Source organism: Microvirga sp. 2MCAF35, assembly GCF_052115545.1.
Classification (GTDB): Bacteria; Pseudomonadota; Alphaproteobacteria; order Rhizobiales; family Beijerinckiaceae; genus Microvirga.
This window is the reverse complement of sequence record NZ_JBFRGW010000007.1, coordinates 56,910-114,580: the sequence shown is the minus strand read 5'-3', so window position 1 is coordinate 114,580 and position 57,671 is coordinate 56,910. Positions and strand designations below refer to the sequence as shown.

Here is a 57,671-nt window from a genome sequence, read left to right as displayed (position 1 = left end):
CGGAGGTGTGCCGCTCGGCGCAGCTCGTTCTCGGCATGACGCAGCTGAAGCCCGGCAGCATGTGGAATACCATGCCGGCTCACCTGCATGACCGCCGCTCCGAGGTCTACGTCTATTTCGACATGCAGCCCGACACGCGCGTGTTCCACTTCATGGGAGAGCCCGACGAGACGAAGCATCTCGTGGTCGCCAACGAGCAGGCGATCCTGTCCCCCGGCTGGTCGATCCACTCCGGTGTCGGCACCAGCAACTACACCTTCGTCTGGGCCATGGGCGGCGACAACCAGGATTTTACCGACATGGACATGGTGCCCATGGATGCGCTGCGGTGAGGATCGGGCGATGACTTATTCCATCGATCTCGCCGGCAAGACGGCGGTCGTGACCGGGGCCAATACCGGGCTCGGTCAGGCTATCGCCAAGGCGCTGGCGCAGGCGGGCGCTTCCATCGTGGCCGTCGGCCGCTCGGCGATGGACGAGACCGAGCGCCTGTGCCGCGAGGCGGGTGCGGGCTTCCATTCCGTGCAGGCGGATCTGTCGAGCCTCGAGCCCATCGAGCGCATCGTCACCGAGACGACGTCGATCAACGGCCGGATCGACATCCTCGTCAACAATGCCGGCATCATCCGCCGCGCGGATGCCATCGACTTCACGGAACGGGATTGGGACGACGTGATGAACGTCAATCTCAAGTCCACCTTCTTCCTGTCCCAGGCGGCGGCCCGCACCATGCTGGCGGACGGGCGCGGCGGCAAGATCATCAACATCGCCTCGCTCCTCTCGTTCCAGGGTGGCATCCGCATTCCATCCTACACCGCGAGCAAGAGCGGGCTGGCCGGTCTTACACGGCTGCTCGCCTGTGAGTGGGCGGGGAAAGGCATCAACGTGAATGCCATCGCGCCGGGCTATTTCGTGACCAACAATACGGAGGCGCTCCGCAACGATCCGAAGCGCAGCGCCGAAATTCTCGGGCGCATCCCGGCCGGGCGCTGGGGCGACCCGACGGATCTCGGCGGCGCCGCCGTCTTCCTGGCATCACCAGCCGCAAACTACATTCACGGCGTCGTTCTGCCGGTGGATGGTGGATGGCTCGCCCGTTGAGACCTTTCTGGAGGAACCATGAACCGCATCAATGAACCTTTTGCCTTCGACAGCAAGATCGACTGGGAGCCGGCAGGCGAGGGCATCCGCCGCAAGATCCTCACCTTTAATTCCGAGGTGATGATGGTGCGTGTGGATTTCCAGGCCGGGGCCGTCGGCACGCCGCATTCGCACCCGCATATCCAGTGCAGTCTCGTCGAGGCCGGTGTCTTCGACGTGACGATTGCCGGACGGACCGAGCGGCTCAAGCAGGGCGACAGCTTCCTCGTGCCTCCTAATGCGGTCCATGGGGCCGTCGCGGTGGAAGCCGGCGTGCTTCTCGACGTCTTCACCCCGATGCGCGAGGATTTCGTCTGACCTGACGCCTGCAACCTACAATCAATTTATGCCTCAAGCCGCACCATGATTGGTTGCGGCTTGATTGCTATTGGACTGATCGGCCTTTGCTGCGCTGGCGTGTCCGATCAACAGGCTCTGCGGCCAGGAAACCCGCTTTCACACGTCTGCGGTCGCATGCGCTGTGGCCTGCCCGCGACAGGACATTTCGCGTTAACCGATCCATGGCGAAATTTGCTCCGGCCCGGAACTCTGCCCCTTGAAAAACGTTAAGGTGGGTCGAATTCCATCTGAAGACGAACAAAGTAGCTTTTGGAATGTCGGCACAAGGGGGCCAGGCGTGGGTTGCGCCTGGAACAGCGTAACGGGGGCCTTTATGTCACAAGTCGAAACCGCCACTTCGCAGCTTGATCCCAGGCTGCTCCTCAAAACATTGCGAGCCCTCAGAAAAGGCGATTTCTCCGCCCGTCTGCCGTCGGACCTGACCGGCATCGACGGCGAAATCGCCGAGGCGTTCAACGACATAGCAGACCTGAACCACGGTCTCGCGCAGGAACTGGAACGCGTCGCGAAGGTGGTCGGCAAGGAGGGGCGGATCGAGGAGCGTGGGCGCCTTGCAGGGGCGACCGGCTGCTGGAGCGAGTGCGTCGACTCCGTGAATGCCATGATCGGCGACATCGTTCAGCCGACCATCGAGGTGGCGAGGGTCATCGGCGCCGTGGCGAAGGGCGACCTGAGCCAGACGATCGACCTCGCGACCGACGGGCGCCCCCTGCGCGGCGAGTTCCTGCGGATCGGCAAAGTGGTCAACACCATGGTGGGCCAGCTCGGCAGTTTCGCCTCGGAGGTGACCCGCGTGGCCCGTGAGGTGGGATCGGAAGGCAAGCTCGGCGGTCAGGCGAAGGTCAAGGGCGTCGCCGGCACCTGGAAGGATCTGACCGAGAACGTGAACCTGATGGCGGCCAATCTGACCGGTCAGGTGCGTAACATCGCCGAGGTCACGACGGCGGTCGCGAACGGCGACCTGTCCAAGAAAATCACCGTCGACGTGAAGGGCGAGATCCTGGAGCTGAAGGACACCATCAACACCATGGTGGACCAGCTGAACTCCTTTGCCTCGGAAGTGACCCGCGTGGCGAAGGAAGTCGGATCGGAAGGCAAGCTTGGCGGGCAGGCGCAGGTGCGCGGCGTCGGCGGCGTCTGGAAGGACCTGACCGACAACGTGAATATGATGGCCGCGAACCTCACCGGTCAGGTGCGTAACATCGCGGAAGTCACCACGGCGGTTGCCCGCGGCGATCTGTCGAAGAAGATTACCGTCGACGTGAAAGGCGAAATTCTGGCCCTCAAATCCACCATCAACACGATGGTGGACCAGCTCAACTCCTTCGCCTCGGAAGTGACGCGCGTCGCCAAGGAAGTGGGCTCGGAAGGAAAGCTTGGCGGTCAGGCTCAGGTGGAGGGAGTCGGCGGCGTCTGGCGCGACCTCACCGAGAACGTGAACATGATGGGCTCGAACCTCACGGCGCAGGTTCGCAATATCGCCGAGGTGACGACCGCTGTCGCGAACGGCGATCTGTCCAAGAAAATCACCGTGGAGGTGAAGGGCGAAATCCTGGAGCTGAAGAACACCATCAACACCATGGTGGACCAGCTCAATTCCTTCGCGTCCGAAGTGACCCGCGTGGCGAAGGAGGTCGGATCGGAAGGCAAGCTCGGCGGGCAGGCGCAGGTGCGTGGCGTAGCGGGAACCTGGAAGGACCTCACCGACAACGTGAATCTGATGGCGGCGAACCTCACCGGTCAGGTGCGTAACATCGCCGAGGTGACGACCGCCGTCGCGAACGGCGACTTGTCCAAGAAGATCACCGTGGAAGTCCGGGGCGAAATCCTGGAACTGAAGTCCACCATCAACACCATGGTGGATCAGCTGAACTCCTTCGCCGGCGAGGTGACGCGCGTGGCGAAGGAGGTGGGTTCCGAAGGCAAGCTCGGCGGCCAAGCGCGCGTGGAGGGCGTTGCCGGCACCTGGAAGGATTTGACCGACAACGTGAACCTGATGGCGGCCAATCTGACCGGTCAGGTGCGTAACATCGCCGAAGTCACGACCGCCGTCGCCAACGGCGACCTGTCGAAGAAGATCACCGTGGATGTGCGCGGCGAAATCCTCGAGCTGAAATCGACCATCAACACCATGGTGGACCAGCTCAACTCCTTCGCGGGCGAGGTGACGCGCGTGGCGCGCGAAGTGGGCACGGAAGGAAAACTCGGCGGTCAGGCACAGGTGCGCGGTGTGGCCGGTGTCTGGAAGGATTTGACCGACAACGTCAACATGATGGCCGCGAACCTCACCGGTCAGGTGCGTAACATCGCGGAGGTCACCACGGCGGTCGCGAATGGCGACCTTTCGAAAAAGATCACCGTCGCGGTCGAAGGCGAGATTCTGGAGTTGAAATCGACGATCAACACGATGGTCGATCAGCTCAACTCCTTCGCCGGCGAGGTGACCCGCGTGGCGCGCGAGGTGGGCACCGAGGGTAAACTGGGTGGTCAGGCACAGGTGCGTGGCGTCGGCGGCGTCTGGAAGGATTTGACCGACAACGTCAACATGATGGCCGCGAACCTCACGGGTCAGGTGCGTAATATCGCCGAAGTCACGACCGCCGTCGCAAACGGCGACCTGTCGAAGAAGATCACCGTGGATGTGCGCGGCGAAATCCTCGAGCTGAAATCGACCATCAACACCATGGTGGACCAGCTCAACTCCTTCGCGTCCGAAGTGACGCGCGTGGCGCGTGAAGTGGGCATCGAAGGAAAGCTCGGCGGTCAGGCGCAGGTGCGCGGTGTGGCCGGCACCTGGAAGGACCTGACCGACAACGTGAACATGATGGCGAACAACCTCACCGGTCAGGTGCGCGGCATCGCCAGCGTGGTGACGGCGGTCGCCGAGGGTGACCTCAAGCGCAAGCTCGTCGTGGATGCCAAGGGCGAAATCGCCGCACTCGCCGAGACCATCAACGAGATGATCGACACGCTCGCCACCTTCGCCGACCAGGTGACGAACGTCGCCCGCGAAGTGGGCGTGGAGGGCAAGCTCGGCGGACAGGCGAGGGTGCCCGGCGCCGCGGGCCTGTGGCGCGATCTCACCGACAACGTGAACCAGCTTGCGGCCAACCTGACCACGCAGGTGCGTGCCATCGCGGACGTGGCCACCGCCGTGACCAAGGGCGACCTCACCCGGTCGATTTCGGTCGAGGCCTCGGGCGAGCTGGCCTCGCTCAAGGACAACGTGAACGAGATGATCCGCAACTTGCGCGACACGACGCTCAAGAACGCGGAGCAGGATTGGCTGAAGACCAATCTCGCCAAATTCACCCGCATGCTTCAGGGCGAGCGCGACCTCACCACCGTGTCCAACTTGATCCTGTCGGAGATCGCCCCGCTGGTGAATGCTCAGCAGGGCGTGTTCTACACGATGGAAAACGACGGAAACGAGCCGATCCTCGACATGGTGGCGTCCTACGCCTTCACGGAGAGGAAGCATCTCAACAACCGCTTCCGCCTGCGTGAGGGACTCGTTGGGCAGGTCGCCTACGAGAAGAAGCGGATCCTCCTTACCAACGTGCCGGGCGACTACATCACCATCAGCTCGGCTCTCGGCGAGGCGCCGCCCCTCAACATCATCGTGCTGCCCGTCCTGTTCGAGCAGGAGGTGAAGGCGGTGATCGAGCTTGCCTCCTTCAGCCGCTTCTCGGAAACGCACCAGTCGTTCCTCGAGCAGCTCACGGAATCGATCGGTATCGTTCTCAACACCATCGCGGCGAACATGCGGACGGAAGGCCTGCTGAAGCAGTCCCAGCTCCTGACGACCGAGCTGCAGAGCCAGCAGGAAGAGCTGAGAAACACCAACGACCGGCTGGAGCAGCAGGCCGCCAGCCTGCGTCAGTCCGAGGAACTTCTCCGTCAGCAGCAGGAAGCGCTGCAAAAGACGAACGAGGAGCTCGAGGACAAAGCACGGCTGCTCGAACTCCAGAAGAGGGAGGTCGAGACCAAGAACCAGGAGGTCTCCGTCGCGAAGACCGCCTTGGAGGAGAAGGCCGAACAGCTCTCGCTCACGTCCCGCTACAAGTCGCAGTTCCTGGCCAATATGAGCCACGAATTGAGGACACCGCTGAACTCGCTCCTCATCCTCTCGAAGCTCCTGACCGAGAACTCGGACGGCAACCTGACCGACAAGCAGAGGGAGTTCGCCAAGACCATCCACGCGGCCGGCTCCGATCTGCTCTCGCTCATCAACGACATTCTGGACCTGTCGAAGATCGAGTCCGGCACCGTCAGCCTGGAGGTGTCGAGCGTCGCCTTCAAGGACCTCGTCGACAACATGGAACGGACCTTCCGCCAGGTGGCGGAGGAAAGAAGGCTCGAATTCCATGTGGAGGTCGACCAGAAGCTGCCGCCGGCGATCAGGACGGATTCGAAGCGGTTGCAGCAGGTGCTGCGCAACCTGTTGTCGAACGCCTTCAAGTTCACCGAGCGCGGTGGCGTGACGCTGCAGATCGGCTCGGCCGAGGGAACGCCGCTGCGGGCCGGCAGCCAGTGGGTCGCCATCTCGGTGACTGATACCGGCATCGGCATCCCGGAGGAGAAGCAGCGCATCATCTTCGAGGCGTTCCAGCAGGCGGACGGCACCACGAGTCGGAAATACGGCGGAACCGGTCTCGGCCTGTCGATCAGCCGTGAGATCGCCCGTCTGCTCGGCGGCGAGATCGTGGTGTCGAGCACGCCGGGAAGCGGCTCGACCTTCACGCTCTTCGTTCCGGTCGAGCCGCCGGCCAGCCATGGAACGGCCGGTGCGGCATCGTCCGTGCGGCCGAACGGTGATGGAGCCGGTCAATCGACCGCGACGACGGACGAGGCTGCGGGAACGATGATCCGGCAGCCGTCGGCCGCGATGGCTCTGTCCGCTTCGCTCGACGACCGTCATGCGATCACGAGCGGAGACCGTGTCGTCCTTATCGTCGAGGATGACGCCATGTTCGCTTCGGTGTTGCTGGAGCTTGCCCGCGAGGAGGGGTTTAGGGGATTGATCGCCATGGACGGCGCCTCGGCGCTCGCCCTTGCGCATCGCTACAAGCCCCATGCGATCACGCTCGATATCGGCCTTCCCGACATGGACGGCTGGGCGCTTCTCGACCTCCTGAAGCACGATCCGCGCACCCGTCATGTGCCGATCCACGTGATTTCCGTCGACGACCAGAAGAAGCGCGGGCTCAAGGCGGGCGCCTTCGGCTTCCTGGAGAAGCCCGTCGACCGGGAAGCGCTCATGGGAGCGCTCAACCGCACGAAGGAGTTCATCGACCGGCCCGTGAAGAAGCTGCTCCTCGTCGAGGACGACGACATTCAGCGCATGAGCCTGTCCGAACTGATGAAGAGCGAGCAGGTCGACGTGACCGCCGTGGGAACGGCCGAGACGGCCCTGGAGGCCATACAGGTACGGCAGTTCGACTGCGCGGTCGTCGATCTGGGCCTGCCGGACCTCCCGGGCGGGGAGCTCATCGAGCGCATCCGCAAGACGAAGGGCGGAGAGGAACTGCCGATCGTGATCTATACCGGCCAGGACCTGACCAAGGTCGAGGAGCGTCATCTGCAGAGCATGGCGGCGACGCTCATCGTGAAGGGCGAGGGCTCGTCGGAACGCCTTCTCAACGACACGGCCCTGTTTCTGCACCGGGCGATCAGCGCCATACCCGAAGAGAAGCAGATCGTCGTCCAACACCGCACCGACGAATCGCTCGACGGCCGGAAGGTTCTGATCATCGACGACGACATGCGCAACATCTTCTCGCTGACGAGTGCGCTCGAGCAGCATGGGATCTCGGTCGTCTTCGCCGAGAACGGCCTGGAGGGCATCGAGAAGCTTCATGCCAACCCGGATGTCGACGTGGCCCTGGTCGATATCATGATGCCCGAGATGGACGGCTACGAGACCATGCGGGAAATCCGGAACATCCCGCGTTATCGCGACCTTCCCCTCGTCGCCGTGACGGCGAAGGCCATGAAAGGTGACCGGGAGAAGTGCCTCGAGGCGGGCGCGACGGACTACGTGTCGAAGCCTGTGGATGTGGATCAACTTCTGGCCGTCTTGCGCGTTCAACTCAGTCGGAGCACATATGTCCCGGACGGGGCGGTGGCTCCCAATGGTGCGGCAGAGACCGGGTTGAACTCATGACGGACGACGTACGGCGCGGGGAGCTGAGCCAGGGCCTGGATGAGTTTCATCTGGTCTCGGCCCGCCCTCCGTCAGATCCGATTCCGGCCAAGATCCTGGTGGTCGACGACGATCCGCGAAACCTGATCGCCGTCGAAGAGGTGCTGCGGTCTCCGGGCGTTGAGGTCGTGACCGCCGATTCCGGCGAGGGGGCCCTGCGCCACGTCCTGAAGGATGATTTCGCGGTCATCCTGCTCGACGTGCAGATGCCCCGCCTCGACGGCTATGAGGTTGCAAGCCTGATCAGGAACCGGCCGCGCTCCTCGCGCGTGCCGATCCTGTTCCTGACGGCGTTCAACAAGGACGACATGCACGTCTTCAAGGGGTATTCGGCCGGCGCCGTCGACTACGTCTTCAAGCCCATCGAGCCCCTGATCCTCAAATCCAAGGTCGACATCTTCGTCGACCTTTATCGCAAGACGGAAGAGATCCGTCGGCAGGCCGAGCAGGAGCGCCGCCTGCTGATGGACAACCTTCACGTCCGCAGCGAAAAGCTGAAGGCGGAACAGGCCCTGCGTCGCCGCGAGGAGCATCAATCGATCGTCCTAAAATCGCTGCCCATCGCGCTCTATACGGCCTCCGTCGAGGAGGATCATCGCCGCCTTCATTTCACCAATGAGAGTATCGAGCGCATCACGGGGTTCCGTCCGGAGGCTTTCCTGGAGCGTCCGGACTTCTGGGCCTCCCGCATCAATCCGGAAGACCGGGAGCGTGTTCTGGCCCAGCTGAGGAGATTGGAGGAAGAGGGCTCCGTCAATCTCGAGTATCGCTGGCGCTGCGCCGACGACGTCGAGAGGCATTTCCTCGACCAGACGGTTCTCATGCGCGACGAGAACGGTCACCCGCGCGAATTCTTCGGCATGTGGTTCGACATCACGGAGAGCAAGCAGATGGAGCAGAACCTGCTCCACGCCAGCAAGCTCGAGGCGGTCGGTCGTCTCACCGGCGGAATCGCGCACGACTTCAACAACATGCTGAGCGTCGTCATCGGCAATCTCGATCTCCTGAAGAAATCCATTCAGGGCAACGAGAAGGCCGAGCGCCGGGTGAGGATGGCGCTGGAAAGCGCCCAGCATTGCGCCGATCTCACCTACAGGCTCCTGACCTTCTCCCGGCGTCAGGCCCTGCAGGTTTCAACCATCGACGTCACGAGCCTGATGCCGAGCCTCCTGGAACTGATGCGCAGGACTCTGGGAGAGCAGGTCAACGCGAGCCTGCACCTGGAAGACGGCATCTGGCCGATCCAGGTCGACCGTGCGCAATTGGAGGCAGCGCTCCTGAACCTCGCCGTCAATGCCCGTGATGCCATGCCCAATGGCGGCGATCTCACGATCTGCGTCAAGAACCAGCTGGTGGAGGAGGGGAAATCCGCTCGCGGCGGCGAGTTCGTCGTGATCTCCGTGAGCGACACGGGAATCGGGATGCCGCCCGAGGTGCTGGAGAAGGTCTTCGAGCCGTTCTTCACCACGAAGGAAAGCGGAAAAGGCACCGGCCTTGGGCTCAGCATGGTCTATGGTTTCGTCCAGCAATGCCAAGGCCATGTGGAGGTCGAGAGCGAGCCGAATGCGGGCACGACGATCCGCATCTTTCTTCCCCGCTCGCATGATGCGGCGGAACGGCCGGAGGACAACCAATCGGCCATTGCCCACCCTTTCGGGAATGGCCGCATGGTGCTCGTCGTTGAGGACAACCCGGCCGTCCGTCAGGTGGCGCTGTCGACCCTGCATTCCCTCGGCTTCAAGGTCATGGAGGCCGAGACCGGTGATGAAGCGGCTCGGCTTCTGAAATCGAAGAAGGGCATCAAGCTCGTCCTCTCCGACGTCAGGATGCCGGGAGCCCTCAGCGGCATAGACCTGGCCCGGCTCATTCAGAAGGAACAGCCGGAAGTCCAGGTTCTCCTGACGACGGGATATTTCGACGGGGAAGACAAACTCGAAGATCTCAATCTTCTCTACAAGCCCTACCGGGCGAGCGACCTGGCGGAAAAGATACAATCGCTGATGAGTACGCCACAGGGCGTCGAGTTGGAGAATGCCGCCATGAGTCAGGCCGCCGCCGTCGCATAGCTCTGCTCCATCGTGGCAGGCGTTCAGAGTTCGGCCGAGAGACTGTCCCGGTCGCCGCGCCAGGCGGTATAGAAATCGCCTGTCCGGTCGAGAACGAAAACCGTCGGATTGTTCGACACGGCTGACCAGCAGGCGGCCTCGACGGCGAATTTCAATGCCTTTGCGCGAAAATAAAACGAGCCGAGATCGCGGCCGAACTGAGAGACCGTCCAACGATCGTGCTTAAATGCAACGCAGTACGCTCCGTGGGGCATGAAGCACCTCCCAAGTCGCTTTTCCAGCGCATCGTACGGCCCTGAGGCCGCCTCGAACGATGCGCTCTTCCAATGAAGTGGGCACCGTCCCCAAAAGTAGCCCGCTTTCGGTGGTCGGTGCTTTGCGAAACACAGGTGCCGTTGCTAACCATCCTGGCCGGATATGGCAACCGCGAATAGCGATTTACGATCTCAAACCTTAAGGATGGGTTGAACGATGTCTCAAAGCGAGGCCGTCACGCCCCCATCGACATAGATGATCTGGCCGTTGACGAAGCCGGAGGCGTCCGACGCGAGGAAGATGGCGGCGCCGATCAGGTCCTCCAATTCACCCCAGCGGCGGGAGGGCGTACGAGCGATGAGCCAGTCGGAAAAGGCCTTGTCGTCGACCAGGGCCTGATTGAGTTCCGTCTTGAAATAGCCGGGTCCGATGCCGTTCACCTGGAGACCGTGCTTGCCCCAATCGATGGCCATGCCCTTCGTGAGCATCTTCACGGCTCCCTTGGTGGCCGTATAGGGCGCAATCGACGGGCGGCCGAGTTCGCTCTGAACCGAGCAGATATTGATGATCTTGCCCCGGCCGCGCGGGATCATTTTCCTGGCGACGGCCTGGCTCACATAGAAGACGCTGTCGACATTCGTCGTCATCAGCTCGTGCCAGGCTTCCTCCGGATAATCCTCGAGAGGACCCCGGCGCTGCATGCCGGCATTGTTGATCAGGATGTCGATGGGGCCGATGTCGTTCTCGATCTGGTCGATGGCGGTCTTGACCGCTTTGCTGTCCGTCACGTCGAAAGGCATCTCGAACACGGATGAACCGTCGTCCCGCAAGATCCGCGCCGCTCCCGCGACCCTGTCCGGCTGGCGTCCGTTGAGGATGACGCGGGCTCCGGCGCGTCCCAGCCCTCGCGCGAGCGCAAGGCCGACCCCCGCGCTCGATCCCGTCACGAGGGCGATGCGGCCCGTCAGATCGAAGAGGTTCGCAATGTTCATCTTCATCGTGGATCCGATGCTCTAGAGAATGCGGCCGGGATTGAGGATGCCGGCGGGATCGAGCGTCTGCTTCACCTGCCTCATGAGGGCAAGCTCGGGCTCCGTGCGGCTCAAGGGAAGATAGGGGCGCTTGATGCGGCCGATGCCGTGTTCCGCAGAGATCGAGCCGCCGAGACGGGACACGAGATCGTAGACGAGATTCTGAACGCCCTTCTTGACCGCATCGTCCATGTCGCGAATGGCGACATTGATATGGATGTTGCTGTCAGCCACGTGCCCGAACACGACGTAAACGGCATCCGGCCATTGCTTCGGCATCTCCTGACGCAGGTGTGCGACGGCTTCCGTCATCCGATTGAGCGGCACGCTCACGTCGAAGCGGATTTCCTCAGGCAGGAAGCGCCCATATTCGTAAGGCGTTTCCCGATAGGCCCAGAAGCGGTTCCGGTCGGCGCGGGACTGAGCCACCACGGCGTCCTTGATGAGGCCCTGCTCGTAGAACTCTTCGAGGAGAAGGGAAAAGGCTTCCGTCCCCGCCGGGTCCGCTCCCATATCGGCCTCGATCAGGAGCGTCACGTCGTGCTCCGCCTCGAAGGCCTGCGCGAGGCCGCAGATCTCGGTTGCGACCGTCATGAATTCCCGCCACATGGCCTCGAAGACCAGCAGGCGTCCCGGATGCGCCTGCTGGAATCGGCGCAGGACAACGAGGGCATCCTCGAAGCTGCCGACCGCGCAGAGGGCCGTCTGCAGGCCCTGAGGCTTGGGATGCAGCCCGATCACGGCCCGGGTCACGATGCCGAGAGTTCCCTCGCTGCCGATGAAGAGCTGCGTCCAGTCGTATCCGGCATTGTTCTTCAGCATCTTGTTGAGGGACCGAACCACGGTGCCGTCCGCCTGGACTACTTCCAGGCCGAGAACGTTGCGTCTCGTCATGCCATAGCGCAGAACCTGATTGCCGCCGGCATTGGTCGCGATGTTGCCGCCGATGGTGCAGGTTCCCCGCGCGCCGAGATCGATCCCGCATAGGAATCCTGCCTCGTCCGCCGCCTGCTGAATGACCGCGAGGGGCGTGCCGGCAAGGGCTGTCAGCGTCGCGCTCGCGGCGTCGATCTCCTCGATGCCGTTCATCCGCTCCAGGGACAGGGCAATCTCTCCCGCTTGCGGGTGAGCGCCGCCCGCAAGGCCGGTCAATCCGCCTTGCGTGACGATGGGCTGGCGGTGCTCATGGCAGATCCTCAGGGCGGTCGAAACATCCTCCGTGGTCTGCGGCAGGATCAATGCCTGGGGAGCGACGGGCTTGAGGCCGCTGGCATCGGCATGATTGCGGGCAGGGATGTCGGATCCGATGCGGACCTGAGATCCCAGGGCTGCAACGAGGGCGTCAATCACATGGCTCATCGTATCTGACTCAATCTTCGAAGCGGTCTCGGCCTGGAGGGCAATTCATATCCGGTTCCTGAAGGATCAGGGTTCCTCGGTCAGCCGTATGATCGCATCCGGCCGCTTCCAGAGTTCCGGCAGCAGTTCGAGCCCGAGCCCCGGCTTCATGTTCACCGTGACCTCGCCTTGTGCGACGGTCGGCAGTTCCGTCACGAGTTCCGTGTACCAGCCCGTATAGAAGGCCCGGACGCTCTCCTGGATCAACGCATTGCGCGCATGGAGCGAGAAGTGGCACGACGCGGCGTAGACCACCGGGCCCGTGCAGTCATGCGGCGCGACCGGCACATGCCAGGCTTCCGCCAACGCGGCGATCTTGCGAGCCTCCGTCAGGCCTCCGCACCAGGACAGGTCGAGCATGGCGACGCCCGCGACGCCGGTTTCGAGATATTCCCGGAACGCGTGCGTGTAGGACAGGGTCTCCGACGCGCAAACCCAGGCCTTCGAATGCTGCGCGTATTCCTTGAGGTCGCCGATATTGTCGAGGCGGAAGGGATCCTCGTGCCAATAGGTGTCGAACTCGGCGAGCGCCCCGGCGAGTTTCTTGGCCATCGGCAGGCTCCACAGGGAATGGAACTCGACCATGATGTCCATCTTGTCGCCCACGGCCTTGCGGATCTTGGCGAAGGGTTCGAGCGCCGTGCGGAGCTCGTCCGGCGAGATGTCGTAGCCGTGGCTGCGTTCGGCCGCGACATCGAAGGGCCAGATCTTCATGCCCGTGATGCCCTGCTCCAGCAGCGAGTGAGCGAGTTCGTCCGCGCGATGCAGGAACGCGTCCAGGTCCTCGTAGGCACCTTCCGTCTCGCCGACGCCCCAGTTGGCGACTTTCTGCGCACGGCTGTCGCGGATGTAACGGTAGCCCGCGCAGGTGTTATAGACACGGATCCTGTCGCGGGAGCGTCCGCCGAGCATGTCGCAGACCGGCTTGCCATGCGCCTTGCCGAAGAGGTCCCACAAGGCGATGTCGACGGCCGAGTTGCCGCGTGTCTCGACGCCGGCGGAGCGCCAGCCCAGATAGTTCTGGAGATCCCGGTTGATCCCTTCGATCTGGAGAGGATCGCGCCCGATCAGCTTGGCCGCGACGGTCTCGTGAATGTATGCCTCGACGGCTGCCGCGCCCATGAAGGTTTCACCGAGGCCGACGAGGCCTCCATCCGTGTGCAGGCGGATCCAGACGATGTTCGCGAATTCCTGGAGACGGATTGTTTCGACGCCTGTGATCTTCATGGAATCCTCGTTGGGGCTGCGCTCTTGCGGCGATCGGCAGAGGCGGAAGGTTTGAAGCCGCCCGTGGGCAGGATGGAAGCTGCCGGTCCCATGATATCCACCGAAATGCTCTGCGCGAGCAGGTATTCATAAGTCTAATCTGATACAAAGATACGTTCTCAGAATGATCTCGTTTTCCCCGAGAGACGGAGTTGAGGTTTCTTCCAAGGCTCGCATAGATGCCGCCGCATGTGAAAACGCGAACGAACCGGATCGGAAAGAGCAAAACCCGTTATCCTGCATCGCAGGTTCCTCGCGAAACCGCACCATCGGCTGAATTGACACCCCCTGGGGCTGCGCCTTAGATCGACTGACATGTTTGACGTTCCCGAGGGTTGAACAGTGCCTTGGGGAGTACAGAATCATGAGCGCCGAAATGGGCGCCTACGGCAGGGAGATCGTGTGAGTAGGATTACCTCCATCTTTTTCAAAGGCCTGGAAGGACTGCTGGTTCTCCTGCTGGCCGCCATGGTCGCCATGGTCTTCGGCAACGTCGTGCTGCGCTATCTCTTTGATACGGGCATCGACGTTTCGGAAGAGCTGTCCCGCTTCTTCTTCGTCTGGCTCACGTTCATCGGCGCCGTCGTGGTGGGGCGCGAGAATGCCCATCTGGGCGTCGAGACCCTAGTGGCGCGTCTTGGCGACAATGGCCGCAAGGTCTGCATGGTCCTGTCCGACCTGTTCATCATAGGTTGCTGCGCCGTCTTCTTCTGGGGGACATGGCAGCAGGCCGAAATCAACGCCACGAATTACGCGCCCATCACCGAGATCTCGATGCTCTGGGTCTACGGCATCGGGTATTTCACAAGCATCGGATTGGGTTTGATGGCGCTCCTTCGGATTCTGCGGGTCCTCACCGGGCGTATCAGCGAGCATGAGCTCAAGACCTTTGCCGGCGACTACAGCGGCGATGAAGCCCATGCCTTGAGGGAGCGGCTCGAGTGACCATTATCGTCTTTCTCGTCTCGCTTCTCGGAGCCATGGCACTCGGCATGCCGATTGCCTTCTCCCTGATCGTCTGCGCTCTCGCGCTCATGTTCTGGCTCGGTAATTTCGACAGCCAGATCGTGGCCCAGAACATGATCATCGGGGCCGACAACTTTCAGCTTCTGGCCGTTCCGTTCTTCCTGCTGGCCGGCGAACTGATGAATGTCGGCGGCCTGTCGAAGCGCATCGTCAATTTCGCTCTGGCATGTCTCGGTCACATCCATGGTGGCCTCGGTTACGTTGCCATCGTGGCGGCGCTCATCCTCGCGGCCCTGTCCGGCTCCGCAGCCGCCGATACGGCCGCTCTTGCGGCCATTCTGATCCCGATGATGCGCAATGCCGGCTACGACATTCCGCGAGCCGCGGGCCTCATCGCGGCCGGTGGCATCATCGCCCCCGTGATCCCCCCTTCCATCGGCTTTATCGTCTTCGGTGTCGCGGCCAATGTGTCGATCTCCCAGCTCTTTCTCGCCGGTGTCGTTCCTGGTGTGATGATGGGCGTGGCGCTCGTCGTCGCCTGGGCCATCGTCAGCCGAAGAGACAAGATGAAGGCGTCGCCGCGGGCATCCATGCGCGAGAGGGGCAAGGCCTTCGTCGACGGCTTCTACGCGCTTCTCATGCCCGTGATGATCCTGGGCGGCATCAAGTGGGGCATTGTGACTCCGACCGAGGCGGCGGTGCTCGCTGCGGTCTATGCGCTCGTCATCGGCATGTTCGTCTATCGCGAGCTGAAGCCGTCGATGCTCTACGGGGTCTTCCTCACCGCTGCGAAAACGACCGCCGTGGTGATGTTCCTCGTCGCGGCGGCGCTCGTGTCGGCATGGCTCATCACCCAGGCGAACATTCCGGGTGAGATCAGCGGGCTCATCCAGCCACTGATGGGCAACAAGACCCTGCTCATGTTCGCCCTCATGTTCCTGGTCGTCATTGTCGGAACCGCTCTGGATTTCTCCCCGACGGTTCTGATCCTGACGCCGGTTCTGATGCCGATCGTGAAGCAGGCCGGCATCGATCCGGTCTATTTCGGCGTGCTGTTCATCATCAACAACGCCATCGGGTTGATCACGCCCCCGGTGGGAATCGTGCTGAACGTGGTGAGCGGCGTCGCCCGCGTGCCGATGGGCGCGGTCATTCGCGGCGTGAACCCGTTCCTGATCGCCCAGCTCATCGTGCTCTTCCTGCTCATCATCTTCCCGGATCTGGTCATGGTTCCCCTTGGCTGGTTGCGGGGGCGATGAGGAGACGGGACGTTTGAAGACTTGACAACAAGAGAGAGGAAACAACCATGAAAGCACTCAAATTCGCACTTGCCGCTGGCGTCGCCGCGACCATCATGGCGGCCGCTCCGGCCTCGGCCCAGTTCACGGAACGCAACATCCGCCTGTCCAACGGCGTGAACGAGGATCACCCGAACGGCAAAGGGGTCGAGAAGTTCCAGGCCTGCCTGACCGACAAGTCCGGCGGCAAGATCAAGGTGCAGGGCTTCTGGGGCAATGCCCTCGGGGGCGACCTCCAGGCCACGCAGGCACTTCGCTCCGGCACGCAGGAGATGGTCGTCACGTCGAGCTCGCCCCTCATCGGCATCCTGCCGGATCTCGGCGTGTTCGACCTGCCGTTCCTGTTCGCCAACAACAAGGAGGCGGATGCCGTCCTCGACGGCGAGTTCGGCAAGTACATCGACGGCAAGCTCGAGGCGGTCGGCCTCGTCAACCTGGCCTATTGGGAGAACGGCTTCCGCAACCTCACCAACTCGCGTCGTCCGGTGGAGAAGTGGGAGGACTTCAAAGGCCTGAAGGTTCGCGTCATGCAGAACAACGTGTTCCTCGACACGTTCAAGAACATGGGCGCCAACGCGGTGCCGATGGCGTTCGGCGAAGTCTTCACGGCTCTGGAGACGAAGGCCATCGACGGTCAGGAGAACCCGTTCGTGACCATCGATACGTCGAAGTTCTACGAGGTGCAGAAGTACCTCTCCGTGACGCGTCACGCCTACACGCCGTTCCTCATGCTCTATTCCAAGAAGTTGTGGGACGGCTTGTCGAAGGATGAGCAGGCCGCTCTGCGGGAATGCGCCGCCGTCTCGCGCGATGAGCAGCGCAAGGTGTCCCGCGAGCTGTCGGAAGCCTCGTTGAGCAAGATCAAGGGCGCCGGTATCATCGTCAATGAGCTGAACGAACAGGAGGCCAACCGCATGCGCGAGCAGGCGAAGGCCGTCTGGGAGAAGCACGCCGCGACGATCGGGCCCGAGACGGTGAAGATGATGCAGACGGAACTGGACAAGGTCCGGAAGAAGTAAGCCCGCTGCAAAGATGAGAGTGACGCCGCTCGGAGCTATTGCGCTCCAAGCGGCGTCGTCCCCACTTCCTCCAGCCCGAACGGCCGTTGCGGTCTTCAGGCACGATTTGAAAGGATTGCCGATCGATGCAGATCCTTATTCTCGGCGCGGCCGGAATGGTCGGCCGCAAGCTCACGGAACGTCTGGTCAGGGAAGGCCGGTTGGGAGGAGAGGCAATCACGCGCCTCGTTCTGCACGATGTGGTCGAACCCGAGCGCCCTCAGGCGTCCTTTGCCGTCGATACGCTGACGTCCGATTTCTCGATGCCCGGCGAGGCGGAGAAGCTGGTCGCGAGCCGTCCCGACGTGATCTTCCACCTTGCCGCCATCGTGTCCGGCGAGGCGGAGGCCGATTTCGACAAGGGATACAGGATCAATCTCGACGGGACGCGGTTCCTGTTCGATGCCGTTCGCACCATCGGGGACGGATACAAGCCGCGCGTCGTGTTCACGTCGTCCATCGCGGTGTTCGGCGCTCCGTTCCCGGACGCGATCGGGGATGAGTTCTTCCTGACGCCGCTCACGAGCTACGGGGCGCAGAAGGCGATGGGCGAGCTGCTGCTGGCCGACTACACCCGGCGCGGGTTCTTCGACGGCGTAGGGATCCGACTTCCCACGATCTGCGTCCGCCCGGGCAAACCCAACAAGGCGGCATCGGGCTTTTTCTCCAGCATCATCCGCGAGCCGCTGAACCGCCAGGAAACCGTCCTGCCGGTTTCGCTCGATGTCCGCCACGCCCATGCCTCGCCGCGCTCCGCCGTCAATTTCCTCATCCATGCGGCGAGCATGGACACGTCGACCATCGGTCCGCGGCGCAATCTGACGATGCCGAGCGTGTCGGTGACCGTCGGCGAGCAGATCGAGGCGCTTCGGCGCGTCGCCGGCGAGGCGGCCGTCGCCCGGATCCGCCACGAGCTCGATCCGACCATCATCCGGTTCGTCGAAGGGTGGCCCCGCCGCTTTGATGCACGCCGCGCCGAGAGCCTGGGCTTCCGTGCGGAGGCCAGCTTCGACGAGATCATCTCCATCTATGTCGAGGACGAACTCGGCGGCGTCATCCCCACCTGATCGGTGGCCCTCGGCGCTTAGAGCATCGGACGTGAAATCGAACTCACGCCCGATGCTCTAAGTTGTTGTCGTCCCGCATCTTCTCACGCAAAACCGGTTCCCACTTTTGGGATCAATCCGATGCTTTTTCTCTTGGCTGGCGCATCGGATGGAGCGGACCCGCAGGGCCGCGTCAGCGAATACCGGGTCCACTTTTCCGTCCGATGCGCTAGCGTCGGGGACGCTCGGGAAAGAATCTTTGCCTGAGGGAAGCCCATTTCTGAATGGCCCAAAGGGTGAACCGGCCGATGGGCTTCTGCAGGATGGGGATATCACGGGCGATCAGCAGAAGGCCCAAGGGCAGCATCCATAATCCGAGAACCGGCAGAAACGAGAAGATCCCGCCCAGGATGAGAAGGAGGCCGGCGGGAATCCTGATCCAGCGCGAGTTCGGATGACGGAGGCTGCGAAGCACGCGGGCGACCTTGCCTGGTACCTCATGCTCCAGGCTTTTGAACGCCTGCCTCAGGACGGCTCGTCCGCTTTGATGTCCCATGCTCTTCGAAGTGTCCGCCACCGAGAGGAGTTCCCGCGTGATGCGCTCTTGTGAACCCGTGACGGTGAACGCGGGCTGAAGGTTGCGCGCCGCTGGCCGTTGCCCTTCGGAACGAGACCGGACTCGATCCTTCTCCGATAGGTCAGCAGGTGAAGCCTGCAAGAGCCTCGGCCACGGCCCGTGTGCCCTGTTCCCGAACCCGCATGATCCTGAGAGCACGCTCTTTCTGCTCGAGACGGTAAAGATAGGGGTCGAATTCCAGGGGGAGCGCGGGATCGCCGAGATAGCGCGGCTTATCGGCCAGCTCGTAATAATCCGCCCTCAACATCCGCCCCAGATGCTCCTGGACCGAATGCGGGAGCGGCGGCACGTTGTGGCGAGCGGGCAGCGCCCTGGAAACCGGCTGGGTCAAATTGGAACTTTCCGCAATGTTATCAAGCATCGTATAGCCCCGGAAACTGCCCAGGTTAACGCGTAGCCTGCCGTCTGGTTCCGCCTCCTGGGCTTTCAATCTGCCCCAGACTTGGCCGGACGAAGCAAGCTTCGGCCCAGCCTGCCGCCTTAGATCACTTCCGACGACGTGGTTTGGGGAAGAATTTTGCAAAACGACCTGTTTCTTGCCGAGCGGCTCGCATTCCTGGGGATCGACGACGAGGTGTGCCGGGAACTTCGCGGGATCTGGCAGGACATCTCCCCCGAGCTGTCGAAGATCCTCGAACGCTTCTACGAGCATATGCATCGGCAGCCGCAGCTCTCTCGGCTGATCGGTACCCAGCAATCCCGCCTCGTCTCGGCTCAGATGCAGCATTGGGGCAGGCTCTTCAGCGGTAGCTTCGATGCCGCCTATGTGGACGGCATCCGCCGCATCGGGCTCATCCATAACAAGATCGGCCTCGAGCCGCGCTGGTACATTGGTGGCTATGCCTTCATCCTCAATGAACTGATCCAGGTGCTGGCCAGAAAGCATCGCTTCAGCGGAGGAGCTCTCGCCCGCAAGCTGGCGGCGGTGAACCTGGCGGTCATGCTGGACATGGATTTCGCCATCTCCGTCTATCAGGATGCCTTCGTTCAGGATCGCCAGAAGAAGGGTGAGGACCTGTCGCGGGCCGTCGCATCCTTCTCCGATGCCGTGCAGGAGAGCCTCGAGATCTCCGGGCAGGCGAGCAGCGCACTTTCCGAGAGCGCGACGGTTCTCGACGAGGCGACCGGAAGCGCCCGAAGCCTCGCCGTCCAGGTCACGACGGCGGCTGAGCAGACCGCGTCCAACATGCAATCCGGTGCGGCCGCGACGGAACAGCTCGCATCGTCCGTTCGCGAGATCGGTCAGCAGGCCAGCCGTTCGGCGGATGTCGCCCGGCATGCCCTGGAAAGTTCCCAGCGGACGAAGGAAACCGTCAACGGTTTGGCCGAGCAGGCGAAGGAAATCGGAGACGTCGTCGATCTGATCGAACGTATCGCGGCTCAGACCAACCTGCTCGCCTTGAACGCCACCATCGAGGCGGCCCGTGCCGGAGAGATGGGCAAGGGCTTCGCCGTCGTTGCGCAGGAGGTGAAGACACTTGCCAACCAGACCGCCAGGGCGACGACGGAGATCGGCTCGCGCATCGGGGCGATCCAGGAGGCGACGCAGCGCAGCGTATCCGATATCGACAATATCGGCCGCATCATGGAAGAGCTGAGCGGTATCGCCACGGCCATCGCGGCTGCTGTCGAGGAGCAGGCTGCGGTCACGTCGGAAATTTCTGTCAACGTCAACCAGACGAGCGACCATACCCATGCGGTCGTGCGGAGCATCGAGGCGCTGACCGGGTCGACGGCCTCCGCGGCCGCCGCGGCGCAGGAGGTTTCGAGCGCCAAGCACACCCTGGACCAGCAGCTCCAGCGCCTGAGACAGGACATCGACCGGTTCCTCGCAACGGCCAGGGCTGCCTGACGCCTCCATGATCGGCAGCGGCGATTTGTGGCTGAATCGTGTCTTTTCGGGTACAGACACGAGTCCGCAAATCAGACACCTTGCCGACAGTTGGCGCCGGATTTGTTCTCGGCGCAGCTGGCGGAGCCGTGAGGGCTCCTGTGTGGGGGCACAGGTGGATCAGACGGACCAGGAAATCGAGCAGATCGCTCGCGCATTTTTCGTCGCCCGGCATGAAGACGGAGTGTGGGAGACCGCATCGCGGCTCCTCCAGCATGAATTTCGTCTCTACGCCCGGCAGGCTCTGAGCATGCTGGAAAAGAAACAGGGGCAGATCTGGAGCGAAGCTGCTCGCATCGCCCCGGCGGACGTTCTCGAAGCGGCATAGCGCCAGCTCCTTCGGCGGTGCCTCGGAAGGCGCATGTCGGATGCCCGATGCGATCTCGCATCGGGGCTTTTTGTGCGTCAAATGGGGGAGGCCCGTTGAAGGCGCCGCATGCCCTGCCATTTTTACAGGGTGCAGACTCTTCGCCGAGAGTCTGAGGAGCTTTGCATGCAATCACCCGACGAATGGGAAATCCCTCCAGAATATCAACCCGATCCGAGAACGCTCGGCTACGATCTCAAGGATGCTCTGGCCGCCGTTGTCTTGCTGAGGGCGCGGGTTCCCGACGATGCCTTCACGGCCGAAACGCTCGGGACGGAACGGGCCGGGCAGGGCGTCGTCATCCGGGATGACGGCCTTGTCGTCACCATCGGCTACTTGATTGCAGAGGCCGAAGAGGTCTGGCTGACCACCAACAAGGGACGCGCCGTTCAGGCCCATGTGCTCGCGTACGATTACGAGAGCGGTTTCGGGCTGGTGCAGGCGCTCGAACCCCTGGGCGTACCGGTGCTGGCTTTAGGCGATTCCCGCCATCTTAAGCCTGGCGATCAGGTCGTCATCGGCGGGAGCGGAGGGGTGAGCCATTCCCTCGCCGCGCAGGTGGTCGCCTGCCAGGAATTCGCAGGGTACTGGGAGTATCTCATCGATCCCGCCATCTTTACCGCGCCGGCCCATCCAAATTGGGGCGGCACGGCCCTGATCGGGCCCCGGGGCGATCTCGTCGGCATCGGTTCGCTCCAGCTTCAGCATCAAGCCTCCGGCGGGTCCGTGGTGCCTCTCAACATGAGCGTGCCGATCGATCTTCTGAAACCAATTCTGGACGATCTCCTGACCCTCGGTCGGACCAAGAGCAAGCCGCGGCCGTGGCTCGGCTTCTATGTCGCAGAGGCCGAAGACGATCAGATCACGGTCATCGGCTTGGCCGGCGACGCGCCGGCGCAGCGGGCGGGCTTGAGGGCCGGCGATCAGATCCACGCGGTGGCCGGCCAGTCGGTCACCTCGCTGGCGGAGTTCTATCGCGCCGTCTGGGACCTAGGCGCGGCGGGCGTCGATGTTCCGCTCACGCTCGAGCGGGAGGGGGACACGTTCGACGTGACGGTCCGGTCCGCCGATCGGGGCCGCTTCATGAAGGGACCGCGCCTGCAGTGATCGTCAGAGCGCCATGACACGCGTGGCGCTGAGCCGCTCTCATAACCCATCGTGCAATGCCCGAGAGGAATAGCCCCTCGGCCGGAGTTGAGACATGAGCCTGAAAGTAACGCTACCAGGCGGCGAGGCCGTTCCGGCTCTCGGGCAGGGAACCTGGCAGATGGCCGAGAGGGCGAACCGCCGCGCTCAGGAGATCAACGCGCTCCGCCTCGGCGTCGAACTCGGCATGACGCTGATCGACACGGCCGAGATGTACGGCGAGGGCGCGGCGGAGCAGCTCGTTGCGGAGGCGCTCGCCGAGCAACGCGACCGACTCTTCCTCGTGAGCAAGGTCTATCCCCACAATGCAAGCCGTCAGGGCGTGGTGCAGGCCTGCGAGCGCAGCCTCAGGCGGTTGGGGACGGACCGGTTGGATCTGTATCTCCTGCATTGGCGCGGCAGCGTGCCGTTGGAGGAAACCGTTGCCGGTTTCGAGGAGCTTCGCCGTGCAGGCAAGATCCGTCACTGGGGTGTCAGCAACTTCGACACCGACGACATGGAAGAGCTGTTCGCATTACCGGACGGGGCGAACTGCGCCACCAATCAGGTGCTCTACAATGTGAGCCGGAGAGGGCCGGAATTCGATCTCGTCCCTTGGATGCAGGAGCATCGCATGCCGCTCATGGCCTACAGTCCGATCGAACAGGGCAGGCTTCCGCGCAGCAGCGTCCTGGACAGCATCGGGGAGAAGCATGGAGCGAGCCCGTTCCAGATCGCCCTCGCTTGGCTCCTTCACCAGCCCGACGTCGTCGCGATCCCCAAGGCTTCCAGCGAGGATCATGTGCGGGACAATCATCGCGCGCTTGAGGTCCGGCTTGATAGCGATGATCTTGAGGTCATCGATTCAGAGTTTCCACCGCCCCGGCGCAAACGCCCGCTCGAAATGATCTGAAAGCAGGATACGACAAGCCCATGACCTTCACCCGAGCCGATGCACTCGCCGTTGCGGAGATTCTCAGGACGACGGCACAGGCCGAGATCCTGCCGCGCTTCCGCAACCTGTCGGCCGATGCGATCCGGACCAAGTCCTCGCAGCTCGACCTCGTGACGGATGCGGACGAGGCGGCCGAGCGCGTCATCGAGGCCGAGCTCCTGCGCCGTTTTCCGAGCGCGCTCGTCGTCGGCGAGGAGGGTGTCAGCCGGGATGCGAGCCTGCTCGATGGTCTCGGGAAAGCCGAGCTCGCCTTCATCCTCGATCCCGTCGACGGCACGTTGAACTTCGCTTCGGGCCTTCCGCTATTCGGCGTGATGGCGGCGGTTCTGGTCAAGGGCGAGATCGTCTGCGGTGTGATCCTGGATCCGATTTCCGACGACTGGTCCATGGCCGTTCGCGGCGAAGGCGCGTGGGTTCAGCGTCCGGATGGCAGCACCAGCCCGCTCCAGGTTGCTGCGAAGGTGCCGCTGTCGCAGATGGCGGGCAACGTCTCATGGCGCTACCTGCCGGAAGACCTTCGCCCCGTGGTGACGGGCAACCTGCCCAAGGTCGCCATGGCGGCGGATCTGCGCTGTGCGGCGCATACTTATCGCCAGATAGCCGCCGGGTACCTGCACTTCTCGTTCTCGTCGAGCGTGATGCCATGGGACCATGCGGCCGGCTGGCTGATCCATCGCGAGGCCGGCGGTTACACGGCGCACTTCGACGGTTCGCCATACCGTCCCGTCAATCGCAGCGGCGGTCTCATCAGTGCCCCGGACCGGGAGAGCTGGCAGGCGTTACGCGATGCGCTTCTCCCTCAGATCTGATCCTTCTTAAGATAGTTGTAGACCGTGGCGCGTCCCAATCCCAACACGCGCGAGATATAGGCTGCCGCATTGCGCCCGCCGAAGGCGCCGTCGCCGGCAAGATCCGTGACGAGCTGCTGTTTCTGCGCGCGGCTCATCTCGGCGATGGTCAGGCCTCGTTCGCGGGTCCATGACTGGATATATTCGTTGATGCGCTCATGCCAGTCTTCCTTGAACAGCGAAGCTGGCTTCTCGGGTGATTGCGGCACGGCGACGAGCGCGGTCAGCGTCTGCATGACGGCATGGAAATGCGACACGTCCACGTTGATGCAGAGAATGCCGATAGCTTTATCGGGTGTGCGCAGGACGGCGCTGACCGATTTGATGCGCCGCCCGTCCCAGTTCACCTTTTCATAGGGCCCGATGATGATGTCGGACGGCTTGAAGTCGATCTCGTGCAGAAGGGACGGTTCGCCGAGTTCGCGCTTGGAGAACGGATTGGAGAGATGCACCACGGTCTCGGTCGAAAGATCGTGGAGCACCACTTCCGCATAGGGCTGGAAGAGCAGCGCGATGGCGTCGCAGACGGGCGCGTAGCTCGCCAGTTCCGGCGGCAGCGCCGCCGTCGCGCCGGCTTTTCGCGTGCGGCTCATGCGGCCTGCGCGCGCACGAAGGCGGCGAGCCGTTCCAGTCCCGCTTCCAGATGGTGCGCGGGGGCGCCGATGCCGATTCTGATGTAGCCATCCATGCCGTAGACATCGCCCGGCAGAAGCATGATGCCGCGCTCCTCGCGCAGGCGATGCACCAGCTCGGTCGAGTTCATGGGCATGGCGTAGCGGATGAAGGCCATGCCGCCGGCCTTAGGCGGCACGAAGGAGAAGAGGTCGCTGTTGGCATCGACCCAGCGCTGCAGCAGAGCGAGATTCTCGCGCAGGATGCGCTTGCTGCGGGAGAGGATCTCCTGCCGCTTGGCGGGCTGCACTGCGATCTCCGCCACGAACTCGCTGACGGCGCCCGTCGTGATCGAGGTGTAGTCCTTGCGCTGCCAGGACGTGTAGATCTCCTCGACGGGGCCGACGAGCCAGCCGATGCGCAAGCCGGGCAGCGCCATCGCCTTCGACAGGCCGTTCGTGACGATGCCCTTCTCGTAGAGATCCGCGAAGCTCGGTGGCTCGTCCTGGTCGAGCTCCGCGCCCTTATAGACCTCGTCCGCATGGAGATAGATGTCGTGCTCGCGCGCGATGGCCACAAGGCCGTCCATCGTCTCGCGCGACAGGACGGCCCCGGTCGGGTTGTTGGGATTGCAGATCGTCATCATCTTCGTGCGACTTGTGACGGCCTTGCGCACGTCGTCCAGATCCGGCGTCCATCCGAGTTCCTCGCGCAGCAGGACTTCCTTGACGGTCACGCCGATGGCCCGGGCTAGGCCCCAGATCTGCAGATAGTTCGGAACGAAGACCACGAGCTCGTCGCCAGGCTCGAGAAGCGACATCACGAGAAGAAAATTCGCCTCGGCCGAACCGTTGGTGACCATCACGTGGTCAGGATTGCGGTTGGGGTGAAGATTGGCGATAGCCTGCCGCAATTCCACGCGGCCGTTGGTCCAGCCGTAGCCGAGTTCGACGTCGAGCACCTGGCTCTGCTGTTCCGGCGTCAGAAGCTCACGCAGGGAATAGGGATGCACCCCGCTGTCGGACAGGTTGTACTCGACCGTGTTTTCATAGAGCGACTGAATGCGCTCGAGCGTGAACTCTTCGAACTTCATGGCAATCCCCGCAAAGCAAATGATTCATGCGGGTCTTAGCACTGCAAAAATAGACTTCATAGTCCAAATTGGACTTGACGGTTCAATCATCAGCCTGCCATGGTCCGCCCCTGCCGCTTGCTGCGCGAGGTGTTTCTCCGCGGTTGCCTAGACCCCATTCCGGATTGGAGCATTTGGGTGCAGTTCGATACTTTCCTGATGGAGCGGAACCAGACGCTGTTCGAGAACGGCGTTGAGATCAACCTGACCGAGAGCGGGGTCCATCCCTGCACCATCGAGGAAATCCTGCCGGCGGACGAGGCTCAGGCGCTTCTGCGACAGCCGCTCGGCTATGGCTGGACGGACGGGCGTCCTGACCTCAGGAACGCCATCGCCGCCTGGTGCCCGGGCGCGTCCGCTTCCAACGTTCTGGTGACGAACGGTTCTTCCGAGGCGACGATGATCACCCTGATGGCGATGATCGATCCCGGCGACAAGGTGCTCTTCGCGGTTCCCAACTTCATGCAGGTGGACGGTCTCGGGCGCGCGCTCGGCATGAACGTCGAGCGCCTCCCCCTCCTGGCCGATCAAGGTTGGCAGATCGACCCGGCGGCGTTGGCGAAGGCGATGGACGGCGTGAAGCTGATCTCGGTCACCAATCCCGGCAACCCGACCGGCGCCGTTCTGTCGCGCAAGAGCCGCGAGGCGCTGCTCGATGCCGCGCAGAAGGCCGGTGCTTGGCTTCTGGTCGATGAGATCTATCGCGGCGGCGAGATCGATGGAGCGGAGACGGAGACTTTCTATGGAGAATATCCGCGCGTCATCGTCACGAGCAGCCTGTCCAAGTCCTTCGCATGCCCAGGGCTGCGTCTCGGCTGGATCGTCGGACCCGAAGAGGTGATCAAGGAAGCCGCCGAGCGGCAGGATTACACGACGATCGGCAGCGGGATCCTGAGCCAGATCCTTGGGGCGGCCGTCATGGAGCCGAAGAACCGCGAGCGAATCCTCGCGCGCGGGCGCGCCCTTCTGCGCGAGAATGCCGACATCGTCGAGCACTGGGTCGAGAAGCGGAACCGCTGGTCCTGGCAGCGTCCCGCCGCCGGTGGCATGGCGTTCCTTCGCTATGACTTCGATATGACGTCCGAGGAGCTGTCGAACCGGCTGCGGGAAGAGGAGAGCGTGTTCGTCGTTGCCGGCAGCTGGTTCGGGATCGAGAACCACATCCGCATCGGCATCGGCGTGAAGACGGAACATCTGGTCGAAGGACTGGCCCGTCTCGATACGTTCCTGTCCCGTCACGGCCTGGTCTAGGTGGCCAACCGATGCTGCCGAAAGAGAGCCTGCTGCGGGCGCAAGAGGATCTGAGGCGCCTCGTCGACATTCCATCCGTGAGTGCGCGGGAAGAATGTCTCTCCGAGTGCGCTCGGGCCGTGCGCGACCTGCTCGCCGCATCGGGTTTCGAGACGGAGATCTGCGCCGGGGAGATCGGTCCGTTCGTCGTGGGCGAGATCGGAGACGGCCCCCTGACCGTCATCGTGTACAATCATTACGACGTGCAGCCGGAGGAGCCGGTCTCCTTGTGGATCAGCCCGCCGTTCGAACTGAGCGAGCGCGACGGGCGTTGGTATGGACGCGGCGTCGCCGACGACAAGGGCGAGTTCGTGAGCCGCCTCGAAGGCTGGCGCCTGTTCCGGGAGCAGAATCCCGGCCCCTTGCCCTTCAGGCTCATCTGGCTTGTCGACGGCGAGGAGGAAATCGGCAGTCCGTCTCTCGAAGTGTTTCTGAAGACGCGGTTCTCAGGCGTGAACGCCGATATCTGCTGGTGGGAATATGGCGAGATCGACTCGAGCGGCCGTCCCATCATTCTCTGCGGCTTCAAAGGCGTGATGGCTGTCGAGCTGCGCTGCAGGACGGCGAGAGCCGACCTGCATTCGAGCCTGGGCGCGGTCTTCGACAACCCCCTGTGGCGGCTCGCGGCTGCAACAGCTTCCTTACGTGACCGAACAGGCCGCGTGCTGATCGACGGATTCTACGACACAATCCGGCAGCCTACGGAACAGGAGCGGGATCTCGCCGGTGAACCGCCGTTCTCGTTCGACAGCCTGGTTCAGGCGACGGGTGGACAGCGGGTTCTGAATGGCACCGACAAGGCCAATTTTTACGCGGCGATGAACTTCGCCCCGTGCATGAACGTCAATGGCTTCTCCGGCGGCTACATGGGCGAGGGCGCCAAGACCGTGCTGCCGGCCGAAGGCTCCGTCAAAATCGATTTCCGCCTCGTGCCCGATCAGGATCCGCAGCGCGCCGTCGATCTTCTCCGCGCCCATCTCGACCGGCACGGCTTCGAGGATATCGAGCTCATCGCCCACGATGCCAATGTGAAGCCCGTCCGGTCAGCAACGGATCACTGGTTCATCCAGGATGCGAAAGTGCTTCTTGAGAAGCATTTCGGCCAGCCCGCCATCGTGCAGCCGAGTTCGCCCGCCTCCGGCACGTCGCATCCCTTTGTCGAGCAGCTCGGCGCGACCATCGTCGGCATCGGCCTCACGCACCACGGAGCCATGCTCCACTCGCCGAACGAGAACATCATCGTCAAGCAGTTCGAGGCGATGATCACCTGTTCCTCGGCGATCTTTCAGAAGCTTGCGGAGCGTGCGAACGGCATCATGCCGACTGAGACTTCTCCGAGAGATGGAGTGACGCCATGAACAGCATCGTTTTCGAGGCCGCGGCGCGATCCGTTCAGGCGCGCCGGCGCATTCGCCCGCATATCTTCGAGACGCCCCTGCTGCCGTCCCGCAGGATCGGCCATGAGACGGGATCGTCCGTTTTCTTCAAGGCCGAGAATTTTCAGCTCACCGGCTCATTCAAGATCCGGGGTGCCGCGAGCAAGATGACGGCGCTCGGGATCGACCGTGCGGTCATCACCGCATCCTCCGGCAATCACGGCATCGCATCGGCGCAGGCCGCCAGCTCCATCGGACAGGCTTTGACTGTCGTGCTGCCTGAAACCGTCGCTAAGGCGAAGCTCGAACGGATCCGTTCGTTCAATGTCGATGTGGTCCTGCACGGTGCCGAGAGCGGGCTCGCGGAACTTCACGCCCAGCAGGAAGCCGCTTCGCGCGGTCTCGTCTATGTCTCTCCCTACAACGATCCCGAGATCGTGGCCGGGCAGGGCACCATTGGCCTCGAACTGCTGGAGCAGGCCGAGAGCATCGACAATGTCTTCATCGCCATGGGCGGCGGTGGGCTGATCGGCGGCATCGGGTCCGTGCTCAAGAGCTTCAGCCCGCGAACGCGGATCATCGGCGTGGCGGCTCGGAATTCGGCTGCACTTGCTTCATCCATCGTGGCGGGCCGCGTGGTCGAGACCGAACATCTCGATACGCTGGCCGACGGCGTCGCCGGCGGAATGGACGAGGACAGCATGACCCTGCCGTTGGCCATGGCCGTCGTCGACGAGGTCGTGACCTGCACGGAGGCCGAAATCGCCGGTGCTCTCAGGGACCTCGCCTTCAAGGAAAACCAGATCGTCGAGGGCGCGGCGGCTCTCGCCCTCGCTGGCTTCCTCAAGATTGCGGAAAGCTGCAAGGGGCAGACGAACGTCGTCGTTCTGTGCGGCGCCAATTTCGACCGCGACAAGATCTTCTCTCTCTTGAACAGTTAGGTCTCGGCCGCCAATGGTGACTGCATCCTCCATCACCTTCCTCGACCTTCCGCAGATCGAAGAACGTCTGAAAGGTCTCGACCCGGTCGGCCTGATGGAAGAGGCATTCGCCGCCTTCTCCCGCGGCGAGGCCGTTGTGCCGGCGCCGGGTGAACTTCTTCTCACGGACCCGCCGGGAGAGGTGCATATCAAGTACGGGTACCTGACCGGCGGCGAGACCTATGTGATCAAGATCGCCTCGGGGTTCTGGAACAATCCCGCACGCGGCCTCAGCAGCAGCGACGGATTGCTGCTCGTTTTCAGGAAGGACACGGGCGAGCTGGCGGCGGTGCTGAATGATCGCGGACGGCTGACGGATCTTCGCACGGCCGCCGCCGGCGCGGTCGCCGCGAAGCATCTCGCGCCCGAGAGAGTCGCTTCTATCGGGGTTCTCGGCTGCGGCATCCAGGCGGAGTTGCAGGTGCAACTGCTGCAATCCGTCCGTCCCTGCCGCAATATCGTGGTCTGGGGGCGCAATCCTGAGCGGGCATCGGCCTATGCGCGGCGGATGCAGGAGCAGGATTTCTCTGTCGAGGTCGCGTCGTCGCCGGCGGAGGTCGCGTCCCGCTGCCGCTTGATCGTCACGGCGACCGCAAGCCCGTCGCCGCTGCTGCACTGGCATGATCTTCAGCCTGGCACGCATGTCACCGCCATCGGGGCCGACAGCGCCGACAAGCAGGAGTTGGATGCCGCCATCATCCGCAACGCCGATATCGTCGTGACGGACAGCAGGGTCCAGGCCAGCGCGCGCGGCGAGTTCGGCCATGCCTTCGACTTCGATGTGTCCGCCATGAAGAAGGTCGTCGAGATCGGCGAGATCGTCATGGGCTCGGCGAAGGGACGTGAGACGGCGGATCAGATCACCGTTTCGGCATTCTCAGGGCTGGCCGTCCAGGATATCGCGATGGCATCAGCCGTTCTGCGGCAGCCTTGACGCGGACTGCCCCGATCAGCACGCCCGCTCGATGCGGCCGATCAAGGCGTCGATGTCAGAGATCTTCTTGAGACGGCGCTTGCATGCCCTGTCGAGATACCAGGCTCTGCCGATGCTGAAGCCGAGAAAGGGCAAGGCCCAGAGAAGGCTGACGGCATTCAGGAGAACGAGGCCGAGAAACGACAGCGACAGGATCCAGGACTCGATCCGGCCAAAACCTTCGGTCAGTTGGTTCTTCACCAGCAATTGCTGGCGCTCGATCAGCAGTTGGAACTTGGCATGATCCATTCTCGACGGCTGCGGGACCGTGGAAAGCGCGCCGCGCAGATTTTCGAGCGAGCCCCTGATATCGCCCAGGCGCAACGATCGTTCCGGCGTATGGGTGTCGATCGCAACCGGCGTGAATGCCGTCATGACTTTGCGATAGAACATGACGAGCGCGGGCGGCCGGTTGTCCTGATCCGTCCGAACCTCTCCGTGCTCGAAGCTGTCCGTGATGTGGTTGCGGCTCCGGGCCGCGATCGTCACATCCGTGCTCCGGACGCTCCGTTGGAAGGAAATGGCGACATGCCTGGCGATCGCAATTTCGAGCGCGGCTTCGGCCCGTTCCGTCGACATCACTAGCCTCCTTCGCCTTGAGAGCATGGGACGCGGCAGCGCCACGCTCGCAGGTTCCTCAACGTGAAGGAACGTGGTTAACGCATGATTAATCAGGAGCGAATCCCGCGGTCAGTTAGGAGGATTCTCCAAACCTTCGTCGCTTGCTCTCATAGCCTCAGCGCTGATCGTCCGGGAGCATTCCGGCGAGGTCCTGGAGGAACTTGATCGATGCGGGCGGGCGGCCTTCCTGTTCGGCGATCTTGATGATGTTGTTCAGGATATGGGCGATCTCGCTCAGCTTGGCGACGCGTCCGGCCGACAGGACGTGGAAGAAGGTCGAGAAGGCGACCGCGATGGCTTGATCGTGTTCCTCGAGCCTGCGGCACTGCTCCTTGAGAGCCTTGATGTCCCTTTCCTGGGCCGAGACGATCTCCACCAGGGTCAGCATCTGTTCGGCCAAGGTATCCACGGAAGCGTTCATGTCGATTGAGCGTCCCAAATCTTCGATGTCTGAGCGGGGTGAAGGGGTGAAGTCGTCGGCGACGTGGTGCCGGAGCGACGCGCTGACGGAGTGGAGCGTGGATGATACGCGATCCTCTTCGTACGGGCGAACATTGACCTTCGTGGATGTCCGTTGGCCACGTGCGGCTTCGGAATCATCCCGGCCGATCCTGGGCAACCCGGTCGCGCGGGTGAACCTGGACATCGTGTGCCGCAGGAAACCTCGCAACTTTACTCGAACCTCGGAAATCACGGTCTCACGCCTGCTCCGCCAACCTGCACTCGGTTCTCCTGGGGAGGAGGGCCTCAATGACGGTAGCATGACTTCGACACGAATGCTTCAGGGGGCTTTTGTTGAATTCAGCCCCTGGCGTAGAGCAGCCGCGCCCGGATGGTTCCGTCGAGAGCGCGGATCTCGTTGAGGGTTTCGCGACTTTGCCCCGGCAGCCCTTCCGCTTCGATCACCACATAGCCGATCTCGCCGTCCGTCTGCAGGTGCTGGCCCGTGATGTTGAGGCCGCGCTGCGAGAACACGTTGTTGAGGCGCCCGAGAATGCCGGGCACGTTCCGGTGCACATGGATGTAACGTGTTCCCATTGCACGGGACGGGAGCTGGACCTGCGGAAAGTTGACGGCCCCGACCGTCGTGCCGACATCGGAATACTCGACGAGCTTCTTCGCGACCTCGGCGCCGATGCGCTCCTGCGCCTCTTCCGTCGATCCGCCGATATGCGGTGTCAGAATAACGTTGGACAGGCCCTGCAGCGGCGTGACGAACGGTTCCTTGTTCGAGGCGGGCTCGACGGGGAATACGTCCACGGCGGCGCCACGCAGGTGGCCGCTCCGAAGGCCCTCGGCCAAGGCGTCGAGATCGACGACGGTGCCGCGGCTGTTGTTGATGAGATAGGCGCCCTTCTTCATCGAGGCGATCTCGGCCTTGCCGATCATGCCGTGCGTGGCCGGCGTCTCGGGAACGTGCAGGCTGACCACGTCGCTCTGGCTCAAAAGCGCATGCAGGCTGTCGGCCGGCTCCGTGTTGCCGTGGCGAAGCTTGTCGGTCTGGTCGAAGAAGATAACCCGCATGCCCATGGCCTCGGCCAGGTACGAGAGCTGCGAGCCGATATTGCCGTAGCCGACGATGCCGAGGGTCTTGCCGCGGACCTCATGGCTGTCGATGGCGGATTTGTCCCATTGTCCCGCATGGGCCGCGGTGGATTTGGGGAATGTGCGCCGCAGCAGCATGACGATCTCGCCGATCACGAGTTCGGCCACGCTTCTTGTGTTGGAGAAAGGAGCGTTGAAGATCGGAATGCCCGCGTGCCGCGCGGCTTCCAGATCCACCTGGTTGGTGCCGACGCTGAAGCAGCCTACGGCGATCAGCCTGTTCGCGGCTTGCAGGACTTTGCCCGTCAACTGCGTCCGGGAGCGAATGCCCAGCAGATGAACGCCCTGCAGACCCTCGATCAGCTCGGCTTCGTCGAGGGCCGTCTTGAGATGGGTCAGGTTCGTATAGCCGGCACCTCTGATCAGGTCGACAGCACTGTCGTTCACGCCTTCGAGCAGGAGAACGCGGATCTTGTCTTTCTGAAGAGAGAACATCTCGGACATGTCAGCTCCAATTCACCATGTGCGGGCATGGCATACCGCGCGGGAGCGGGGGCGCAAGCCCCTTTCGGCGCATCGCGCCCATGTGCCGGAGGGCAGGGCGGCCGCGACCGGAGGAGCCTCATACCTCCAATGCGTCGTCCCGCCCAGGCCGGTCTGGGTTATGATGAGTCAATCCGGCTGCAGCGGCGGCCGGTCAATGAGACGGGAGCCGGTGCCGGATGTACGCACGGCTCCCGTTCCATTTTCGCGACAATCTCTCGTTGCCTCGAACTTGACCGATCGGGTACCATGGGATGTCCCTGAGATCGCTCGCCCAAGCTTGGATTCGGGCTGCCGAGGGGCGATTTTCCGTCTTTCGATTGGCATCTCAACCTGTCCGGTCTATGGATATTGTTTCACACTCCCTATTCGTGCCGCTGCTCGCTGGGCCGGTTTTCACAAGAAACTCGAATGCCGGGCTCAAGGCTTTGAACGACGGGAAGGCGCATGTTTGCGGGCGGTAAAGAAGATCATAAGGAAAAGAATACCGGCGATGGGCAGGAAAACGTAAGATTGGAAGACGTCTCGCTCGAAATGATGTCCGCCCAGCGCAAGAAGCTTGCCGTTCATATGGACAATATCGGTCATGGGCTGATCGTTCTACTGCCGATTGCGATGGCGGCGGCCAATCGATCCTCTCCATTGTTTCTGGCCTGTGCCGCCTTTTGCGTTCTGGCTTCACGCCTGGCCTCCGGGGCCATCAGGCTCGATCGTTCAGCGTTCGGGACAATACCAACGGGCGTCGCGTTTCTCGTCCTCTGCGGGATCGCCTATCCCCTGATCTCCCTGGCTTGGGCAATCCGGCCCGATCTAGGCCTGTTCTCCTGGGGTGAGGCCGTGCTCCCCGCCGTGTCGAGTGCCGTCCTGATTGTCGGCTGGCGTGCGGCCCCGCCGCCGCGATGGATGGCCGGAGCCCTCGCAGCGACGATGCTGATCACCGCAGGATTAATCACGGTCGAGCTTCTGCTCGATTTTCCGTTGAGGCGTCTTCTGTCCCATCGCATCGACGGCTTCATTTACAACCGGCCGGTGGTCACGCTCTTGCTCCTGCTGGCACCGGTTCTCGTCCTGGTCGGATTTCGCCGGAATCGCATGTTCTGCCTCCCACTGCTGTTCCTGGTCGTGGCCACCATCCTGCTCTCCGACAGCGAAGCCGCAAAGCTCGGCCTGCTGACTGCGACCGGGACCTTTGCGCTGAGCTACGCCCCCTTCATCTGGGTGAGGCGGTTGCTGACGATCGCCCTTCTCGGGCTGATCTGGATGCAGCCCTTCTTCGGGAGCGTCATGAGAAGCGTGCCCGATACCGTGATCGAGGCCACCAAGGCAGGCCATTCGCGGGAGCGCATCGCCCTGTGGCAGGCCTTCAGCGACGTCACCCACCACTATCCGGTCTTCGGAACAGGCTTCGGGTCCTCGCCCCAAATGGGCAGCCACCCGGTCGCGGCCAACATTGACCGGGCCTATCGGCAGATGCTCAGGATCGGACATCCCCACAATGCCTTCCTGCAGGTCTGGGTCGAGCTGGGAGCCGTCGGCGCCCTGCTTTTGTCCGCGCTCATCCTGTGGATCCTGAGCTGCCTTTCGAGAGCGTCAGCCGACATCCGCCGCGTGGGCCTGATGACTCTCATGATGGCCAGCGCCATCGCCCTCGTCAGCCATGGTGCATGGCAGGGATGGTGGATCGCCGCCGTTGCCCTCGCGGCCGCGCTCCTGACCCTCCGTCCGGTCCAGTCGAACCCCACGAGGTGACGGCAGGCGGTTGAGGCCGCGCCTGAACTGTCAGGCTCGGCACTGTGGCCAAGGTTCTAAAGCATCGGACCCAAAAGTGGGTCCGATGCTTCTTCCTAAAGTATGTGCATCGTTGATGCGGAAAACCGGGTCCAATTTTCGCTGCGCGGCCCTCTGGGTCCGCACAATGCTCTAATCGTTTGTTTTTTCGTATCTTTCCACGCAAAACCGGTTCCCACTTTTGCGTTCGATGCTCTAGGTGGAAACAGACCCGGGATCCTGCGTGGCCCTCGGGTCCTGCCACGGGCAGCCCCACAGGCCGCTCTCCCTTCAAACCCCTCGCAAGTGTGGTGAATCCGCATGTTCGACTGGATCGTCAGCCTCATGGACAGGGCCGGGTATCTCGGCATTGCCCTTCTCATGCTGCTGGAAAATCTGTTCCCGCCGATCCCGTCCGAGGTGATCATGCCGCTGGCGGGCTTTTCCGCCGCGAAGGGCACGCTCAGCTTCGCGGGCGTGGTCGCCTCCGGGACGCTCGGTTCACTGGCAGGCGCCTATTTCTGGTTCCTGATCGGCCGCTGGCTCGGCCTGAAGCGCCTCAAGCTTTTCGCCGGCCGGCACGGGCGCTGGCTCACCCTCCATCCCGACGGGATCGATCGGGCCGGGGGCTTCTTCGCGCGCCATCAGGCGGTGGCGCTGTTCCTGGGACGGCTGGTCCCGGCCATCCGGTCCATCATCTCCGTCCCGGCCGGCGTCTATGACGTTCCGATCCGAACCTTCCTCTTCTGGAGTTCCCTCGGGACCTTCCTCTGGACGCTTCTGCTGGCGAGCGCCGGATATCTGCTGCAGAGCCAGTACGAGCGTGTTTCGGAATGGCTTAATCCGGTGTCGAACATCGTCTTCGCCGGACTGGCAATCTGGTACTTGGTCAGGGTCATCCGATTCAAGGCGCCGGAATCCTCCTGAGCCCTGGCGCTGAAAACTTCACCCGAATGCGCATCAAGTTCGGGCAAACATTTGCCGCTGATTCAGCGGGCAGCCGTTGCCATTCGCGGGAACTGCCTAATAACTTACACAGTTCAATTCCGATGGGCGCGCAACCTTGTGACTGATGGGTGAACCCAGTCCGGTTTGGCGCGGCATCTGGTCGGGCACGACATCAGGATGAAGGGCAGTCATGGACAAGCAAATCGAAGAACGAATCCGTGAAAGGGCATATGAGCTCTGGATGCGGCACGGGAGCATTCACGGCCGTGCCGATGATTATTGGTATCAGGCCGAGCGCGAAGTTCTCGGCCAGGGCGATGAGGATGAGGGAACGAAGGCGCCGATCATCGATCCGGCACCCTTGGGCATGACGAGCATGACGGTGGATGAGGAGCTCACCAGCCCGGCGGCACCGAAGACCCGCAAGAAGCGCGGTTCCGCAGCCGCTCCTGCGGCAGCCGCGCCCGTCGCGGAAGGTGGCGAGGCGCCCGTAGCAGTTCCGAAGCGCAGGCGCACCACGCGCACGACATGAGTGCGTGAGACGACACGAGCCTTCGACCCGTGCGGCCGGAGGCTCGAGGGGCAAGAGCAAAACTGAGGCCGACATCAATAAGCAAGAACTTGCGGGCGGTTTCAGCGTCTATAGAGCGGGGCAGGTGGCTGCCGTTGATGTGAGGAACCCGGTCTTGCCTATTTCAAGAGTATTCAACGCCCCTCTCTCCCGCCACGCGATGGCTTACATTCTCGCCGGCGGACGCGGCAGCCGCTTGATGGAGCTGACCGATATCCGCGCCAAGCCCGCCGTGTATTTCGGCGGCAACACGCGGATCATCGACTTCGCCCTGTCCAACGCCCTGAACTCCGGCATCAGGCGTATCGGCGTGGCCACGCAGTACAAGGCGCACAGCCTCATCCGCCATCTCCAGCGCGGCTGGAACTTCTTCCGCGCCGAACGCAACGAGAGCTTCGACATCCTGCCTGCGAGCCAGCGCGTCTCCGAGACGATGTGGTACGAGGGCACGGCCGATGCGGTGTACCAGAACATCGACATCATCTCGAGCATCGACCCGGAATACATCATCATTCTTGCGGGCGACCACGTCTACAAGATGGACTACGAGATCATGTTGCGGCAGCACGTCGATTCAGGCGCCGACGTCACCGTCGGCTGTCTCGAAGTGCCGCGCATGGAGGCGGTCGGCTTCGGCGTGATGGCCATCGACGAGACGGACCGGATCATTTCGTTCCTGGAAAAGCCTGCCGACCCTCCGGGCATGCCGGACAAGCCCGACATGGCGCTGGCCAGCATGGGCATCTATGTCTTCAACACCCGCTTCCTCTTCGAGCAATTGCGCCGCGACGTGGAAACGCCCGGCTCGAACCGGGATTTCGGCAAGGACATCATCCCCTATCTCGTTCAGCACGGAAAAGCCGTGGCCCATCGCTTCACCACGTCCTGCGTCCGCTCTGGCGCGGAAGCCGGCGGAAGCGACGCGGAAGCCTACTGGCGCGATGTGGGAACCGTCGATGCCTACTGGGAAGCCAACATCGATCTCACGGCCATCGTCCCGTCGCTCGATCTCTACGACCGAGACTGGCCGATCTCGACCTTCTCGGAGACATGGCCTCCGGCGAAATTCGTTCACGACGAGGACGGACGGCGCGGTCATGGCATCAACTCGCTGGTCTCCAGCGGCTGCATCGTGTCGGGGGCGGCCCTGCGACGGTCGCTCGTGTTCACGGCCGTCCATCTGCATTCCCATGCCGACGTGGAGGGCGCCGTCATTCTTCCCTTCGTGGAGATCGGTCGAGGAGCGCGGCTGAAGAACGTGGTCATCGACCGCGGCGTGCATATCCCCGACGGGCTGGTGGTCGGGGAGGATCCCGAGCTGGATGCAAGGCGCTTCCGCCGCACCGAGAAGGGCGTGTGCCTCATCACCAAGCCGATGATCGAGAGATTGGCGGAATGAAGTCTCTGAACGTTCTGTCGGTCGCGTCGGAGGTCTTTCCCATCATCAAGACAGGCGGACTGGCCGATGTGGCCGGCGCCCTGCCGTCAGCGCTTGCCGAGGAGGGCGTGACGGTCGTGACGCTCGTGCCGGGTTATCCCGCGGTGCTCAACGCCCTGGAGAACGCGGAAACCTTGCATCAATATCCCGCCTTCTTCGGGGGAACGGCGCGGCTCCTGTCCGGCCGGGCCGGAGGTCTCGACCTCTTCGTCATCGATGCGCCCCATCTCTTCGAACGACCCGGCTCGCCCTATCTCGCGCCGAACGGCCGCGACTGGCCGGACAATGCCCGGCGTTTCGCGGCGCTCAGCCGAGCGGCCGCCGATATCGGCCAGGGGCTGATACCGGGTTTCACGCCGGATGTCATTCACGCCCATGACTGGCAGGCGGGCCTCGTGCCGGTTTACCTGAGCCTCACCGGCAATCCGCGCCCCGGCACTGTCGTCACCATTCACAACATCGCGTTTCAGGGCATCTTTCCAGCCGACCTCCTGTTCGAGCTCGGCCTGCCGGCCAGCGTCTTCACGGTGGATGGCGTCGAGTATTACGGGCAGATCGGGTTCCTGAAGGCGGGCCTGCAGCTCGCGGACCGCATCACCACCGTGTCGCCGACCTACGCCAAGGAGATCCAGACGCCCGAGGGCGGGATGGCGCTCGACGGATTGCTGCGCGCCCGGTCGGGCATCGTGTCCGGCATTCTCAACGGCATCGACGACAAGGTGTGGGATCCGGCGACGGATCAGAACTTGGCGCTCACCTATGACCGCGCCAGTCTCGAGCGGCGGGCGGCCAACAAGCGGTTGCTTCAGGAAAGACTTGGATTGAAGCCCGATCCCGATGCGCTCCTCTTCGGCGTCGTCAGTCGCCTGTCCGAACAGAAGGGCCTCGACCTCGTGCTTGCAGGTCTCTCGCGCCTGCTCGCGGATGGCGCGCAGCTGGCTCTGCTGGGAGCGGGGGATCGCGCTCTGGAAGAGAGCTTCCAGACGGCGCGCGTCGTCTATCCGGGCCAGGTTGGATGTGTGATCGGCTACGACGAGAAGCTGGCTCATCAGATACAAGGCGGAAGCGACGCGCTTCTCGTGCCGTCGCGGTTCGAGCCCTGCGGCCTGACGCAGCTCTGCGCCATGCGCTACGGGAGCATCCCGGTCGTGTCGCGTGTGGGCGGATTGGCCGACACGATCATCGACGCCAATGAGATGGCCATCGCCACCGGCGCCGCGACGGGCTTCCAGTTCGGACCCGTCACTCTCAGTGCAACCCTGGATGCGATCGACCGGGTGAAGAACCTGTGGCGCGACAAGGACGCCTGGCAGCGCCTGCAGGGGAACGGCATGGGGGCAGACCTGAGCTGGCGCCGCCCGGCGCGGCAATACGCCGATCTGTATCGCAGTCTTCGCGCGTAACGAGGATGGAATCCTGAAAAGCCTTCCCCTCCGTTGATGTGCCCTTCCGGGAATGACACTCGCCACGTCATCACCGGCCTTGTGCCGGTGATCCCGATTGATTAAAGCGCAGCGCTTTTCCGTATCGGGATGGCCGGGACAAGCCCGGCCATGACGTCATGGGGTCAATGAGCAAAAGGCCGGTGCTCACACCTGTTTCAGGTCATGCGCTCCTCTTCTTCTCCGCCTTGCGCTGCTTCTCGGGCTTCAGCTGGAAGAGCAGCAGGGAATGGGCGGTGACGGTGTATTCCTTGCCGAACCTGAATTCGGCCGGCGCTTCCAGATCGGGTTGGTTGGTGTCGATGTGACACATCCAGGCTTCGCCGCCCACTACCTCGGGCAACGTGCACTTCACCACGTCATGATGCGCGTTGAGGATCAGCAGCAGGGTCACGTCCGTGCCGCGCCGGCGGATGCCCGTCGGCTGGGCGCGGCCGTCGAGCAGGATACTGATGCAGCGGGCATTCGGATCCTGCCAATGCTCCGGCGTCATCTCGTCCCCGGCAGGCGTGAGCCATGTCACGTCCTTGACGTCGAGTTCCTCGTTGTAGACGCCCGACAGGAACCGGCCCCTGCGCAGGATCGGCAGGTTCTGGCGCAGCTGAATGAGCTTGCGGGTGAATTCGAGAAGCTCGATCCCGTCGTCGTCGATCCCCTCCCAGTCGATCCAGGAAATCTCGTTATCCTGGCAATAGGCGTTGTTGTTGCCCTGCTGGGTCCGCGCGAATTCGTCGCCCGCGAGCAGCATCGGCGTTCCCTGAGAGAAGAGCAGGGTGGCGAGCATGTTGCGCATCTGGCGCAGCCGAAGCGTACGGATTTCCGGATCGTCGGTCGGCCCCTCGACACCGTAATTGGAAGAAAGGTTATGGTCGTGCCCGTCTTTGTTGTCCTCGCCGTTCGCCTCGTTGTGCTTGTCGTTATAGGAGACGAGGTCGTTCAGCGTGAACCCGTCATGGGCGGTGATAAAATTGACCGAGGCCCAGGGCCGGCGTCCGCGCTTGTTGAAGATGTCGGCCGATGCGGTGATGCGCGAGGCGAGTTCCGGCAGTTTTCCTTCCTCGCCTTTCCAGTACGCACGCACCGTGTCGCGATAGCGGTCGTTCCATTCCGCCCATCCGGGCGAGAAGCGTCCGACCTGATAGCCACCGGGTCCGCAATCCCATGGCTCGGCGATGAGCTTGACCTGGCTGAGAGCCGGATCCTGCCGGCAGGTATCGAGAAAGCGCCCGTCCTCTTCGAAGCCGTGGGGTTCGCGGCCGAGGATCGTCGCGAGATCAAAGCGGAAGCCGTCGATCTTCACCTCCTGGGCCCAGTAGCGCAAGGAGTCGGTGACCATCTGCAGCACGCGGGAATGGCTGAGATTGACCGTGTTTCCGGTGCCGGTGTCGTTGATGTAATAGCGCTTGTCGGGCGCGAGCCGGTAATAGGATGCGTTGTCGATGCCCTTGAAGGACAGCGTCGGCCCGAGCTCGTTGCCTTCGGCGGTGTGGTTGTAGACCACGTCGAGGATGACCTCGATCCCTGCGTCGTGGAGATGGCTCACCATCTCCTTCACTTCGTTCACGAAGGGCGTCGCAAGATAGCGTGGCTGCGGGGCGAAGAAGCCGATCGAATTGTAGCCCCAGTAATTCCGCAATCCCTTGTCGATGAGGTAGCTGTCGTCCACGAAGGCGTGGATGGGGAGCAATTCGACGGCGGTGACGCCGAGATTTCGGATGTACTCGATCACCTCATGCTGCATGAGGCCCGAGAAGGTTCCCCGCAGCTCGCGCGGCACCGCCGGATGCTGCATGGTGAAGCCGCGCAGATGCGTTTCGTAGACGATCGTGCGCTCCCATGGCGTCTGCGGCCGGCGTCCGCGTCCCCAGGTGAAGGCCGATTCCACGACGCGGCATTTGGGCATGAACCGCGCGCTGTCCCGCTTGTCGAAGGACAGGTCGGCGTCCGGCGAGCCGATGGTGTAGCCGAACAGGGCCGGGTCCCAGGTCAGATCGCCGATGAGCTGGCGGGCATAAGGATCGAGCAGAAGCTTGTTCGGGTTGAAGCGGTGGCCTTCCTTCGGATCGTAAGGGCCGTAGACGCGATAGCCGTAGGTGGTGCCGGGCCGCGCATCGGGCAGGTAGCCGTGCCAGACCTCGTCCGTATATTCAGGCAGTTCAACCCGTTCGAGTTCAGTCTTCCCGTCGAGGTCGAACAGGCAGAGCTCGACCTTGGTGGCGTTGGCGGAAAAGATGGCGAAATTGACCCCCAGTCCATCCCAGGTCGCTCCGAGGGGATAGGGCAATCCTTCGCGTACGCGGGATGTCCGCCTGACATTCGGGGCAACGATCTGAGCCGAGGAAAGCTCACGGGTATCGACTTTGTCGTTCATCGAGGGTCTCGGGAAACAAGCGGAGCAAAAACATTCATTGCGACAACGCGCGAGCCTGCATGAGGTCCCGTACAAGCGGAACTATATGTTCGTGCCGGAGCCTTCCTGATCGAGGACGAGAATGAGCGTCGCCAGAGGCGGGATCGTCAGGTTCAGGGAGCAGGGACGGCCATGGCTCGGCGTCTCGTCGGCCATGACTCCGCCGAGATTGCCCACGTTGCCGCCGCCATACTGGCCGGCATCCGTATTGACCGCCTCGCGATAAAAGCCCGGCAGCGGAACGCCGATGCGGTAGGCTTCCCGGACGACCGGCGTGAAGTTCGACGCCACGATAGCAATGGAGGTCTCGTCGTCACCGCGCCGCATCCAGGCGATGACGCTGTTGTCGCGGTCGTCGGAGACCAGCCACTCGAATCCCTTCGCCTCGCAATCGCGCTCGTGCAGGGCGGCGGTGGACTGGTAGGCGCGGTTCAGGTCTCTGATCAGCGACTGCACGCCCTTGTGGTAGGAGCTGTCAAGAAGATGCCAGTCGAGACTCTCGTCGTGGTTCCATTCTCGCTCCTGCGCGATTTCCCCGCCCATGAACAGGAGCTTCTTGCCGGGATGACCCCACATGAAGCCGAAATAGGCGCGCAGATTGGCAAAACGCTGCCACTGGTCGCCCGGCATCTTGCCGAGTAGCGATCCCTTGCCGTGAACCACCTCGTCGTGACTTAAGGGGAGGATGAAATTCTCCGAGAAGGCGTAGAGCAGCCCGAAGGTGAGATCGTGATGGTGGTACTGGCGGAAGACCGGATCCTTGCTGATGTAGCGCAAGGTGTCGTGCATCCAGCCCATGTTCCATTTGAACCCGAAGCCGAGACCTCCTGCGTAGGTCGGCTGGGACACGCCGGGCCATGCGGTGGATTCCTCCGCGATGGTGACTGCGCCCGGCGAGGTGGCATAGGCGACCTCGTTCATCTTGCGGATGAAGTCGATGGCGCCGAGATTCTCGTTGCCGCCGTAGCGGTTGGGAATCCACTCTCCGGACTTTCGCGAATAATCGAGGTAGAGCATCGACGCGACCGCATCGACCCGCAATCCGTCGAGATGGTACCGCTCCAGCCAGAACCGGGCATTCGCCACGAGGAAGCTCATCACCTCCCGGCGTTCGAAATTGTAGATGTAGGTGCCCCAATCCTGGTGAAAGCCCAGGCGCGGATCGGCATGTTCGTAGAGATGCGTGCCGTCGAAATAGGACAGCCCGTGCGGGTCGTTCGGAAAATGCGCCGGCACCCAATCGAGGATGATGCCGATCCCGGCAGCATGTGCCGCCTCGACGAAAGCGGCGAAATCCTCCGGCGTGCCGAAACGGCTTGTCGGCGCATACAATGAGATCGGCTGATAGCCCCATGAGCCGTCGAAGGGATACTCGGTGATCGGCAGAAGCTCGATATGCGTGAAGCCGAGATCCTTCACATAGGGAATGAGACGCACGGCCAATTCGCGATAGGTCAGGTAGCGATTGCCTTCCTCGGGGAGGCGCGCCCATGAGCCGAGATGACACTCGTAGATCGACATCGGCGCCTTGCGGTGGTTCTGCGCGGACCGAGAAGTCATCCACTCCGAATCCTGCCAGTCGAAACTCGGAGCGCTTTTGAGAATGGAGGCGGTTTCCGGCGGATGCTCCGCCGCGAAGGCGATGGGATCGGCCTTGAGGGCGAGGAGATTGCCGTGCAGGCCGATGATCTCGAACTTGTAGCGCTGATCAGGCGTGACATCCGGAACGAACAGCTCCCAGATCCCGCCTTCATGGCGGCGGCGCATGAGGTGGCGCCGCCCGTCCCAGGAGTTGAAGTCGCCCACCACGCTCACCCGGCGGGCATTGGGCGCCCAGACGGTGAACAGGAAGCCTTGAATGCCTCCGAGATCCAGAAAATGCGCCCCAAGCTTCGTATAGACCGCATCGCTCGTCGGATCGCCGATCCTCATGAGATCGTCGTCGGACAGGAAGGTGCCGAAGCTGTAGGGATCGTGCCGGATTTCCGTGGCGTCGTGCCGCTCGATCCGCAGCCTGTAGTCGGGCCGCTCGGGAGCGCTGAACGAAGCGACGAGCAGGCCGTCCGGAGGCCTCCGCTCCATCGGGGCGAGAACGGTCTGTCCGTCGCGGTCGAGAACCGTCACGGCATCGACATCCGGCACGATGGCGCGGATCTCCCATCGGCCGGGCGAAACTTCATGCGGCCCGAGCACGGAGAAGGGATCGCCCGAATTGACGATCTCGGCAACCGATGGCGGTTCGGCCGGGCGCGGCGATGCGCTCTGCGATCCACGACGGTGCTGATCCATTCGGTTATCCCCCTTCATCCACTGTCCCATAGGTGCTCTCGGAGCGCCATGGCGGCCGCTCCTCCGAGAGGTTTCATTATGGAGCAGGTGCTGGCTTGGACCAGAAGCAGTGCGGCTCCTAAAGGGTTCCGGGCGAATCTTTGTTAATGCGGGACGCCGTCGTCTCCATCGCGCCTGAGAACGACAAAGGGCAGAGTGCCCATGAGCGAAGCAATCGTCTCGCGATCGGACGTGATGAGAATATCCTCTCCCGTGAGCACGTTTTTCCAGCGCCCATGGGGCAGCGGGATTGCTGTGTCGCCCCAGGTGATTTGATCAGGGAACAGACCCTCGCTGTCCGCCAAACCATTCCAAAGGCGCGGCACGATGATGGCAAGTGCCGTCTCTCCCCGCTGCCTGAGATAGCCGAGCAGATGGGTCGAAAGCTTGCCCGTGACCGATAAGGGCCGGTAATCGCCCTCGGCGTAAAGATCCGGGGATGCCGCGCGATCGTGAAGCAGCCGCATGAGAACACGCTGCTTGATCCGATCGTCGGGCCAGGTCTTCATCAGGGTCGCAACCGGCTCGTTCGTGTCGAGCGCCTTGATCCGGGCTTCGTAATCCACCGGCCGCCGGTTGTCCGGATCGACCAGGGAGAAGTCCCAGAACTCGGTGCCCTGGTAGATGTCGGGGACCCCCGGCAGAGTCATCTTCAGGATGGTCCGCGAGAGCCCGTTCAGCATGCCCAGACGAGAAAGACGCCGGGCCAACGGTTGTAGGCGATCGAGGACGCGGTTCTTCGGATCGAGCACCGCATGAAGGAGCTGACGGGCCGCTCCCTCATAGGCCTCGTTCGGGGCAACCCAGCTCGTATGCCGCTTGGCCTCCCTCAGAGCCTTGGTGAGGTATTCTTCCATCCGCTCCTGAAATGCCTTCAGCTGCTTTCCATCGGTACTTTCAAGCAGCTCCAGGGGCCATGCGCCGAGGAGGGCCTGGAGCAGGATCACCTGATCGTTGGCATCCGGCGCAGGTGCGCCTTCCACCTCGGACAGGTGAGGACCAATGACGTCCCGCCAGAGGTCGAGCGCCCGTGCCCATTCCTCCGGCATCTCCGAAAGCGCGAGCAGGCGCGCCCGCGCATCCTCGCCGCGCTTCGTGTCGTGCGTCGCGGTGGCGATCATCGCATGCGGCCAGTCGCGCGCACGATCCGCATTCGACCGGTGGAACGCTTGCGGAGAGAGGCCGAAATGGCCCGGGTCGCCGCCGACTTCGTTGAGCGCGATCAGGCGGCCGTAGCGATAGAACAGGGTGTCCTCCAGGCTCTTGGCCATGACGGGGCCCGTGAGTTGCTGGAACCGCCGCCGGAAGCGGCGGATGTCGGCCGGATCAGCTTTTGCCTTGCCGAGAAGGGCTGCGGCGATGAAGTCGTGCATGCCGCGGTCCGGAAGGGTGCTGGATTGTTGCGCCTCCCGAACCGTCTCCCCGATCAAGCGGATATCCTCCTGCGCGGGCTCCCTCTCGCCGAGGTAGCTGCGATAGACCGGGAAGGACGCGATGATCTCCACAAGGGCTTGGCGTAGGGAGAAAGCCGTATAATCCCGCGTACGCCGGTCGGCATCGGCGATGGCCTTGATGTCCGATACCAGAACCTCCACCTCGCTGGCGAAATTCTTTCCAGTGATCTCGACCTTGGCCTGTTTCAGCAGGTCGTCATAGGAGCCCTGAAGGCCTGAAGCCTTCCGGTAGATCTGTTCGAAGGTGTCGCCTGCCTCGCCGTCCACGAGAATGCCGTCGATCACGTTGAGCACGTCATAGCCCGACGTTCCTGCGACCGGCCAGGGGCGCAACTCCTCGCCGGGCTCCAGGATCTTCTCGACCGCCACGAAGAAGCCCGGCCCCACCTTCCGCTGAAGGGCGCGGGTATAGCTCTCCGGATCGGCGAGCCCGTCGATATGGTCGATCCGCAAACCGTGGACGAGGCCATCGTCCACGAGGCGGACGATGAGTTCGTGCGTCTTCTCGAAGATCTCCGGAATCTCGACCCGGATTCCCGCCAGGGTGTTGATGTCGAAGAAACGGCGGTAGTTAATGTCGCTCGATGCCACCCGCCAGTACGAGAGCCGGTAGGCCTGGGCCTCGAGGAGGCGGTGCAGAATGTTGAAGCTTTCCGCCTGACCGGCAACGCCGTTGACGACGGCAACCGCGCTGTCGATGGCCTTCCTCACGGCTGGCGAAGCTGCGACTGCTTGGGCGAGTTCACGCTTTATCGTCTCGGCTTTTTCCGGTGAGGATGCGCTGTCCTCCAACGCCCGCAGGCGTTCGGTGAGGACGCGCAATTCACCGGTCCTCGTCTCGTCGGCGAGGGCGGCGAGCGCAAGATCGAGCACGACCGGATAGGTCGTCGGGCGTATCGGGAATCGGTGCTCCCAGTGCCAGACGCTGAAGGAGCCTTCCATGGCGTCCAATTTCAGCTGGAGTTCACCCTTCTCCAGCACTTCCCCATAAAGACCGCCGAGGGATGGAACGATCAGCTTGCCGTCGGCGCCGGGCCGCTCCCAGTCGATGTCGAAGGCCTCAGCCACGGGTGAGAACCGGCCCCATTCCAGCACCGAGAGCCACCAGCCGTTATCTTTTCCCCCCACGCCCATGTGGTTCGGAACGATGTCCAGGAGGAGCTTGAGGCCATGCTCCTTCAGCGCTGTCGAGAGGCGGCGGAAGCCCTCTTCGCCGCCGAGTTCGGGATTGATCGTCGAATGGTCGACGATGTCATAGCCATGGGTCGATCCGGGCGCGGCCGTCTGGATCGGCGAGGAATAGACGTGGCTGATGCCGAGCTTCGCCAGATAAGGCACGATCTTCACCGCGTCGTCGAAGGTGAAGTCCTTGTGGAACTGCAGGCGGTAGGTGGCCCGGGGCGGAGGCGACGCGAGGGTGTTGCGTCGGGCGCGGGCGTCCCGTCCTTCCTCCGCCAGGGCGACGGCGAGCCTAGGCATCAGGCTTCCCGGCGAGGCGATGGTCTCGATGGTGTTCGACAGGCGCCGCCGCCAGTTGGGGTGGCCCGCATCCATGCCCGGCATGTTGGGCTGGTTCAGTTCGCCCGAAGCATCCTCGATCTGCAGGGCGGTGAGGACGGAGGATGTGCGGCCGAGATAGCGGATCGTTTCCTCGAGCGGTGGTTTCCCCGGAAGATGGGACGAGGGGAGGAGGCCCTCCTTGGCCAATGCATCCGTGAGGTGCTGCCTGTCGGCAGCTCTGGCGAGGCGCTCATCGGCCGCCTTGGCGGGATCGAAGATCCCCAGCGTCTGGCGCAGGTCGATGTCGAGGCCGCGCCACCAGCCGGTGAGGGTCGGCAGGTCATGGGTGGTGATGACGGCCATGGCCGAGCGCGGATAGTCATCCGGCTTCTTGAAGGCAGATCCATCCCGCTCGAAGGGCAGGACCCGGTAGCTGAGGACGCCCGATTCCATGATGGCATTGGAGAAGCCTTCCGGGGCCGTGCCGAGATCCTCCGCGATCACGAGACACTGGGCGCGGTGGCTCTCCACGCGCAGCACCGCCAGCATCGCCTCGAACGGGTAATCCACATAGGCGCCCTGGGACGCAGGAGCGCCGGACGGGATGAGGAATAGCCGTTGCAGCTGGAAGGCATGGTCGATCCTGATCGCTCCGGCATGGCGCATATTGGCCGAGACGAGGTCGCGGAACGCGGCCAGTCCCTGCTCCTCCAGGGTGAGCGGGTTGAAGGGCGGCAGGCCCCAATCCTGCCCCTGGGGGCCAAGCGGATCCGGAGGCGCCCCGATGGAAAGGCCGGGGGCATAACGCTCCGGCGTCGCCCATATCTCGGAGCCGCCGCCGTCGGCACCCACGGCGAGATCCCGGTAGAGGCCGATGGGAAGCCCAGCGTCGCGGGCCTGTTCGGCCGCCTGCGCGAGCTGGGTATCGGCCAGCCATTGCAGCCAGGCGTGGAAGGTCACCCGTTCCGCCTGATCCATGCGAAACCGCCTGACGGCGACGGAATGGACCGAACGATAACCCTCGGGCCAATCGCCGCTCCAGAACCGGCCCTGCTCCCGGAAATGCTCGGAGAGGGCTTCGAAAGTCGCATGAGCCTCCAGGGCTTCGCCGCCGGCCCGCCGGAACGCCTCGAAGGCGGCATGGTCGCCGGACGCCTGGAAATGCTTCCAGAGGGAATCGAGAAGCGGGCGCTTGAGAGCCCAGACCTCGGCATAATCGATGAGCTGGGCACTTCGGAGACGGGCGAGGCGCGCCTGCACGTCCGGCTCGTCGAGAAGCGCTGCGCCGCCGCTCTCCTTGAACCCTGCAACCGCTGTCGGGTCGATATAGATGGACTCGAGGAAGAGCCGTGAGGAGGGAGAATAGGGCGAGATCTTCGAACGATCCGAGGCGAAGAGCGCGTGGACCGGGCTGAGGCCCAGGAAGGCGCCGCCGAGGCGGCCGACGCTCTCGGCCGCCAGCGACACGTCCGAATAGTCGCCGATGCCGAAGTCGCGCTCGGATCGCAGGGAGTATATCTGTGCGGCCGCGCCCCAGAGCCTTGCCTCCCCCTGGAAGGCGTCCGGCTCCCAGCACCGGCCCGGCGCGGCGATGATGGTCGTCTCCCTGTCTCCGAGACGGAGGCGGTGATAGCCTGTCGGCAGGGCGGGGAGGTCCAGGTCGCTCTCGTCCGTGTCGAGGCGTCCCTCATGGACCGCGCCGTTCTCTTCGATCAGGATCCAGGATTGCGAACCGGGAGCCGCGCGGAATTCGATGGTCGAAGGCGTGTCGGCATCGACCGTGACGACGGCCGGGACCGCACCGTTCTTCAATCGCTCCAGCCGGCCGAGGCTCTCGTGAGCATTTGCCTCGGACGAGATATCGAGACCGAGAGCCGTCAGCAGTGCTTGCCGGGTTTCCAGGCTGGTCTCCACGCTGTTCCCGAATGCATCGGTGTAGTCAGACGAAATACCGACAAGGGCGGCCATGCGCTCCAAGAGAGCGTCCAGCTTGCTCATGCCGATTGTCCTTTCAAGATGATGCCCGACCAGGGCGGGAGCTGAAGGTTTGTGCTGCTCGCATCGATGTTGGGGCCAGCCCAGAGCGCGCGCGCGCCGTCTTCGAGGCGTACCGTCATCGGAGCGCCGCCGAAATTCGCAAGAAGGCGGAGCATGCTCTCGGCGAAGCGCCAGCTCACGTCGAGCGTGTTCTCCGGCGACACCTTATATTGCGAACCGCGATATTCGCTCTTGAGCAGCGGAACGATTTCCCTCCGCCTGATGCCGAGGAGATGACGGGTTCGTGACAGGAATTCGCGATGCGGCGAACGCTCCAGCTCCGGCCAGTCGAGCCTGGAGTGCTCGAAGGTCGCTCGATCCGTCGGATCGGGAATCCTCTGTGACATTTCCGGATCCGTGAAGGCCTTGAAGCGCTTGAACTCGCCTCGCCGCCCATCCCGAACGGCTTTGGCGAGATCCGGCTCACTCTCGAAATCGACGAAGAACTGGAACGGCGTCGAAGCGGCCCATTCCTCGCCCATGAACAGCATTGGGATCTGCGGCGAGAGAAGGGAGATGGCTTGCGCGAGTTCGAGGCGCTCCGGCGGGATCAGGTGTGCGAGGCGCTCGCCGAAAGCGCGGTTGCCGACTTGATCGTGGTTCTGCAGGAAGGCCACAAAGGCGCTCGGCGGCAGATGTCCCGACGGCTCGCCGCGGACGATGCCGTCCTTATGCGGGGAAGGATCGCCCTGATAGGCAAAGCCTTCCGCCAGCGATCGGCCGAGATGCTGGAGCGGCCTGTTCGCATAATCCTCGTAATAGCCCTCGTTCTCCCCGGTCAGGAGCGCGTGCCAGGAATTGTGGACGTCGTCCGCCCATTGGGCTGTATGAAGCTTCGGCTGGCGTGTCTCGTCGCGATTGAGCCAGCGCGCCTGGTTAGCCTCGTTTTCGAGCACGAGATGAACGTGACGATCGGGGATCGTCTGCCTGATGCGGTTCGCAAGTTCCTCGATGAAGTGCGGCTGACCATCGTCGACGATGGCATGGACCGCATCGAAGCGAAGTCCGTCGAAGTGAAACTCTTCCAGCCAGTAGAGTGCATTGTGGAAGAAGAAATCGCGCACCACGCGGCTGCCTTCGCCATCCACGTTGATCCCGGCGCCCCAGGGGGTCGGGTGGCGCTCGGTGAAGAAGGTCTTGGCATAGGCGTGGAGATAATTTCCGGACGGCCCGAAATGGTTGTAGACCACGTCGAGGAACATCATGAGGCCAAGCTCGTGCGCGCGCTCAACCAGACGCTTGAGATCGTCCGGGCTTCCATAAGCCGCGTCCGACGCATAGGGCAGAACGCCGTCATAGCCCCAGTTGCGACGGCCCGGGAACTCGCCGATCGGCATGAGTTCGATGGCCGTCACGCCAAGGTCTCTCAATCTTTCAAGCTTGGCCATCAGGCCCGCATAGGTGCCCTCCGGCGTGGCCGTTCCCACATGGACCTCATAGAGAATGGTCTCCTCCCAGGGTCGGCCCTTCCAGGAGGTGTCGGACCACACGTAGGATTGCGGATCGACCACGAGGCTGAGCCCGTGAACATCGTCGGGCTGGAAGCGGGACGCCGGATCGGGCACGACGAGATTGCCGTCGATCCTGTAGCCGTAGCGGCTTCCGACATGCGCCTGCCCGGAGACATGACGATGCCATCCATCGGCATCCGCCTGCAGCGGATGATTGTTGCCGTCGAGCACAAGGCTCACGTCGCGCGCCGTCGGCGCCCACACGGCAAAGCGAATGCCATCGGAGGTTATCTCTGCCCCAAAGGGCATGGAGTGAACGCGCCGCATCGGATCCCCGGAATCTCTTCATGGAAGCACTTGCGAACGAGCATCTTAAGGCAATGTTCCAGCCAGCACCAAAAAAACAGCCAAGCTCGGATTCCATGCAACGCTTCCCGTGTCGGCAAGCTCGGCCGTTATCGCTGATTGGGGTACTCGCAAATTTTCTCGATTTTCTGCGGAACCGATGACGGGGGGAGATAGTTTAACTGCGCGACTGCCTTTGGCGCGGGGGTCGCTGGGGATCGCGCCGCTGAGCGAACATGCTGGAATCATTTCAACTGGAAGCCGATGCGGCTTTCCCGACAACGGCGCATGCCGAATTGCAGGACAGCATCCCGCCGTCCGTTTCCGTTAAACGACGTCAGTCCATCCTTTTCGTCACATCCGAGATCGCCGATTACATCAAGGCCGGAGGCCTCGGCGAGGTTTCCGCCGCGCTTCCGCGCGCTCTTCGCCGGCATTACGACGTCCGCATTCTCATCCCGGGCTATCGTCAGGTTCTGTCGCAGATCGGGCCTGTGGAGGAGGTTGCCCGTCTGCCGGCTTCCTTTGGGATTCCCGCCTGCGGCCTCGGGCGCGGCACGACGCAGGACGGCCTGACGGTCTACGTTCTGCTCTGTCCCGAACTCTATGACCGAGACGGCTCGCCTTACGTCGACAGCTTCGGCATGGATTGGAGCGACAACGATATCCGCTTCGCGCGCCTCGGCCTCGCGGCAGCCGATATCGCCTGCGGCAGCGGCGATCCCTTGTGGCGTGCCGATCTCATGCATCTCAACGATTGGCCATCGGGGCTCGCATCGGCCTATCTGGCCTGGCGCGGGCAACACATCCCGACCATCCTGACAATTCATAACCTTGCCTATCAGGGCAATTTCGACCGCAGCCGCCTGTCGCATCTCGGTATTCCCGATGCGGCATTTCAGATCAACGGCGTCGAGTTCTACGGCAAGGTCTCCTTCCTGAAGGCTGGCATCTATTACTCGTCTCACATCACGACGGTCAGTTCCACCTATGCCCAGGAGATCACCCGTCCGGAATTCGGCTGTGGCCTCGACGGTTTGTTGCGGACGTGCGCCGAGCAGGGGCGACTGGACGGCATCATCAACGGTATCGACGAGAGCTGGGATCCGAGCCGGGACCCCTATCTGGTGAGCCCGTTCTCGGCGGAGAACTGGCGCGGCAAGCGCATCAATGCCGACAGCGTGCGCGAGAATTTCGGACTGGCCCTGTCGAATGGGCCGCTCTTCGCCGTCGTGTCCCGCCTGGTTCACCAGAAGGGCGTCGATCTCGCCATCTCGGCGGCGGAGACCATCGTCTCGCAGGGCGGGCAGATCGCCGTCATCGGCCAGGGCGAGCCTCGTTTCGAATCCGAGCTGCAGGCGCTCGCAAACCGCCATCCCGGTTCCGTCGGCGTGAAGATCGGTTACGACGAGGGCGATGCCCGTCGCATGTATGCGGGCAGCGACTTCCTGCTCATGCCGTCGCGCTTCGAGCCCTGCGGTTTGAGCCAGATGTATGCGCAGCGTTTCGGCTCCCTGCCGATCGCGCATCGAACCGGCGGACTTGCCGATACCATCGAGGACGGCATCAACGGGTTCCTGTTCGGTGAACCGTCGCTTCACCGTTTCATGGACGCCATTCGGAGAGGTCTTGAAGCCTTCCGTTCGCGACCTCGCTTCACGGCCATGCGAAGGGCTGCGATGAGCAGGCCGCACGGTTGGGACCGGTCCGCTTCCCGTTATCAGGAAGTCTACGAGCGCGCCCGACAGACAGCACTCGCCTAGTCGCTGCTCATCATACAACAGATGGACAATGGGCTGACGAATGTTCAGCCCATTTTTCGTTCATTCCGGCCGGAGAATGGACGAAAATGAGATGATGTTTCAGCCTTATTCTTAAGCCTGTGCCGCTTTTTCGGGCACGGACCGCATGGCCATATCCCTGTCGCCTTCGGAGGAGAAATCACCCAGTCCTGAAGCACAAGGCGTTATTCGAGCTGGCATGGTTCTTGCGTAATTGCCCGGCGTTGCACCTGAAACAGGGCAGCCAAGGGAGAGGACCTATGTCGATGTTGAAGATGACCCGCAGACACCTGATGGCGCTGGCCTCCGCCGCGCTGGTTTCCGGCACTGTCATGGGAACGGCGCAAGCGCAGGAGACCATCAAGGTCGGCGTTCTGCACTCCCTGTCCGGCACGATGGCGATCAGCGAGACGACGCTGAAGGACGTCATGCTGATGCTCATCGAGGAGCAGAACAAGAAGGGCGGTCTGCTCGGTAAGAAGCTCGAGGCGGTGGTCGTCGATCCTGCTTCCAACTGGCCTCTCTTCGCCGAGAAAGCACGCGAGCTGATCAGCCAGAACAAGGTCTCGGCCGTGTTCGGATGCTGGACCTCCGTGTCGCGCAAGTCCGTGCTGCCGGTGTTCAAGGAGCTCAACAGCATCCTCTTCTACCCGGTGCAATATGAGGGCGAGGAAAGCGAGCGGAACGTGTTCTACACGGGCGCCGCGCCGAACCAGCAGGCAATCCCTGCCGTCGATTATCTGGCCAAGGAAGAAAAGGTCGAACGCTGGGTCCTCGCCGGAACCGACTACGTCTATCCGCGTACGACCAACAAGATTCTCGAAGCCTATCTGAAGTCTAAAGGCGTGAAGTCCGAGGACATCATGATCAACTATACGCCGTTCGGCCATTCCGATTGGCAGACCATCGTGGCCGACATCAAGAAGTTCGGCTCGGCCGGCAAGAAGACGGCCGTGGTTTCCACCATCAACGGCGATGCCAACGTGCCATTCTACAAGGAACTCGCCAACCAGGGCGTGAAGGCGACGGATATCCCGGTCGTGGCCTTCTCCGTCGGCGAGGAGGAGCTTGCCGGCATCGACACCAAGCCTCTCGTCGGACACCTCGCCGCCTGGAACTATTTCCAGTCCGTCGACACGCCGGACAACAAGGCCTTCATCGAGAAGTGGAAGACCTTCACCAAGAACGACAAGCGCGTCACCAACGATCCGATGGAAGCGCACGTGATCGGCTTCAACATGTGGGTGAAGGCGGTCGAGAAGGCCGGAAGCACGGATCCCGACAAGATCATCGACGCGATCGTGGGCGTCGAGGTCCCGAACCTGACCGGCGGCGTGTCCAAGATGCTCCCGAACCACCACATCACCAAGCCGGTTCTCATCGGCGAGATCAAGGAGGACGGACAGTTCGAAACCGTCTCGCAGACGGACGCGCTCGTCCCGGGCGATGCTTGGTCCAAGTACCTCGAAGGCTCAAAGGACCTGATTGCCGACTGGAAGGATCTCAAGTGCGGCAACTACAACACCGTCACGAAGAAGTGCGGCGCCTGATCTAGGCGCGCAATGCCACGAGGGCGGCCTGCCGGGCCGTCCTCGCCCGATCCTCCGTTCGAAGTTGATTGCATGACCAGCTTGCGCAGCATTCTGCGAGCCTTCGTTCTGCTCATCGGAACGATGTCGGCCGCCATGGCCGGGCCCTATGAGGGCGCCCTGTCTAAATTCGTGGCGGACAGCTATGCCGATACCGAGGTAGCCATCGGCGTCGTCGCCGGCAGCGGCCATGCGCAGGCCATGAACGTCATCGAAGGCCTGCGTAACGGAAGGCTTATGATTGCCGCAGGGCAGGTTTATATCCGCGACAGCGCCGGCCGCTTCAGTGATGCGGCGACAGGACAGACGGTCGAGGTTCCCGCAGGCGCGAAGCCCGTGCGGGTCAACAACCGTGTGCGCCGCGCCGTCGAGGCAGCGCTCGGCAGCATGACGCTGCTCAGCCCCGAGGCAGGGATCCGCATGGATGCAGCCCGTGCGGTTTTCCGCTCGCGCGATGCGGCGGCGCTCCCGACCCTCGAACGAGCCATCGTCCAGGAGAACGAAGTCGGCGTGCGGAATGCGCTCGAAAGCGCACGTGCCGCGATCCTTCTCAACAAACCCGATGCTTCATCTTCGGAAAAACTCGCCGCCATCGAAACCCTCCATGCCCGCGGCGATCAGGATGCGCTGGCTCTCCTGTCCTCATTGCCGTCCGGAACGTCGGCGGACGTATCCGATGCCGCGAGCAAGGCTGCCGATGGCATCCGCTCGCGGCTCGCGCTCTGGAACGGCGTGCAGAACGTCTGGTACGGGATCTCCCTCGGGTCTGTCCTGCTATTGGCGGCCATCGGCCTCTCCATCACCTTCGGCACCATGGGCGTCATCAACATGGCCCATGGCGAGATGGTCATGATCGGCGCCTATACGACCTTCCTGGTGCAGGAGGTGATCCGCACCCACGCTCCCGGTCTCTTCGGGGCCTCGCTGTTCATCGCGCTGCCGCTCGCCTTCCTGGTGGCCGGATCGATCGGCATCCTCATCGAGCGCACGGTCATCCGCTTCCTGTACGGCCGTCCGCTCGAAACGCTTCTCGCTACATGGGGCATATCCCTCATCCTGCAGCAGGGTGTCCGCACCATTTTCGGCCCCACCAACCGTGAGGTCGGCACGCCCGCATGGATGAGCGGCGCGCTTGAAATCGGCGGCCTGAGTCTCACCTATAACCGCATCGCCATCGTGGTCTTCGCCTTTGCGGTCTTTACGACCCTGCTCCTCGTGCTGCGGTATACGTCGCTCGGTCTCTATGTGCGCGCCGTCACGCAGAACCGGCGCATGGCGGGCTCAATGGGCATTCGGACCAACCGCATCGATGCCCTGGCCTTCGGGCTCGGATCCGGTGTTGCCGGAATCGCCGGCGTGGCGCTGTCGCAGATCGACAACGTCAGCCCCAATCTCGGACAGGGCTACATCATCGACAGCTTCATGGTTGTCGTGTTCGGCGGCGTCGGAAATCTCTGGGGCACGCTGGTCGGCGCCATGACGCTCGGCATCGCCAACAAGCTGCTCGAACCCTATGCGGGCGCTGTGCTCGGCAAGATCGTTCTGCTCATCGCAATCATTCTATTCATCCAGAGGCGTCCGCGCGGTCTCTTCGCGCTCAAAGGCAGGGCCGTCGAAGCATGACAAAGCAATCCGTGCTCGATCGCCAGAGCATCATCGTCCTTCTCCTGCTGGGAGCGGCCGCCATTCTGGTGCCGGTCCTGAACGTGGCGGTCTTGCAGGGATCTCCGTTCCACCTGTCGGACCATCTGGTGCCGCTGCTTGGCAAGTACATATGCTTTGCCCTGCTTGCCCTCTCGGTCGACCTGATCTGGGGCTTCTGCGGCATTCTCTCGCTCGGGCACGGAGCCTTCTTCGCGCTCGGCGGCTATGCGATGGGCATGTACCTCATGCGCCAGATCGGGCCTCGCGGCGTCTATTCCGATCCGGTCCTGCCTGATTTCATGGTGTTCCTGAATTGGAAGGAACTGCCCTGGTTCTGGCATGGGTTCGACTGGTTTCCGTTCGCCGTCCTCATGGTGCTCGTCGTGCCGGGCCTTCTCGCCTTCGTGTTCGGATGGTTCGCCTTCCGCTCTCGGGTGACGGGCGTCTATCTTTCCATCATCACACAGGCCATGACCTTCGCTCTGATGCTCGCCTTCTTTCGCAATGACATGGGCTTCGGCGGCAATAACGGATTGACGGACTTCAAGGATATCCTGGGTTTTCCGATTCAGTCTGCATCGACACGCATCGTGCTGTTCGTACTGTCGGTAGCCGCGCTCGCCGGCGGTTACCTCCTGTGCCGCTGGGTGGTGCATTCCAAATTCGGCAAGGTACTCGTGGCGGTGCGCGACGCGGAAAGCCGCACCCGCTTCCTCGGCTATCGCGTCGAGCACTACAAGCTCGCCGTCTTCACGCTCTCGGCCATGCTGGCCGGCATTGCCGGTGCGCTCTACGTGCCGCAGGTCGGCATCATCAACCCAAGCGAGTTCGCGCCGGCAAATTCCATCGAGCTGGTCATCTGGGTGGCGGTCGGCGGCCGTGGAACGCTGGCTGGACCCATCCTGGGCGCGCTGCTGGTCAACGCGGGCAAAACTTGGTTCACCGGCGTGCTACCGGAGTTCTGGCTCTTCGCGCTTGGAGGACTCTTCGTCTTCGTCACGCTCCTGATGCCGCGCGGCATCCTTGGCGCGGCCAAGGATCTCTGGACCGGCGCCAACCAACGGATGAGGTCCCGGCCTGTGCCTGACACAGTCTCGCAGGCGGCGGAGTAGGAATATGACGGCACCCATCACTCCGACGCTTCTCTACCTCGACAACGTCTCCGTGTCCTTCGACGGCTTCCGGGCCTTGAACGCCCTGTCGCTTGCGGTCGACCATGCGGAGATGCGCGCCATCATCGGCCCCAACGGGGCCGGCAAGACCACGATGATGGATGTGATCACCGGCAAGACACGCCCGAACGAAGGCACGGCGCTCTTCGAGGGCACGCACGATCTGACGGCGCTCGACGAGGCTGCGATTGCCGAACTCGGGATCGGCCGCAAGTTCCAGACGCCGACCGTGTTCGAGATGCACAGCGTCGAAGACAACATCCTGCTCGCCCTCAAGGAGAACCGCTCGCCCTTCGCCACGCTGCTGTCGCGACGGACTACTCGGGAGCGCGAGCGGATCGACACGCTTTTGGAGCGGGTGCGCCTGACGGCGCATCGCCACCGCAAGGCGGGAGAACTGTCGCACGGCCAGAAGCAATGGCTCGAGATCGGCATGCTGCTGGCGCAGCAACCAAAGCTCCTCCTGATCGACGAGCCCGCCGCCGGCATGACCGATCAGGAAACCGCCGATACAGCGGATCTGCTGCGCGACATCGCGAAGACGCAGGCCGTCATCGTGGTGGAGCATGACATGACCTTCGTGCGCGACCTCGACGTGAAGGTCTCCTGCCTGCACGAAGGCTCCGTGCTTGCCGAGGGAACGCTCGATGCAGTGAGCGCGAACGAGCGGGTCGTCGAGGTTTACCTGGGGCGATGACGATGCTGTCAGTGGAAAATCTGTCCCTGTACTACGGCGCCGCACAGGCTCTGCGCGGCGTATCCGTCAACGCGTCCGTCGGCGAGGTCACCTGCGTGCTGGGCCGGAACGGC

44 protein-coding genes (2 of these 44 cut by a window edge) are annotated in these 57,671 nt (G+C 62.9%); 29 read left to right on the top strand and 15 right to left on the bottom strand.

From position 1 onward, the window contains the following. The 5 genes from kduI to AB4097_RS05505 all read left to right on the top strand — a co-directional run. Positions 1 to 332, top strand: the 3' end of a protein-coding gene (gene kduI / locus AB4097_RS05525; protein WP_442037607.1) for a 5-dehydro-4-deoxy-D-glucuronate isomerase. The gene continues 505 nt to the left of window position 1, outside the view; 332 of the gene's 837 nt are visible here — the last part of the coding sequence; its start codon lies off the left edge, out of view; the stop codon is at positions 330 to 332. A 10-nt stretch (positions 333 to 342) separates the two neighbouring features. Continuing rightward, positions 343 to 1,101 (top strand): 2-dehydro-3-deoxy-D-gluconate 5-dehydrogenase KduD, encoded by a 759-nt coding sequence (gene kduD / locus AB4097_RS05520; protein WP_442037606.1) that lies wholly within the window; start codon positions 343 to 345, stop codon positions 1,099 to 1,101. 18 nt (positions 1,102 to 1,119) lie between these two features. Continuing rightward, positions 1,120 to 1,458, top strand: a complete 339-nt coding sequence (locus AB4097_RS05515) for a cupin domain-containing protein (protein WP_442037605.1) — start codon at positions 1,120 to 1,122, stop codon at positions 1,456 to 1,458. A 355-nt stretch (positions 1,459 to 1,813) separates the two neighbouring features. Next, positions 1,814 to 7,666, top strand: a complete 5,853-nt coding sequence (locus AB4097_RS05510; RefSeq protein ID WP_442037604.1) for a HAMP domain-containing protein — start codon at positions 1,814 to 1,816, stop codon at positions 7,664 to 7,666. Continuing rightward, on the top strand, positions 7,663 to 9,771 hold the full coding sequence (locus AB4097_RS05505; protein ID WP_442037603.1) for a response regulator: 2,109 nt from the start codon (positions 7,663 to 7,665) through the stop codon (positions 9,769 to 9,771). Before AB4097_RS05510 ends, AB4097_RS05505 begins: the two co-directional genes overlap by 4 nt. A gap of 23 nt (positions 9,772 to 9,794) precedes the next feature. On the opposite strand, the gene AB4097_RS05500 is transcribed toward AB4097_RS05505, so the two are convergent. The 4 genes from AB4097_RS05500 to AB4097_RS05485 all read right to left on the bottom strand — a co-directional run bounded on the left by AB4097_RS05500 (position 9,795) and on the right by AB4097_RS05485 (position 13,682). Continuing rightward, a complete protein-coding gene (locus tag AB4097_RS05500; RefSeq protein WP_442037602.1) occupies positions 9,795 to 10,025 on the bottom strand; it encodes a hypothetical protein in 231 nt (76 codons plus the stop codon). Positions 10,026 to 10,247: 222 nt separating this feature from the next. Then, entirely contained in the window at positions 10,248 to 11,018 is a 771-nt protein-coding gene (locus AB4097_RS05495) for an SDR family oxidoreductase (RefSeq protein ID WP_442037697.1), read from the bottom strand. 21 nt (positions 11,019 to 11,039) lie between these two features. Continuing rightward, complete coding sequence (locus tag AB4097_RS05490; RefSeq protein ID WP_442037601.1) at positions 11,040 to 12,416, bottom strand: FAD-binding oxidoreductase; 1,377 nt, start codon at positions 12,414 to 12,416, stop codon at positions 11,040 to 11,042. 66 nt (positions 12,417 to 12,482) lie between these two features. Next, entirely contained in the window at positions 12,483 to 13,682 is a 1,200-nt protein-coding gene (locus AB4097_RS05485) for a mandelate racemase/muconate lactonizing enzyme family protein (protein ID WP_442037600.1), read from the bottom strand. Positions 13,683 to 14,123: 441 nt separating this feature from the next. Here AB4097_RS05485 and AB4097_RS05480 point away from each other — a divergent pair, with 441 nt between their 5' ends. The 4 genes from AB4097_RS05480 to denD all read left to right on the top strand — a co-directional run bounded on the left by AB4097_RS05480 (position 14,124) and on the right by denD (position 18,110). Beyond that, positions 14,124 to 14,666: a TRAP transporter small permease gene (locus AB4097_RS05480; protein ID WP_442037599.1), complete on the top strand. Its 543-nt coding sequence runs from the start codon at positions 14,124 to 14,126 to the stop codon at positions 14,664 to 14,666. Beyond that, positions 14,663 to 15,946 (top strand): TRAP transporter large permease subunit, encoded by a 1,284-nt coding sequence (locus tag AB4097_RS05475; protein ID WP_442037598.1) that lies wholly within the window; start codon positions 14,663 to 14,665, stop codon positions 15,944 to 15,946. The genes AB4097_RS05480 and AB4097_RS05475 overlap by 4 nt, the downstream gene beginning before the upstream one ends. Positions 15,947 to 15,993: 47 nt before the next feature. Continuing rightward, positions 15,994 to 17,004, top strand: coding sequence for a TRAP transporter substrate-binding protein (locus AB4097_RS05470; RefSeq protein ID WP_442037597.1), 1,011 nt, complete (start codon positions 15,994 to 15,996; stop codon positions 17,002 to 17,004). A gap of 125 nt (positions 17,005 to 17,129) precedes the next feature. Then, the gene (gene denD / locus AB4097_RS05465; protein ID WP_442037596.1) at positions 17,130 to 18,110 is read left to right on the top strand and encodes a D-erythronate dehydrogenase; all 981 of its coding nucleotides are present in this window, start codon (positions 17,130 to 17,132) and stop codon (positions 18,108 to 18,110) included. Between the two features lie 208 nt (positions 18,111 to 18,318). Here the strand turns inward: denD and AB4097_RS05460 are convergent, their stop codons facing one another. Continuing rightward, positions 18,319 to 18,564 carry a hypothetical protein gene (locus AB4097_RS05460; RefSeq protein WP_442037595.1) on the bottom strand — a complete coding sequence of 82 codons (246 nt, stop codon included), beginning with the start codon at positions 18,562 to 18,564 and terminating at the stop codon, positions 18,319 to 18,321. A 223-nt stretch (positions 18,565 to 18,787) separates the two neighbouring features. Next, complete coding sequence (locus AB4097_RS05455; protein ID WP_442037594.1) at positions 18,788 to 19,087, bottom strand: hypothetical protein; 300 nt, start codon at positions 19,085 to 19,087, stop codon at positions 18,788 to 18,790. Between the two features lie 156 nt (positions 19,088 to 19,243). Between AB4097_RS05455 and AB4097_RS05450 the strand changes: the two genes are divergently transcribed. The 5 genes from AB4097_RS05450 to AB4097_RS05430 all read left to right on the top strand — a co-directional run bounded on the left by AB4097_RS05450 (position 19,244) and on the right by AB4097_RS05430 (position 23,873). After that, positions 19,244 to 20,578 carry a protoglobin domain-containing protein gene (locus AB4097_RS05450; protein ID WP_442037593.1) on the top strand — a complete coding sequence of 445 codons (1,335 nt, stop codon included), beginning with the start codon at positions 19,244 to 19,246 and terminating at the stop codon, positions 20,576 to 20,578. Positions 20,579 to 20,732: 154 nt separating this feature from the next. Next, positions 20,733 to 20,945, top strand: a complete 213-nt coding sequence (locus AB4097_RS05445) for a hypothetical protein (protein WP_442037592.1) — start codon at positions 20,733 to 20,735, stop codon at positions 20,943 to 20,945. A 165-nt stretch (positions 20,946 to 21,110) separates the two neighbouring features. Beyond that, positions 21,111 to 22,091, top strand: a complete 981-nt coding sequence (locus tag AB4097_RS05440) for a S1C family serine protease (RefSeq protein ID WP_442037591.1) — start codon at positions 21,111 to 21,113, stop codon at positions 22,089 to 22,091. A gap of 94 nt (positions 22,092 to 22,185) precedes the next feature. Next, entirely contained in the window at positions 22,186 to 23,022 is an 837-nt protein-coding gene (locus AB4097_RS05435; RefSeq protein ID WP_442037590.1) for an aldo/keto reductase, read from the top strand. A gap of 20 nt (positions 23,023 to 23,042) precedes the next feature. Next, entirely contained in the window at positions 23,043 to 23,873 is an 831-nt protein-coding gene (locus tag AB4097_RS05430; protein ID WP_442037589.1) for an inositol monophosphatase family protein, read from the top strand. Here the strand turns inward: AB4097_RS05430 and AB4097_RS05425 are convergent. Together AB4097_RS05425 and AB4097_RS05420 are read right to left on the bottom strand one after the other, a co-directional pair. Next, positions 23,864 to 24,505, bottom strand: a complete 642-nt coding sequence (locus tag AB4097_RS05425) for a helix-turn-helix transcriptional regulator (protein ID WP_442037588.1) — start codon at positions 24,503 to 24,505, stop codon at positions 23,864 to 23,866. The genes AB4097_RS05430 and AB4097_RS05425 overlap by 10 nt on opposite strands. Then, on the bottom strand, positions 24,502 to 25,617 hold the full coding sequence (locus AB4097_RS05420; protein ID WP_442037587.1) for an aminotransferase class I/II-fold pyridoxal phosphate-dependent enzyme: 1,116 nt from the start codon (positions 25,615 to 25,617) through the stop codon (positions 24,502 to 24,504). The genes AB4097_RS05425 and AB4097_RS05420 overlap by 4 nt, the downstream gene beginning before the upstream one ends. Before the next feature lie 177 nt (positions 25,618 to 25,794). On the opposite strand from AB4097_RS05420, the gene AB4097_RS05415 reads away from it, so the two are divergent. Genes AB4097_RS05415 through AB4097_RS05400 form a run of 4 tightly spaced genes read left to right on the top strand, consistent with a single transcriptional unit; the run spans position 25,795 to position 30,236 of the window. Next, positions 25,795 to 26,907: an aminotransferase class I/II-fold pyridoxal phosphate-dependent enzyme gene (locus tag AB4097_RS05415; protein ID WP_442037586.1), complete on the top strand. Its 1,113-nt coding sequence runs from the start codon at positions 25,795 to 25,797 to the stop codon at positions 26,905 to 26,907. 11 nt (positions 26,908 to 26,918) lie between these two features. Next, the gene (locus AB4097_RS05410) at positions 26,919 to 28,304 is read left to right on the top strand and encodes a M20/M25/M40 family metallo-hydrolase (protein ID WP_442037585.1); all 1,386 of its coding nucleotides are present in this window, start codon (positions 26,919 to 26,921) and stop codon (positions 28,302 to 28,304) included. Then, on the top strand, positions 28,301 to 29,263 hold the full coding sequence (locus AB4097_RS05405; RefSeq protein WP_442037584.1) for a pyridoxal-phosphate dependent enzyme: 963 nt from the start codon (positions 28,301 to 28,303) through the stop codon (positions 29,261 to 29,263). The genes AB4097_RS05410 and AB4097_RS05405 overlap by 4 nt, the downstream gene beginning before the upstream one ends. 13 nt (positions 29,264 to 29,276) lie before the next feature. Then, positions 29,277 to 30,236, top strand: a complete 960-nt coding sequence (locus AB4097_RS05400) for an ornithine cyclodeaminase family protein (RefSeq protein WP_442037583.1) — start codon at positions 29,277 to 29,279, stop codon at positions 30,234 to 30,236. Positions 30,237 to 30,251: 15 nt separating this feature from the next. Here AB4097_RS05400 and AB4097_RS05395 read toward each other — a convergent pair whose 3' ends face one another. From AB4097_RS05395 to serA, 3 genes are all read right to left on the bottom strand, one after another. Continuing rightward, positions 30,252 to 30,854 carry a hypothetical protein gene (locus AB4097_RS05395; RefSeq protein ID WP_442037582.1) on the bottom strand — a complete coding sequence of 201 codons (603 nt, stop codon included), beginning with the start codon at positions 30,852 to 30,854 and terminating at the stop codon, positions 30,252 to 30,254. 157 nt (positions 30,855 to 31,011) lie between these two features. Beyond that, complete coding sequence (locus AB4097_RS05390; protein ID WP_442037581.1) at positions 31,012 to 31,317, bottom strand: hypothetical protein; 306 nt, start codon at positions 31,315 to 31,317, stop codon at positions 31,012 to 31,014. Between the two features lie 380 nt (positions 31,318 to 31,697). Continuing rightward, the gene (gene serA / locus AB4097_RS05385; protein WP_442037580.1) at positions 31,698 to 32,945 is read right to left on the bottom strand and encodes a phosphoglycerate dehydrogenase; all 1,248 of its coding nucleotides are present in this window, start codon (positions 32,943 to 32,945) and stop codon (positions 31,698 to 31,700) included. Between the two features lie 552 nt (positions 32,946 to 33,497). On the opposite strand from serA, the gene AB4097_RS05380 reads away from it, so the two are divergent. From AB4097_RS05380 to glgA (AB4097_RS05360), 5 genes are all read left to right on the top strand, one after another. Then, on the top strand, positions 33,498 to 34,733 hold the full coding sequence (locus AB4097_RS05380; protein WP_442037579.1) for an O-antigen ligase family protein: 1,236 nt from the start codon (positions 33,498 to 33,500) through the stop codon (positions 34,731 to 34,733). Between the two features lie 339 nt (positions 34,734 to 35,072). Beyond that, positions 35,073 to 35,678 carry a DedA family protein gene (locus AB4097_RS05375; RefSeq protein WP_442037578.1) on the top strand — a complete coding sequence of 202 codons (606 nt, stop codon included), beginning with the start codon at positions 35,073 to 35,075 and terminating at the stop codon, positions 35,676 to 35,678. Positions 35,679 to 35,889: 211 nt separating this feature from the next. Continuing rightward, a complete protein-coding gene (locus AB4097_RS05370) occupies positions 35,890 to 36,231 on the top strand; it encodes a DUF2934 domain-containing protein (protein WP_442037577.1) in 342 nt (113 codons plus the stop codon). A 154-nt stretch (positions 36,232 to 36,385) separates the two neighbouring features. Beyond that, positions 36,386 to 37,669, top strand: coding sequence for a glucose-1-phosphate adenylyltransferase (glgC, locus tag AB4097_RS05365; protein ID WP_442037576.1), 1,284 nt, complete (start codon positions 36,386 to 36,388; stop codon positions 37,667 to 37,669). Further along, positions 37,666 to 39,111: a glycogen synthase GlgA gene (gene glgA, locus AB4097_RS05360; RefSeq protein WP_442037575.1), complete on the top strand. Its 1,446-nt coding sequence runs from the start codon at positions 37,666 to 37,668 to the stop codon at positions 39,109 to 39,111. Before glgC ends, glgA (AB4097_RS05360) begins: the two co-directional genes overlap by 4 nt. Positions 39,112 to 39,313: 202 nt before the next feature. Here glgA (AB4097_RS05360) and glgX read toward each other — a convergent pair whose 3' ends face one another. The 4 genes from glgX to treZ form a co-directional block, all read right to left on the bottom strand. Then, positions 39,314 to 41,521 carry a glycogen debranching protein GlgX gene (glgX, locus tag AB4097_RS05355; RefSeq protein WP_442037574.1) on the bottom strand — a complete coding sequence of 736 codons (2,208 nt, stop codon included), beginning with the start codon at positions 41,519 to 41,521 and terminating at the stop codon, positions 39,314 to 39,316. Between the two features lie 81 nt (positions 41,522 to 41,602). Then, the gene (gene glgB / locus AB4097_RS05350; protein WP_442037573.1) at positions 41,603 to 43,867 is read right to left on the bottom strand and encodes a 1,4-alpha-glucan branching protein GlgB; all 2,265 of its coding nucleotides are present in this window, start codon (positions 43,865 to 43,867) and stop codon (positions 41,603 to 41,605) included. 125 nt (positions 43,868 to 43,992) lie between these two features. Continuing rightward, positions 43,993 to 48,840 carry a malto-oligosyltrehalose synthase gene (locus tag AB4097_RS05345; protein WP_442037572.1) on the bottom strand — a complete coding sequence of 1,616 codons (4,848 nt, stop codon included), beginning with the start codon at positions 48,838 to 48,840 and terminating at the stop codon, positions 43,993 to 43,995. Further along, positions 48,837 to 50,657: a malto-oligosyltrehalose trehalohydrolase gene (gene treZ / locus AB4097_RS05340; RefSeq protein WP_442037571.1), complete on the bottom strand. Its 1,821-nt coding sequence runs from the start codon at positions 50,655 to 50,657 to the stop codon at positions 48,837 to 48,839. The genes AB4097_RS05345 and treZ overlap by 4 nt, the downstream gene beginning before the upstream one ends. Positions 50,658 to 50,911: 254 nt before the next feature. Between treZ and glgA (AB4097_RS05335) the strand changes: the two genes are divergently transcribed. The 6 genes from glgA (AB4097_RS05335) to urtE form a co-directional block, all read left to right on the top strand. Then, positions 50,912 to 52,438 carry a glycogen synthase GlgA gene (gene glgA / locus AB4097_RS05335; protein ID WP_442037570.1) on the top strand — a complete coding sequence of 509 codons (1,527 nt, stop codon included), beginning with the start codon at positions 50,912 to 50,914 and terminating at the stop codon, positions 52,436 to 52,438. 311 nt (positions 52,439 to 52,749) lie between these two features. After that, positions 52,750 to 54,006 (top strand): urea ABC transporter substrate-binding protein, encoded by a 1,257-nt coding sequence (gene urtA / locus AB4097_RS05330; RefSeq protein WP_442037696.1) that lies wholly within the window; start codon positions 52,750 to 52,752, stop codon positions 54,004 to 54,006. A 72-nt stretch (positions 54,007 to 54,078) separates the two neighbouring features. Beyond that, the gene (gene urtB, locus AB4097_RS05325) at positions 54,079 to 55,668 is read left to right on the top strand and encodes an urea ABC transporter permease subunit UrtB (RefSeq protein WP_442037569.1); all 1,590 of its coding nucleotides are present in this window, start codon (positions 54,079 to 54,081) and stop codon (positions 55,666 to 55,668) included. Continuing rightward, on the top strand, positions 55,665 to 56,801 hold the full coding sequence (gene urtC / locus AB4097_RS05320; RefSeq protein WP_442037568.1) for an urea ABC transporter permease subunit UrtC: 1,137 nt from the start codon (positions 55,665 to 55,667) through the stop codon (positions 56,799 to 56,801). The genes urtB and urtC overlap by 4 nt, the downstream gene beginning before the upstream one ends. A 4-nt stretch (positions 56,802 to 56,805) precedes the next feature. Then, on the top strand, positions 56,806 to 57,558 hold the full coding sequence (gene urtD, locus AB4097_RS05315) for an urea ABC transporter ATP-binding protein UrtD (RefSeq protein WP_442037567.1): 753 nt from the start codon (positions 56,806 to 56,808) through the stop codon (positions 57,556 to 57,558). Positions 57,559 to 57,560: 2 nt separating this feature from the next. Continuing rightward, positions 57,561 to 57,671, top strand: partial view of an urea ABC transporter ATP-binding subunit UrtE gene (urtE, locus tag AB4097_RS05310; RefSeq protein ID WP_442037566.1) — the start only. The gene runs 585 nt beyond the window's last position; the window shows 111 of its 696 coding nt (coding positions 1-111); its start codon is at positions 57,561 to 57,563; its stop codon lies off the right edge, out of view.

Coding starts and splice junctions, on each gene's coding strand:
- AB4097_RS05490 (WP_442037601.1), bottom strand. CDS start 12,416: ATGAGCCATGTGATTGACGCCCTCGTTGCAGCCCTGGGATCTCAGGTC.
- urtA (WP_442037696.1), top strand. CDS start 52,750: ATGGCGCTGGCCTCCGCCGCGCTGGTTTCCGGCACTGTCATGGGAACG.
- AB4097_RS05470 (WP_442037597.1), top strand. CDS start 15,994: ATGAAAGCACTCAAATTCGCACTTGCCGCTGGCGTCGCCGCGACCATC.
- AB4097_RS05455 (WP_442037594.1), bottom strand. CDS start 19,087: ATGCTTGATAACATTGCGGAAAGTTCCAATTTGACCCAGCCGGTTTCC.
- glgX (WP_442037574.1), bottom strand. CDS start 41,521: ATGAACGACAAAGTCGATACCCGTGAGCTTTCCTCGGCTCAGATCGTT.
- AB4097_RS05440 (WP_442037591.1), top strand. CDS start 21,111: ATGCAATCACCCGACGAATGGGAAATCCCTCCAGAATATCAACCCGAT.
- AB4097_RS05370 (WP_442037577.1), top strand. CDS start 35,890: ATGGACAAGCAAATCGAAGAACGAATCCGTGAAAGGGCATATGAGCTC.
- AB4097_RS05425 (WP_442037588.1), bottom strand. CDS start 24,505: ATGAGCCGCACGCGAAAAGCCGGCGCGACGGCGGCGCTGCCGCCGGAA.
- denD (WP_442037596.1), top strand. CDS start 17,130: ATGCAGATCCTTATTCTCGGCGCGGCCGGAATGGTCGGCCGCAAGCTC.
- treZ (WP_442037571.1), bottom strand. CDS start 50,657: ATGCGGCGCGTTCACTCCATGCCCTTTGGGGCAGAGATAACCTCCGAT.
- AB4097_RS05405 (WP_442037584.1), top strand. CDS start 28,301: ATGAACAGCATCGTTTTCGAGGCCGCGGCGCGATCCGTTCAGGCGCGC.
- glgA (WP_442037575.1), top strand. CDS start 37,666: ATGAAGTCTCTGAACGTTCTGTCGGTCGCGTCGGAGGTCTTTCCCATC.
- AB4097_RS05500 (WP_442037602.1), bottom strand. CDS start 10,025: ATGCCCCACGGAGCGTACTGCGTTGCATTTAAGCACGATCGTTGGACG.
- urtD (WP_442037567.1), top strand. CDS start 56,806: ATGACGGCACCCATCACTCCGACGCTTCTCTACCTCGACAACGTCTCC.
- AB4097_RS05420 (WP_442037587.1), bottom strand. CDS start 25,617: ATGAAGTTCGAAGAGTTCACGCTCGAGCGCATTCAGTCGCTCTATGAA.
- AB4097_RS05435 (WP_442037590.1), top strand. CDS start 22,186: ATGAGCCTGAAAGTAACGCTACCAGGCGGCGAGGCCGTTCCGGCTCTC.
- AB4097_RS05495 (WP_442037697.1), bottom strand. CDS start 11,018: ATGAACATTGCGAACCTCTTCGATCTGACGGGCCGCATCGCCCTCGTG.
- AB4097_RS05375 (WP_442037578.1), top strand. CDS start 35,073: ATGTTCGACTGGATCGTCAGCCTCATGGACAGGGCCGGGTATCTCGGC.
- AB4097_RS05395 (WP_442037582.1), bottom strand. CDS start 30,854: ATGTCGACGGAACGGGCCGAAGCCGCGCTCGAAATTGCGATCGCCAGG.
- AB4097_RS05345 (WP_442037572.1), bottom strand. CDS start 48,840: ATGAGCAAGCTGGACGCTCTCTTGGAGCGCATGGCCGCCCTTGTCGGT.
- AB4097_RS05400 (WP_442037583.1), top strand. CDS start 29,277: ATGGTGACTGCATCCTCCATCACCTTCCTCGACCTTCCGCAGATCGAA.
- urtB (WP_442037569.1), top strand. CDS start 54,079: ATGACCAGCTTGCGCAGCATTCTGCGAGCCTTCGTTCTGCTCATCGGA.
- AB4097_RS05510 (WP_442037604.1), top strand. CDS start 1,814: ATGTCACAAGTCGAAACCGCCACTTCGCAGCTTGATCCCAGGCTGCTC.
- AB4097_RS05505 (WP_442037603.1), top strand. CDS start 7,663: ATGACGGACGACGTACGGCGCGGGGAGCTGAGCCAGGGCCTGGATGAG.
- glgA (WP_442037570.1), top strand. CDS start 50,912: ATGCTGGAATCATTTCAACTGGAAGCCGATGCGGCTTTCCCGACAACG.
- AB4097_RS05485 (WP_442037600.1), bottom strand. CDS start 13,682: ATGAAGATCACAGGCGTCGAAACAATCCGTCTCCAGGAATTCGCGAAC.
- urtC (WP_442037568.1), top strand. CDS start 55,665: ATGACAAAGCAATCCGTGCTCGATCGCCAGAGCATCATCGTCCTTCTC.
- kduD (WP_442037606.1), top strand. CDS start 343: ATGACTTATTCCATCGATCTCGCCGGCAAGACGGCGGTCGTGACCGGG.
- AB4097_RS05390 (WP_442037581.1), bottom strand. CDS start 31,317: ATGAACGCTTCCGTGGATACCTTGGCCGAACAGATGCTGACCCTGGTG.
- AB4097_RS05410 (WP_442037585.1), top strand. CDS start 26,919: ATGCTGCCGAAAGAGAGCCTGCTGCGGGCGCAAGAGGATCTGAGGCGC.
- AB4097_RS05430 (WP_442037589.1), top strand. CDS start 23,043: ATGACCTTCACCCGAGCCGATGCACTCGCCGTTGCGGAGATTCTCAGG.
- serA (WP_442037580.1), bottom strand. CDS start 32,945: ATGTCCGAGATGTTCTCTCTTCAGAAAGACAAGATCCGCGTTCTCCTG.
- glgB (WP_442037573.1), bottom strand. CDS start 43,867: ATGAAGGGGGATAACCGAATGGATCAGCACCGTCGTGGATCGCAGAGC.
- AB4097_RS05515 (WP_442037605.1), top strand. CDS start 1,120: ATGAACCGCATCAATGAACCTTTTGCCTTCGACAGCAAGATCGACTGG.